The organism is Rahnella sp. 1L-D-7-B-C2, assembly GCF_057290995.1.
In genome coordinates this window covers 1-56,826 of the sequence record NZ_JBXAVQ010000011.1, presented here as the reverse complement: position 1 = coordinate 56,826, position 56,826 = coordinate 1, and the positions used below count along the sequence as shown (strand labels likewise).

At 54.1% G+C, this 56,826-nt stretch carries 52 protein-coding genes (1 of these 52 only partly in view); 39 read left to right on the top strand and 13 right to left on the bottom strand.

What is annotated here, in order from left to right; translation table 11 throughout:
• Positions 1-126, bottom strand: partial view of a 16S rRNA (guanine(966)-N(2))-methyltransferase gene (gene rsmD, locus AC0Z7K_RS17065; protein ID WP_112165566.1) — the 5' portion only. It extends 486 nt beyond the left edge of the window; the window shows 126 of its 612 coding nt (coding positions 1-126); the start codon lies at positions 124-126; the stop codon falls past the left edge of the window.
• A 226-nt stretch (positions 127-352) separates the two neighbouring features.
• Between rsmD and ftsY the strand changes: the two genes are divergently transcribed.
• The 4 genes from ftsY to rpoH all read left to right on the top strand — a co-directional run bounded on the left by ftsY (position 353) and on the right by rpoH (position 4,666).
• Positions 353-1,831, top strand: a complete 1,479-nt coding sequence (ftsY, locus tag AC0Z7K_RS17060; RefSeq protein WP_485615274.1) for a signal recognition particle-docking protein FtsY — start codon at positions 353-355, stop codon at positions 1,829-1,831.
• 5 nt (positions 1,832-1,836) lie between these two features.
• Positions 1,837-2,499 carry a cell division ATP-binding protein FtsE gene (ftsE, locus tag AC0Z7K_RS17055; protein ID WP_112165570.1) on the top strand — a complete coding sequence of 221 codons (663 nt, stop codon included), beginning with the start codon at positions 1,837-1,839 and terminating at the stop codon, positions 2,497-2,499.
• Positions 2,499-3,479, top strand: coding sequence for a permease-like cell division protein FtsX (ftsX, locus tag AC0Z7K_RS17050; RefSeq protein WP_112165572.1), 981 nt, complete (start codon positions 2,499-2,501; stop codon positions 3,477-3,479). The genes ftsE and ftsX overlap by 1 nt, the downstream gene beginning before the upstream one ends.
• Positions 3,480-3,808: 329 nt before the next feature.
• On the top strand, positions 3,809-4,666 hold the full coding sequence (gene rpoH / locus AC0Z7K_RS17045) for an RNA polymerase sigma factor RpoH (protein WP_413531109.1): 858 nt from the start codon (positions 3,809-3,811) through the stop codon (positions 4,664-4,666).
• A gap of 65 nt (positions 4,667-4,731) precedes the next feature.
• Here rpoH and panM read toward each other — a convergent pair whose 3' ends face one another.
• Entirely contained in the window at positions 4,732-5,109 is a 378-nt protein-coding gene (gene panM, locus AC0Z7K_RS17040; RefSeq protein ID WP_485615272.1) for an aspartate 1-decarboxylase autocleavage activator PanM, read from the bottom strand.
• A 403-nt stretch (positions 5,110-5,512) separates the two neighbouring features.
• Here panM and AC0Z7K_RS17035 point away from each other — a divergent pair, with 403 nt between their 5' ends.
• From AC0Z7K_RS17035 to ugpQ, 11 genes are all read left to right on the top strand, one after another.
• Positions 5,513-6,625, top strand: a complete 1,113-nt coding sequence (locus tag AC0Z7K_RS17035; protein ID WP_112165578.1) for a branched-chain amino acid ABC transporter substrate-binding protein — start codon at positions 5,513-5,515, stop codon at positions 6,623-6,625.
• A 162-nt stretch (positions 6,626-6,787) separates the two neighbouring features.
• The gene (gene livH, locus AC0Z7K_RS17030; protein ID WP_112165580.1) at positions 6,788-7,714 is read left to right on the top strand and encodes a high-affinity branched-chain amino acid ABC transporter permease LivH; all 927 of its coding nucleotides are present in this window, start codon (positions 6,788-6,790) and stop codon (positions 7,712-7,714) included.
• Positions 7,711-9,000, top strand: a complete 1,290-nt coding sequence (locus AC0Z7K_RS17025) for a high-affinity branched-chain amino acid ABC transporter permease LivM (RefSeq protein ID WP_413531111.1) — start codon at positions 7,711-7,713, stop codon at positions 8,998-9,000. The genes livH and AC0Z7K_RS17025 overlap by 4 nt, the downstream gene beginning before the upstream one ends.
• Positions 8,997-9,767: a high-affinity branched-chain amino acid ABC transporter ATP-binding protein LivG gene (gene livG / locus AC0Z7K_RS17020; protein WP_112165584.1), complete on the top strand. Its 771-nt coding sequence runs from the start codon at positions 8,997-8,999 to the stop codon at positions 9,765-9,767. Before AC0Z7K_RS17025 ends, livG begins: the two co-directional genes overlap by 4 nt.
• A gap of 13 nt (positions 9,768-9,780) precedes the next feature.
• Entirely contained in the window at positions 9,781-10,482 is a 702-nt protein-coding gene (livF, locus tag AC0Z7K_RS17015) for a high-affinity branched-chain amino acid ABC transporter ATP-binding protein LivF (RefSeq protein ID WP_413531112.1), read from the top strand.
• Between the two features lie 131 nt (positions 10,483-10,613).
• Entirely contained in the window at positions 10,614-11,801 is a 1,188-nt protein-coding gene (locus AC0Z7K_RS17010; protein ID WP_485615270.1) for an aminotransferase-like domain-containing protein, read from the top strand.
• Between the two features lie 204 nt (positions 11,802-12,005).
• Positions 12,006-13,322 (top strand): sn-glycerol-3-phosphate ABC transporter substrate-binding protein UgpB, encoded by a 1,317-nt coding sequence (gene ugpB / locus AC0Z7K_RS17005; RefSeq protein WP_413531114.1) that lies wholly within the window; start codon positions 12,006-12,008, stop codon positions 13,320-13,322.
• 143 nt (positions 13,323-13,465) lie between these two features.
• A complete protein-coding gene (ugpA, locus tag AC0Z7K_RS17000) occupies positions 13,466-14,353 on the top strand; it encodes a sn-glycerol-3-phosphate ABC transporter permease UgpA (protein WP_485615269.1) in 888 nt (295 codons plus the stop codon).
• Positions 14,350-15,195, top strand: a complete 846-nt coding sequence (ugpE, locus tag AC0Z7K_RS16995) for a sn-glycerol-3-phosphate ABC transporter permease UgpE (RefSeq protein ID WP_413531116.1) — start codon at positions 14,350-14,352, stop codon at positions 15,193-15,195. The genes ugpA and ugpE overlap by 4 nt, the downstream gene beginning before the upstream one ends.
• A gap of 6 nt (positions 15,196-15,201) precedes the next feature.
• The gene (locus tag AC0Z7K_RS16990) at positions 15,202-16,275 is read left to right on the top strand and encodes a sn-glycerol-3-phosphate import ATP-binding protein UgpC (protein WP_413531117.1); all 1,074 of its coding nucleotides are present in this window, start codon (positions 15,202-15,204) and stop codon (positions 16,273-16,275) included.
• A gap of 2 nt (positions 16,276-16,277) precedes the next feature.
• The gene (gene ugpQ, locus AC0Z7K_RS16985; RefSeq protein ID WP_213051575.1) at positions 16,278-17,018 is read left to right on the top strand and encodes a glycerophosphodiester phosphodiesterase; all 741 of its coding nucleotides are present in this window, start codon (positions 16,278-16,280) and stop codon (positions 17,016-17,018) included.
• 56 nt (positions 17,019-17,074) lie between these two features.
• On the opposite strand, the gene AC0Z7K_RS16980 is transcribed toward ugpQ, so the two are convergent.
• Positions 17,075-17,377, bottom strand: a complete 303-nt coding sequence (locus AC0Z7K_RS16980) for a DUF2756 domain-containing protein (protein WP_485615268.1) — start codon at positions 17,375-17,377, stop codon at positions 17,075-17,077.
• A 213-nt stretch (positions 17,378-17,590) separates the two neighbouring features.
• Here AC0Z7K_RS16980 and AC0Z7K_RS16975 point away from each other — a divergent pair, with 213 nt between their 5' ends.
• Complete coding sequence (locus AC0Z7K_RS16975) at positions 17,591-18,490, top strand: carboxylate/amino acid/amine transporter (protein ID WP_413531121.1); 900 nt, start codon at positions 17,591-17,593, stop codon at positions 18,488-18,490.
• On the opposite strand, the gene metR is transcribed toward AC0Z7K_RS16975, so the two are convergent.
• Positions 18,396-19,331, bottom strand: a complete 936-nt coding sequence (metR, locus tag AC0Z7K_RS16970; RefSeq protein WP_485615267.1) for an HTH-type transcriptional regulator MetR — start codon at positions 19,329-19,331, stop codon at positions 18,396-18,398. The genes AC0Z7K_RS16975 and metR overlap by 95 nt on opposite strands.
• Before the next feature lie 104 nt (positions 19,332-19,435).
• Here metR and metE point away from each other — a divergent pair, with 104 nt between their 5' ends.
• The 3 genes from metE to AC0Z7K_RS16955 all read left to right on the top strand — a co-directional run bounded on the left by metE (position 19,436) and on the right by AC0Z7K_RS16955 (position 23,730).
• Positions 19,436-21,712, top strand: a complete 2,277-nt coding sequence (gene metE / locus AC0Z7K_RS16965) for a 5-methyltetrahydropteroyltriglutamate--homocysteine S-methyltransferase (protein WP_485615265.1) — start codon at positions 19,436-19,438, stop codon at positions 21,710-21,712.
• A gap of 246 nt (positions 21,713-21,958) precedes the next feature.
• On the top strand, positions 21,959-22,723 hold the full coding sequence (gene budC, locus AC0Z7K_RS16960; protein ID WP_485615264.1) for a meso-2,3-butanediol dehydrogenase: 765 nt from the start codon (positions 21,959-21,961) through the stop codon (positions 22,721-22,723).
• A gap of 143 nt (positions 22,724-22,866) precedes the next feature.
• Positions 22,867-23,730, top strand: coding sequence for an AraC family transcriptional regulator (locus AC0Z7K_RS16955; protein WP_485615263.1), 864 nt, complete (start codon positions 22,867-22,869; stop codon positions 23,728-23,730).
• Here the strand turns inward: AC0Z7K_RS16955 and AC0Z7K_RS16950 are convergent, their stop codons facing one another.
• From AC0Z7K_RS16950 to AC0Z7K_RS16930, 5 genes are read right to left on the bottom strand one after another with little or no spacing between them, the layout of a single operon-like run.
• Positions 23,731-24,075, bottom strand: coding sequence for a PTS fructose-like transporter subunit IIB (locus AC0Z7K_RS16950; protein ID WP_112165609.1), 345 nt, complete (start codon positions 24,073-24,075; stop codon positions 23,731-23,733).
• A gap of 45 nt (positions 24,076-24,120) precedes the next feature.
• A complete protein-coding gene (locus AC0Z7K_RS16945) occupies positions 24,121-25,023 on the bottom strand; it encodes a [formate-C-acetyltransferase]-activating enzyme (protein WP_485615262.1) in 903 nt (300 codons plus the stop codon).
• Entirely contained in the window at positions 24,989-27,286 is a 2,298-nt protein-coding gene (locus AC0Z7K_RS16940; protein ID WP_485615260.1) for a formate C-acetyltransferase, read from the bottom strand. Before AC0Z7K_RS16940 ends, AC0Z7K_RS16945 begins: the two co-directional genes overlap by 35 nt.
• A gap of 16 nt (positions 27,287-27,302) precedes the next feature.
• The gene (locus tag AC0Z7K_RS16935) at positions 27,303-27,632 is read right to left on the bottom strand and encodes a PTS fructose-like transporter subunit IIB (protein WP_413531127.1); all 330 of its coding nucleotides are present in this window, start codon (positions 27,630-27,632) and stop codon (positions 27,303-27,305) included.
• 16 nt (positions 27,633-27,648) lie between these two features.
• Positions 27,649-28,728 carry a PTS fructose transporter subunit EIIC gene (locus AC0Z7K_RS16930; RefSeq protein ID WP_413531128.1) on the bottom strand — a complete coding sequence of 360 codons (1,080 nt, stop codon included), beginning with the start codon at positions 28,726-28,728 and terminating at the stop codon, positions 27,649-27,651.
• A gap of 370 nt (positions 28,729-29,098) precedes the next feature.
• Between AC0Z7K_RS16930 and ptsP the strand changes: the two genes are divergently transcribed.
• Complete coding sequence (gene ptsP, locus AC0Z7K_RS16925) at positions 29,099-31,603, top strand: phosphoenolpyruvate--protein phosphotransferase (RefSeq protein WP_485615259.1); 2,505 nt, start codon at positions 29,099-29,101, stop codon at positions 31,601-31,603.
• Positions 31,604-31,614: 11 nt separating this feature from the next.
• Positions 31,615-32,277 (top strand): fructose-6-phosphate aldolase, encoded by a 663-nt coding sequence (gene fsa / locus AC0Z7K_RS16920; protein ID WP_485615258.1) that lies wholly within the window; start codon positions 31,615-31,617, stop codon positions 32,275-32,277.
• Positions 32,278-32,376: 99 nt separating this feature from the next.
• Here fsa and AC0Z7K_RS16915 read toward each other — a convergent pair whose 3' ends face one another.
• A complete protein-coding gene (locus AC0Z7K_RS16915; protein WP_413531131.1) occupies positions 32,377-33,204 on the bottom strand; it encodes a dienelactone hydrolase family protein in 828 nt (275 codons plus the stop codon).
• A gap of 158 nt (positions 33,205-33,362) precedes the next feature.
• Between AC0Z7K_RS16915 and katE the strand changes: the two genes are divergently transcribed.
• The 11 genes from katE to tatD all read left to right on the top strand — a co-directional run bounded on the left by katE (position 33,363) and on the right by tatD (position 44,854).
• A complete protein-coding gene (gene katE, locus AC0Z7K_RS16910; RefSeq protein ID WP_485615257.1) occupies positions 33,363-35,645 on the top strand; it encodes a catalase HPII in 2,283 nt (760 codons plus the stop codon).
• 255 nt (positions 35,646-35,900) lie between these two features.
• Positions 35,901-36,662 carry a uridine phosphorylase gene (udp, locus tag AC0Z7K_RS16905; protein WP_485615256.1) on the top strand — a complete coding sequence of 254 codons (762 nt, stop codon included), beginning with the start codon at positions 35,901-35,903 and terminating at the stop codon, positions 36,660-36,662.
• Between the two features lie 158 nt (positions 36,663-36,820).
• Complete coding sequence (locus AC0Z7K_RS16900) at positions 36,821-37,348, top strand: DedA family protein (RefSeq protein ID WP_485615255.1); 528 nt, start codon at positions 36,821-36,823, stop codon at positions 37,346-37,348.
• Between the two features lie 157 nt (positions 37,349-37,505).
• A complete protein-coding gene (gene rmuC / locus AC0Z7K_RS16895; protein WP_485615254.1) occupies positions 37,506-39,026 on the top strand; it encodes a DNA recombination protein RmuC in 1,521 nt (506 codons plus the stop codon).
• A gap of 153 nt (positions 39,027-39,179) precedes the next feature.
• Positions 39,180-39,935: a bifunctional demethylmenaquinone methyltransferase/2-methoxy-6-polyprenyl-1,4-benzoquinol methylase UbiE gene (gene ubiE, locus AC0Z7K_RS16890; protein WP_112168235.1), complete on the top strand. Its 756-nt coding sequence runs from the start codon at positions 39,180-39,182 to the stop codon at positions 39,933-39,935.
• A gap of 13 nt (positions 39,936-39,948) precedes the next feature.
• Positions 39,949-40,557 (top strand): ubiquinone biosynthesis protein UbiJ, encoded by a 609-nt coding sequence (ubiJ, locus tag AC0Z7K_RS16885; protein WP_485615305.1) that lies wholly within the window; start codon positions 39,949-39,951, stop codon positions 40,555-40,557.
• Complete coding sequence (gene ubiB, locus AC0Z7K_RS16880) at positions 40,554-42,185, top strand: ubiquinone biosynthesis regulatory protein kinase UbiB (RefSeq protein ID WP_485615253.1); 1,632 nt, start codon at positions 40,554-40,556, stop codon at positions 42,183-42,185. The genes ubiJ and ubiB overlap by 4 nt, the downstream gene beginning before the upstream one ends.
• Positions 42,186-42,271: 86 nt before the next feature.
• Positions 42,272-42,541 (top strand): twin-arginine translocase subunit TatE, encoded by a 270-nt coding sequence (tatE, locus tag AC0Z7K_RS16875; protein WP_112168237.1) that lies wholly within the window; start codon positions 42,272-42,274, stop codon positions 42,539-42,541.
• 3 nt (positions 42,542-42,544) lie between these two features.
• Positions 42,545-43,207 (top strand): Sec-independent protein translocase protein TatB, encoded by a 663-nt coding sequence (tatB, locus tag AC0Z7K_RS16870; RefSeq protein ID WP_213051563.1) that lies wholly within the window; start codon positions 42,545-42,547, stop codon positions 43,205-43,207.
• Positions 43,208-43,209: 2 nt separating this feature from the next.
• The gene (tatC, locus tag AC0Z7K_RS16865; RefSeq protein WP_413531137.1) at positions 43,210-43,977 is read left to right on the top strand and encodes a Sec-independent protein translocase subunit TatC; all 768 of its coding nucleotides are present in this window, start codon (positions 43,210-43,212) and stop codon (positions 43,975-43,977) included.
• Positions 43,978-44,065: 88 nt separating this feature from the next.
• Positions 44,066-44,854: a 3'-5' ssDNA/RNA exonuclease TatD gene (tatD, locus tag AC0Z7K_RS16860; RefSeq protein WP_485615252.1), complete on the top strand. Its 789-nt coding sequence runs from the start codon at positions 44,066-44,068 to the stop codon at positions 44,852-44,854.
• An 86-nt stretch (positions 44,855-44,940) separates the two neighbouring features.
• Here tatD and rfaH read toward each other — a convergent pair whose 3' ends face one another.
• The gene (rfaH, locus tag AC0Z7K_RS16855; protein WP_485615251.1) at positions 44,941-45,429 is read right to left on the bottom strand and encodes a transcription/translation regulatory transformer protein RfaH; all 489 of its coding nucleotides are present in this window, start codon (positions 45,427-45,429) and stop codon (positions 44,941-44,943) included.
• Between the two features lie 174 nt (positions 45,430-45,603).
• Here rfaH and pepE point away from each other — a divergent pair, with 174 nt between their 5' ends.
• The 3 genes from pepE to fre all read left to right on the top strand — a co-directional run bounded on the left by pepE (position 45,604) and on the right by fre (position 48,737).
• Entirely contained in the window at positions 45,604-46,329 is a 726-nt protein-coding gene (gene pepE, locus AC0Z7K_RS16850) for a dipeptidase PepE (RefSeq protein WP_413531140.1), read from the top strand.
• A 167-nt stretch (positions 46,330-46,496) separates the two neighbouring features.
• On the top strand, positions 46,497-47,987 hold the full coding sequence (gene ubiD, locus AC0Z7K_RS16845) for a 4-hydroxy-3-polyprenylbenzoate decarboxylase (RefSeq protein ID WP_413531141.1): 1,491 nt from the start codon (positions 46,497-46,499) through the stop codon (positions 47,985-47,987).
• A 48-nt stretch (positions 47,988-48,035) separates the two neighbouring features.
• Positions 48,036-48,737 carry an NAD(P)H-flavin reductase gene (gene fre, locus AC0Z7K_RS16840; protein WP_413531142.1) on the top strand — a complete coding sequence of 234 codons (702 nt, stop codon included), beginning with the start codon at positions 48,036-48,038 and terminating at the stop codon, positions 48,735-48,737.
• A 134-nt stretch (positions 48,738-48,871) separates the two neighbouring features.
• Here fre and fadA read toward each other — a convergent pair whose 3' ends face one another.
• Together fadA and fadB are read right to left on the bottom strand one after the other, a co-directional pair.
• Positions 48,872-50,035 carry an acetyl-CoA C-acyltransferase FadA gene (fadA, locus tag AC0Z7K_RS16835; RefSeq protein WP_413531143.1) on the bottom strand — a complete coding sequence of 388 codons (1,164 nt, stop codon included), beginning with the start codon at positions 50,033-50,035 and terminating at the stop codon, positions 48,872-48,874.
• A gap of 11 nt (positions 50,036-50,046) precedes the next feature.
• Positions 50,047-52,239: a fatty acid oxidation complex subunit alpha FadB gene (gene fadB / locus AC0Z7K_RS16830; RefSeq protein ID WP_485615250.1), complete on the bottom strand. Its 2,193-nt coding sequence runs from the start codon at positions 52,237-52,239 to the stop codon at positions 50,047-50,049.
• Positions 52,240-52,428: 189 nt separating this feature from the next.
• Between fadB and pepQ the strand changes: the two genes are divergently transcribed.
• Genes pepQ through hemG form a run of 4 tightly spaced genes read left to right on the top strand, consistent with a single transcriptional unit; the run spans position 52,429 to position 56,421 of the window.
• The gene (gene pepQ / locus AC0Z7K_RS16825; protein ID WP_485615249.1) at positions 52,429-53,760 is read left to right on the top strand and encodes a Xaa-Pro dipeptidase; all 1,332 of its coding nucleotides are present in this window, start codon (positions 52,429-52,431) and stop codon (positions 53,758-53,760) included.
• Entirely contained in the window at positions 53,760-54,371 is a 612-nt protein-coding gene (locus AC0Z7K_RS16820; protein WP_485615248.1) for an IMPACT family protein, read from the top strand. Before pepQ ends, AC0Z7K_RS16820 begins: the two co-directional genes overlap by 1 nt.
• A 37-nt stretch (positions 54,372-54,408) precedes the next feature.
• On the top strand, positions 54,409-55,860 hold the full coding sequence (gene trkH, locus AC0Z7K_RS16815; protein ID WP_413531147.1) for a Trk system potassium transporter TrkH: 1,452 nt from the start codon (positions 54,409-54,411) through the stop codon (positions 55,858-55,860).
• Positions 55,861-55,881: 21 nt separating this feature from the next.
• The gene (gene hemG, locus AC0Z7K_RS16810; protein ID WP_485615247.1) at positions 55,882-56,421 is read left to right on the top strand and encodes a menaquinone-dependent protoporphyrinogen IX dehydrogenase; all 540 of its coding nucleotides are present in this window, start codon (positions 55,882-55,884) and stop codon (positions 56,419-56,421) included.
• Positions 56,422-56,826 lie beyond the last annotated feature (405 nt).

The window sequence follows — 56,826 nt, the reverse complement described above, 5'->3', positions numbered from 1 at the left end:
TTCGCGCACGCGATCGGTAGTCGGGCGCAGCCCCGGACTGTGTGGAACCGGAAGTTTGCGTCCGCGCCAGAGTCCGCCAATAATTCGGATTTGGCCTGCGGCGGGAGTGTTGGGTTTCTTTGCCATAGTTCGCTTGTGTAATCCGAAGCCATCGGGCTTCGTTGCATATCGTTTGGAGGGCTATTCTACCGGTGTGCGAGCAATGGGCAAATGTTTCACATGGGCGATTGAAAAACCAGCGGAATTCAACACGCGGGCGTGTTGCCGGAAGGGGAAAGTGATAGACTGCCCGACTATAACCCTATTAATAATCCGTTCGCCAATCATTAGCGGCGAGGAGTGAAGTTGTAAAATGGCTAAAGATAAAAAACGCGGTTTCTTCTCCTGGTTCGGCCGTGGCCGTCAGGAAGAAGAGCAGCAGAAAGAAGAAACGCGCGAAGAAGTGCCGGTTGTCGAAGAACCCGGCGTTCCTGTAGAGCCGGAACCGGTCACCGAACCTGAGCCGGTTATCGAGCCTGAACCTCTGAAAGAACCGGAACCTGATGTTGAGGAGCCTGCACGTTTAGAGGCCGCTGAGGAACTGGCAGAAGAAATTGTGCACATCACCGAACAGGTGGCTGCGCAGCAGGTAATTGAAGAGTCTGCGGTTGCAGAACCTGTCGTCATCGAAGCAGAAATCGAAGAACCCATTATTGTTGATGCGCCGGTCGTTGATGAACCGGTCGTTTTGGAAGAGCAGATCGTTGAAGACGAATTCGTTGAGTCAGCGGCTGAAATTGCCGAAGACGCCCGCGAAGATTCCCTTGAAGCGGTCGATGATAATGTCGTCGTTGAAGATGAGCCGCTGCCGGTCGCGCTGGATCCTATCGTTGTGCTGCCTGCCGGGGAAACCGAGCAGGAACGCCCGACCAAAGAAGGTTTCTTTGCCCGTCTGAAACGCAGCCTGGTGAAAACCAGGCAGAATCTTGGCTCGGGTTTTGTCGGCCTGTTCCGTGGTAAGAAAATCGACGACGATCTGTTCGAAGAGTTAGAAGAACAGCTACTGATCGCCGACGTTGGCGTCGAAACCACGCGTAAAATCATCACTTCCCTTACTGAACACGCTTCCCGCAAGCAGCTGAAAGACGCCGATGCGCTTTACGGCAAGCTGAAGGAAGAAATGTCCGAAATTCTGTCAAAAGTCGACCAGCCACTGGATGTCAGCGGAAAAACCCCGTATGTCATCCTGATGGTAGGCGTGAACGGCGTCGGTAAAACCACCACCATCGGTAAAATGGCGCGTCAGTTTGAAGCGCAGGGCAAATCGGTGATGCTGGCGGCGGGCGATACGTTCCGTGCGGCGGCGGTGGAACAATTGCAGGTCTGGGGTCAGCGCAACAAGATCCCGGTGATTGCACAGCATACCGGCGCGGATTCAGCTTCCGTGATTTTCGATGCGATTCAGGCGGCCAAAGCCCGCAACATCGACGTGTTAATCGCCGATACAGCGGGACGTCTGCAAAACAAAGCGCATCTGATGGAAGAGTTGAAGAAGATCGTTCGCGTGATGAAGAAACTCGACGAAGACGCGCCGCATGAGGTTATGCTGACGCTTGACGCCAGCACAGGCCAGAATGCGGTCAGTCAGGCCAAATTGTTTAACGAAGCGGTCGGGCTAACCGGCATTACGTTGACTAAACTGGACGGCACCGCAAAAGGCGGCGTGATATTCGCCATCGCCGATCAGTTCAGCATTCCGATTCGTTATATCGGGGTCGGCGAAGGTATCGAAGATTTAAGGCCGTTTAAGGCAGACGATTTTATTGAGGCACTTTTTGCCCGAGAGGATTAATACGGATGATTCGCTTTGAACAGGTCAGTAAAGCTTATCTGGGCGGACGACAGGCGCTTCAGGGCGTCAATTTTCACATCCAGCAAGCAGAAATGGCGTTTCTGACCGGTCACTCTGGTGCGGGTAAAAGTACCCTGCTGAAGCTGATTTGCGGCATTGAGCGTCCGAGCGCCGGGCAGATTTTGTTTGGCGGCCACGACATCAGCCGCCTGAAATCCAGTGAAGTGCCGTTCCTGCGCCGGCAGATAGGTATGATCTTCCAGGATCACCATCTGCTGATGGATCGCACCGTCTACGACAACGTGGCGATGCCACTGATTATCGCCGGTGCCAGTACTGAAGATATTCGTCGCCGCGTATCGGCCGCGCTGGATAAAGTCGGGTTATTGGATAAAGCCAAAAACCTGCCGATCCAGCTGTCCGGTGGTGAGCAACAACGTGTAGGCATCGCCCGTGCGGTGGTGAACAAGCCTGCGGTACTGCTGGCGGATGAACCGACCGGTAACCTCGACGGTGAACTGTCAGAAGGCATCTTGCGTCTGTTCGAAGAATTTAACCGGGTTGGCGTCACCGTGCTGATGGCGACGCATGACGTGGGTCTGATTGCCCGTCGTAATTACCGTACGTTGACGCTGAGTCAGGGTCGGATGTCGGGAGGAGTGTACTAATGGCGAACAGTCCAAACCCGACGAAAACCGCAAAAAGCGCCCGCGCAGCGAAGAGTAAAGCGTTGCAGGGTGGCTGGCGTGAACAATGGCGCTATGCGTGGATGAACGCGCTGGCGGATATGCTGCGACAGCCGCTGGCGACGCTGCTCACGGTGATGGTGATTGCGATTTCCCTGACCTTGCCGAGCGTGTGTTATCTGGTATGGAAAAACGTCAGTACGGCGGCCGAACAATGGTATCCGACGCCACAGCTGACGGTATATCTCGACAAAGCACTGGATGACAACGCGGCCGAAAATGTGGTGAAAACCCTTAAAACCGAAGCGGGCGTGGATAAAGTCAACTACCTCTCCCGCGAGGAAGCGATGGGCGAGTTCCGCAACTGGTCTGGCTTTGGCGGCGCGATGGATATGCTTGAGCAAAATCCGTTGCCTGCGGTGGCTATCATCACGCCGAAAATGAATTTCCAGGACTCCGCCACACTTAACACCCTGCGTGACCGCGTGGCGGCTGTGCAGGGCGTGGATGAAGTGCGTATGGACGACAGCTGGTTTGCCCGTCTTGCGGCGCTAACCGGTTTGGTGGGCCAGATAGCTGCGATGATCGGCATCCTGATGGTGATCGCCGTGTTCCTTGTCATTGGTAACAGTGTACGTCTGAGCATTTTCAGCCGCCGCGACACCATCAACGTCATGAAGCTGATAGGCGCGACCGACGGCTTCATTTTGCGGCCATTCCTCAATGGAGGCGCGATGCTCGGGTTCACCGGTGCATTGCTGTCGCTGGTACTCTCCGAAGTACTGGTGCTGCGCCTTGAGAGCGTGGTGACGCAGGTCGCGCAGGTCTTCGGTACGACCTTTGACCTGCACGGTCTGGGCTGGGACGAAAGCCTGCTGCTGTTGCTGGTTTCCGCGATGATCGGCTGGATCGCCGCCTGGCTGGCGACGGTGCAACATTTACGGCGATTTACACCACAGTAGTAATTATTTGCTATAATCTTCCCCTGCTGCTCAAGGATCGTGTCGCAGGGGGAGAGCCGCTTTATACATTCCATGCCGTCTTTTTCCTACTTTCCCCGCAATGGCACAAATTCACTATCCGATAGTCAGTCTGTCACTTAAAGTCGTCAGACTGTTGAATCTGTCCCTGAACTTTATGTAAAATTCGTGGTCGAAGAGCAGCGAATATGAAGGGCTCGGCGTTGTTTTGTTGTGGTCACTGTTCGTTAAAAGCAGACCGGCAACGAGGCGGTATCATCCCGCAGCAACGTGGTATAAAACCTGCATTACGTCATACATGAGAGGCTTGAATGACCAAAGAAATGCGCACTTTAGCATTAGTACCCCAAGGTAGCCTGGAAGCCTATGTTCGGGCGGCCAATGCCTATCCTATGCTCACCGCAGAGGAAGAACGGGCACTGGCTGAACGGCTGCATTACGACGGTGACCTGGAAGCGGCTAAACACCTGATCCTGTCTCACCTGCGCTTTGTTGCTCACATTGCCCGCAACTATTCAGGTTATGGTTTGCCACAGGCAGACCTTATCCAGGAAGGTAACATCGGCCTGATGAAAGCGGTTCGCCGTTTTAATCCGGAAGTCGGTGTGCGTCTGGTGTCCTTTGCGGTGCACTGGATCAAAGCAGAAATTCACGAATACGTGCTGCGTAACTGGCGTATCGTGAAAGTTGCGACAACCAAAGCACAACGTAAGTTGTTCTTTAACCTGCGTAAAAACAAACAGCGTCTGGGCTGGTTCAGCCACGACGAAGTGGAGCACGTTGCCCGCGAACTGGGTGTGACCAGCAAAGATGTGCTGGAAATGGAATCGCGCATGGCCGCACAGGACATGACGTTCGATCCAACGCCGGATGACGAACCACGCGACGGCGCGGCGATGGCGCCGATGCTGTATCTGCAAGATAAGAGTTCTGACTTCGCAGAAAGCATTGAAGAAGATAACTGGGATCGTGACGCGACAGACAAACTCTCTTCCGCGATGGAAGGTCTGGACGAACGTAGTCAGGATATCATTCGTGCGCGCTGGCTGGATGACGATAACAAGTCCACTCTGCAGGAGCTGGCCGACAAGTACGGCGTTTCCGCAGAACGTGTTCGTCAGCTGGAAAAGAACGCGATGAAGAAATTGCGCGTGGCGATCGAAGCCTGATAAGTGCGTTTCTGACGTGAAAAAGCGACCTTCGGGTCGCTTTTTTTATATCTGAAATCCAGAAGTTATTTCTTCCAGACATTCCCTTGGCGCACAAACCCGCACGCCCGCATAAACGCATCCAGTACTGTTTCCGGTTCCGCCTGCATCTCCCAGCATTTCACCTGCGGCAGCTGTGCCTGCAAATCTTCTATCAAATACAACCCAACTCCGCGACGGCGTGTCACTTCACGCACAAGCAGGTCACTGAGTTCGGCGTGTGTGCCGTTTAACCGGATTTTCACTGCGCCCAGAATACGTTCGTTGAAGACGGCGGCGAATAGTGCACGGTCCGGCTTCAGGCAGGTTTGCCAGTCGCTTTCGGTTTGCTCAGGCCAGATTTTGGCCAGATCGATCAGGTCTTGTGCGCTGAGTGAAGTGAGTCTTTGGATCGTTAATTTCATGAGGCGGACAGGTCAGAAAATGGGAAAGCCAGTGTAGCGGAATCCACTAAAAACGGTGCGTAACTTTTTTTGTACAGTATCAAGTCGAAAACTTTTTTTGAGATCCCTGTATAAGCGATAAATGTTGGCTTTAATCAATAATGCCAGCGTTAACCACTGATTGTTTGAAAAGGAACCGCGTATTCGCCCAGATAAAATTCTGTTTACACCTCATATTTCTGATTGTGCTATTTGATTTGCAGAAGAAAATTCCTGTTTAATGATATGAATTATAAAGTCTTATTTGAAAATGAGACGAAATAAGCCGGTAACTCGTTATTACTTATACTAAATTTCTTAAGTGATGATGTTTTGAACAGGCAAAGAAAGAGCAAACCACAACACACATCAACGGGGTAATCGGATGAAAGTAACAAAGGGTAAGATCTGGCTGGCAGGGTGTATTGCATTGGCAATGAGCCAGGCTGCGTTTGCAAAAGACATTAAAGTGGCCATCGTCGGTGCGATGTCAGGGCCGGTTGCCCAGTATGGCGATATGGAATTTACTGGCGCGAAACAAGCGATCGCCGACATCAACGCAAAAGGCGGCGTGAAAGGCGACAAACTGGTTGGCGTCGAATACGACGATGCGTGTGACCCGAAACAAGCTGTCGCCGTGGCTAACAAAGTGATCAATGACGGTATCCGTTACGTGATCGGCCATCTGTGTTCTTCTTCCACTCAGCCCGCTTCCGATATCTATGAAGATGAAGGCGTGCTGATGATTACGCCAGCCGCGACCAACGCAGATTTGACCACCCGTGGTTACAAAATGGTGATGCGTACCACCGGTCTGGATTCCGATCAGGGCCCGACGGCGGCGAAATATATCCTCGACACCATTAAGCCAAAACGTATTGCCGTTGTGCATGATAAACAACAGTACGGCGAAGGTCTGGCACGCTCCGTACAGGACGCGCTGAAGAAAGGCGGCGGTAACGTCGTGCTGTTTGAAGGTGTGACCGCAGGCGATAAAGATTTCTCTACGCTGGTAGCGCGTCTGAAGAAAGACAACGTCGACTTCGTGTATTTTGGCGGCTACTACCCGGAAATGGGGCAGATCCTGCGCCAGTCGAAACAGGCCGGTCTGAACGCCAAATTCATGGGGCCGGAAGGCGTGGGCAACTCCTCACTGTCTAACATCGCCGGTGATGCGTCTGAAGGGATGTTCGTTACCCTGCCAAAACGTTATGACCAGGTGCCGGCCAACCAGCCAATCGTTGATTCCCTGAAAGCCAAGAAGCTGGATCCAACCGGTCCGTTCGTCTGGACGACTTACGCCGCATTGCAGGCGCTGACCACCGGTATGGAACGCAGTGGCAGCATGGAACCGGCAGACATTGCTAAAAACCTCAAATCAGCTTCTGTCGATACCGTTATGGGTCCGCTGAGCTGGGATGAAAAGGGCGATCTGAAAGGATTCGAATTCGGTATTTTCGAATGGCATAAAGACGGCACGTCTACCCCTATCAAATAAAACTGCACCAAAGTGGTCTTCCGCTCCCTCCCCTGCGAAGGGGAGGGCTGGGGTGGGGTATTAATGGCAACTGTGTTGTTTGCCAAACCCCCTCCCAACCTCCCCCTTCGCAGGGGGAGGAGTAGCACAAGTTATCAAACCCTTGATTTATAAGGATAGGGTATGTCAGAGCAGTTCCTCTATTTCACTCAGCAGATGTTCAACGGCGTAACGTTGGGCAGTACTTATGCGCTGATCGCCATCGGTTACACCATGGTTTACGGCATTATCGGCATGATCAACTTCGCCCACGGCGAGGTGTATATGATCGGCAGCTATGTCTCCTTTATCGTGATTGCCGCCCTGATGATGATGGGTATCGATGCCAGCTGGTTGCTGATCGGTGCCGGATTTATCGCGGCGATTGTGATTTCCAGTGCCTACGGCTGGAGCATTGAACGCGTGGCCTACAAGCCGGTGCGTAACTCCAAACGTCTTATTGCACTGATTTCCGCCATCGGGATGTCCATCTTCTTACAAAACTACGTCAGCCTGACGCAGGGCTCACGCGATCTCGCTTTACCGAGCCTGGTCACCGGCCAGTGGACGATCGGCGAAACCAACGGCTTCGCGGCGACCATCAGCACCATGCAGCTGATCATCTGGGTTGTGACCTTTATCGCCATGCTGGCACTGACGCTGTTCATTCGCTATTCGCGCATGGGGCGTGCCTGCCGCGCCTGTGCAGAAGACCTCAAAATGGCCAGTCTGCTGGGTATCAGCACCGACCGCGTGATCTCCCTGACGTTTGTTATTGGCGCTCTGATGGCGGCGGTGGCGGGCGTGCTGCTTGGTCAGTTCTATGGTGTGATTAACCCGTACATCGGCTTTATGGCCGGGATGAAGGCCTTCACCGCGGCGGTGCTTGGCGGCATCGGCAGCATTCCGGGCGCAATGATCGGCGGCCTGATTCTGGGCGTGGCCGAAGCGCTGACCTCCGCCTATCTGAGTACTGAATACAAAGACGTCGTTTCCTTTGCACTGCTGATCGTCGTGTTGTTGGTGCTGCCGACCGGTATTCTGGGCCGTCCGGAGGTGGAGAAAGTATGAAGCGCCTGAATCTCTTAAATGCGCTGGTCTCTGCGTTTGTCCTGCTAATTCTGGCGGCGTTCATCATGGGGCTGCAACTTAGCCTTGATGGCACCAAACTGGTGGTGAACGGCGCGGGTGAAGTGCGCTGGACGTGGATCGCCATCGGTTGTGCGATTGTCTTTGTTTTCCAGCTGTTCCGCCCGATGGTGAGCAGCGGTCTGAAGAAAGTTTCCGGGCCTGGCTGGGTTCTGCCGAGTTTTGACGGCTCGACGCCGAAACAAAAACTGCTGGCGCTGGTATTGATCATCGCCGCCGTCGCGTGGCCGTTTATCGTCTCACGCGGCACGGTGGACATCGCCACGCTGACGCTCATCTACATCATGCTGGGCCTCGGTCTGAACGTCGTCGTGGGCTTGTCCGGTCTGCTGGTGCTCGGTTACGGCGGCTTTTACGCCATCGGCGCCTACACCTACGCGTTGCTCAATCACTATTACGGCATTGGTTTCTGGGAGGCGTTACCGCTGGCCGGTCTGGTTTCGGCGGCGTTTGGATTCCTGCTTGGATTCCCGGTGCTGCGATTACGGGGTGATTATCTGGCAATCGTGACGCTCGGCTTCGGTGAAATCGTGCGTATTTTGCTGCTCAATAATACCGAGCTGACCGGCGGGCCGAACGGCATCAGCCAGATCCCCAAACCGACGCTGTTCGGGCTGGAGTTCAGCCGGACACCGCGCGACGGCGGCTGGGATACCTTCAGCAACTTCTTCGGCGTCGCCTATGACCCGAGTGACCGCATTATCTTCCTGTACATGGTCGCACTGCTGTTGGTGGTCGCCACGCTGTTCATCATCAACCGTTTGCTGCGGATGCCGCTCGGGCGTGCATGGGAAGCGCTGCGTGAAGATGAAATCGCCTGCCGCTCTCTTGGCCTGAATCCGACGCGCATCAAACTGACCGCGTTCACCATCAGTGCCGCGTTTGCCGGTTTCGCCGGTACGTTATTCGCTGCGCGTCAGGGCTTCGTCAGCCCGGAATCTTTCACCTTTGCGGAGTCCGCTTTCGTGCTGGCTATCGTGGTGCTCGGCGGGATGGGCTCACAGTTTGCGGTCATCCTGGCGGCGATCCTGCTGGTGGTGTCCCGGGAGCTGATGCGCGATCTCAACGAATACAGCATGTTATTGCTCGGTGCCTTAATGGTGCTGATGATGATCTGGCGTCCGCAAGGTTTACTGCCGATGAAGCGCCCGCAGCTCAAACTGAAGCTGTCTAAAAAACAAATCGCCGATCAGGGGGAACAGGCATGAGCACGCAACCTCTGTTAGCCGTTGAAGGTCTGACGATGCGTTTTGGCGGCCTGCTGGCGGTCAATAACGTCGCGCTGAACCTTAATCAGGGCGAAATTGTGTCACTTATCGGCCCGAACGGTGCGGGTAAAACCACGGTGTTCAACTGCCTGACCGGTTTTTACAAACCGAGCGGCGGGACCATCAAGCTGCGCGAACAGCATCTTGAAGGATTGCCGGGGCAGAAAATTGCCCGTATGGGCGTCGTCAGAACGTTCCAGCATGTGCGGCTGTTCCGCGAAATGACGGTGATCGAAAACCTGCTGGTCGCCCAGCATCAACACCTGAAAAGCGGCGTGCTGGCGGGTCTGTTCAAGACGCCGGGCTTTCGCCGTGCCGAAGCTGACGCACTGGATCGCGCCGCCGACTGGCTGGAGCGCGTCGGTTTACTTGAGCTGGCGAACCGTCAGGCGGGCAATCTGGCGTACGGTCAGCAGCGTCGTCTGGAGATCGTTCGCTGCATGGTGACGCGTCCGGAAATTCTGATGCTCGATGAGCCTGCTGCGGGTCTGAATCCGCGCGAAACCGAAGAGCTGAACCAGCTTATCGCCGAACTGCGTAACCAGCACAGCGTGTCGGTGTTGCTGATTGAGCATGATATGAAACTGGTGATGGGCATTTCCGACCGCATCTACGTGGTGAATCAGGGAACGCCGCTGGCGCAGGGCACGCCGGCTGAAATTCGTAACAATCCGGATGTGATCCGTGCGTATCTTGGCGAAGGGTAAGGGGCAGAACACGATGTTGTCATTCAATCAGGTATCCGCCCATTACGGCAAAATTCAGGCGCTGCATGAAGTCAGCCTGAGCATTAATAAAGGCGAAATCGTCACGCTGATCGGTGCGAACGGCGCGGGGAAAACCACGCTGCTCGGCAGTTTATGTGGCGAACCACGCGCGTCGCACGGCTCGATTATTTTCGAAGGACAGGACATCACGCAGTGGCAGACTGCCAAAATTATGCGCGGCGATATTGCGATTGTGCCGGAAGGCCGTCGTGTGTTCTCGCGCATGACGGTGGAAGAAAATCTGGCGATGGGCGGCTTCTTCGCCACCCGCGATCAGTTCCACTCGCGTCTGGAGCGCGTGTTCGAGCTGTTCCCGCGCCTGAAAGAGCGTCGGGTACAGCGTTCGGGCACCATGTCCGGCGGCGAACAACAGATGCTGGCGATTGGCCGTGCGCTGATGAGCCAGCCGCGTCTGCTGCTGCTCGATGAACCTTCGCTCGGGCTTGCGCCGATCATCATCCAGCAGATTTTCGACACCATCCAGCAGTTGCGCGAAGAGGGGATGACCATCTTCCTGGTTGAGCAAAACGCCAATCAGGCGCTGAAACTCGCCGATCGCGGTTATGTGCTGGAGAACGGTCATGTGGTGCTGGAAGACACCGGCGCGGCGCTGCTGGCCAACGAAGCCGTGCGTGCGGCGTATCTCGGCGCGTAACGGCGGCTGAAATCGTAAATATTTGCTGTAATATCTCAAAACCGCACGGCTGGCGCTTTGCGGTTTTTATTTTGTCGATAAATTAACAACTCTTACATTCTTATAACTTGGCACATCATCAGGAACATTTCATGAACACAGAAGGTTTACTCGCCGCCCGTATGGTCAGGCTTAAAAGTTCGGCCATACGGGAACTGCTGAAACACAGCAAAATGGAAGGCGTTATTTCACTGGCGGGTGGTATTCCTTCTTCAGCGCTCTTCGATTTCGATGGCCTGCGTGAAGCGACGCAGATGGCAATCACTGAACAGCCTGAGCACGCGTTCCAGTACGGCCTGACCGAAGGCAGTCATACGCTGCGTGAGCGTATTGCTGAGCTTTGCGCCGAGCGCGGTGTGGTGGCCAGTGCGGACGATATCGTGGTTACCGCCGGTTCTCAGCAGGCGCTGGATCTGGTGATGCGCGCGGTCGTAAATCCCGATGATATTTTCGTGGTGGAACGCCCGACTTATCTGGCGGCGTTGCAAACGCTGGAACTGGCCGAAGCGCAAATTCTTTCTGTGGGTTCTGACGGCGACGGCATGATTGTCGATGAACTGGCTGAATTGCTGAAAACCCGAAAAATCAAAGGCGTGTATCTGGTGCCGACGTTTGGCAACCCGAGCGGCGTGACCCTCAGCCGTGCGCGTCGCGAACAGCTGGTACAACTGGCGAAAAAACATGAATTTCTGATTGTGGAAGATGATCCGTACGGTGAACTGCGTTTCACCGACGAACGCCAGCCGACGCTGTTTGAACTGTCCAAAGCGCTATTCGGCCACGCTGAAAACATCATCTATACCTCAACGTTCTCCAAGATTCTGGCTCCGGGCCTGCGTCTGGGCTGGGTGATCATGCCTGACTGGCTGCTGCATAAAGTGGCGATCATCAAACAGGCGGCGGATTTGCACGCCAGTGCGCTGTCGCAGTCGATTGCCGAATGCTATCTCGGCCTGGGGCGGCTGCCTGCGCAAATTGAAACCATCCGCGCTGCGTACAAAAAGAAATGTGAAGTCATGGCTGAATTGCTGGAACGTGAACTGGGCGACGTGCTGACCTTTGAATATCCGAAAGGCGGGATGTTCCTCTGGGCGCGATTCCGCGAGCCGCGTAACTGTGCCGAGTGGATGAAAAAGACGCTGGAGCAGGGCGTGGTGTTTGTGCCGGGCGAATTCTTCTATGCCGATAACCCTGATCACTCCACCTTCCGTCTGTCGTTCGCCACAGCAACCGAAGAGCAAATGCACGAGGCCGTTGCCCGCCTGAAACGCGCGCTGTAATCCCCCGCATTCTCTTCTCTCAGGCGCACCGCATATCCGGTGCGCTTTTTTTTGCCATCTATCCGTCACTTCCAGTTAACGCTCCTGTCACATCAATGTCATTTAACGGTTATTTTTCTGTCATTTAGCCGTGTCATGTTAGCTCCCGAATCAGAAAATCCTTACACCAACTGACATCACACCAGCCCTCTTCAGGAGACAAGCATGCTTAAGCACGCTGTTACAAAAACGACACTTTGCATCGCACTGGCATTCGCGTTCAGCACCCAGGCGATGGCGGTTACAGAAATTCCGTTCTGGCATTCTATGGATGGCGAACTCGGTAAAGAAGTGAACTCGCTGGCCGACCGTTTTAACCAGGCGCACCCTGATGTCAAAATCGTGCCGGTCTACAAAGGCAAATACGATGAAAGCCTGGCCGCCGGTATCGCCGCATACCGCACCGGTAACGCACCTGCCATCTTGCAGGTTTATGAAGTAGGCACCGCGACCATGATGGCGAGTAAAGCCATCAAGCCGGTGTATGAAGTGTTCAGCGACGCCGGCCTTAAGCAGGACGTGTCGCAGTTCGTGCCGACGGTGTCCGGTTATTACTCCGATTCCAAAGGCCGTCTGCTGTCCCAGCCTTTCAACAGCTCCACGCCGGTGCTGTATTACAACAAAGATGCCTTCAAGAAAGCCGGTCTGAATCCGGATCAGCCACCAAAAACCTGGCAGGACATGGCTGCTTACACCGAGAAACTGCGTGAAGCGGGCATGAAGTGCGGTTACGCCAGCGGCTGGCAGGGTTGGATCCAGATTGAGAACTTCAGCGCCTGGCATGGTTTGCCGATCGCCTCTAAAAACAACGGTTTTGACGGCACCGATGCGGTTCTGGAATTTAACAAACCAGAACAAATCAAACATATTCAGATGCTCGAAGACATGAACAAAAAAGGTGACTTCACCTATTTTGGTCGTAAAGACGAGTCCACCGCCAAGTTCTATAACGGTGATTGCGCCATGACCACCGCGTCTTCCGGCTCACTGGCGGATATCCGTCAATACTCCAAATTCAACTACGGCGTAGGCATGATGCCTTATGACGCGGATGTGAAGGGCGCGCCACAAAACGCCATCATCGGCGGCGCGAGCCTGTGGGTGATGAACGGTAAAGACAAAGACACTTACAAAGGCGTCGCCGAATTCCTGCAATATCTGACCACACCGGAAATCGCCGCCGAATGGCACCAGAAAACCGGCTATCTGCCTGTGACCACCGCCGCGTATGAGCTGACCAAAAAAGAAGGCTTCTACGAGAAGAACCCAGGTTCTGATGTCGCGACCCGCCAGATGCTGAACAAGCCACCGTTAGCGTTCACCAAAGGTCTGCGCCTGGGCAACATGCCGCAAATTCGCACCATTGTGGATGAAGAACTGGAAAGCGTGTGGAGCGGTAAGAAGTCTGCCAAAGAAGCTTTGGATACTGCGGTACAGCGCGGGGATCTGCTGCTGCGTCGCTTTGAAGCGTCAACCAAGTAATTGTTAGCTCCTCCCCCTGCGAAGGGGGAGGCCGGGAGGGGGTATTAAGGACGACTCTAGAGCAGCCATTAATACCCCACCTCAACCCTCCCCTTCGCAGAGGAGGGAGCCAAACCCGTCATCGCATCAACGAGTAAACTATTATGAGTTCACACCGTCCCGGTTTTGGTTGCAGCTGGTTGCCTTACGCACTGGTTTTACCGCAGCTGCTGATCACCGCGATATTTTTCCTGTGGCCTGCGGGTCAGGCGCTGTGGTATTCGGTGCAGACGCTGGATCCGTTCGGGTTATCCAGCCAGTTTGCCGGCATGGCTAACTTCACGCAGCTGTTTGCGGATCCGTACTATCTCGAATCCTTTTATACCACGTTGAAATTCAGCTTTATGGTGGCGTTTATCGGGCTGGCAGTGTCGCTGTTTTTTGCCGCGCTGGTCGATCATGTTATTCGCGGCAGCCGTATTTATCAGACGCTGATGATCCTTCCTTATGCCGTTGCACCGGCAGTGGCTGCCGTTTTATGGATGTTTTTATTCAGCCCCGGCCTCGGCCTGATATCGCATTTCCTGGCTTCGATCGGCTACAACTGGAACCACGCGCAAAACAGCGGACAGGCAATGTTCCTGGTGGTGCTGGCGTCGGTCTGGAAGCAGGTCAGCTACAACTTCTTGTTCTTCCTCGCCGCGTTGCAGTCAATTCCTAAATCGCTGGTAGAGGCCGCCGCTATTGATGGTGCTGGCCCGGTGCGGCGCTTCTTCAATCTGGTGCTGCCGCTGATTTCGCCGGTCAGCTTCTTCCTGCTGGTGGTGAATCTGGTTTACGCCTTCTTCGATACCTTCCCGGTGATCGACGCCGCGACCGGCGGTGGCCCGGTACAGGCGACGACCACGCTTATCTACAAAGTGTACCGCGAAGGTTTCTCCGGTCTGGATCTCTCCAGCTCCGCCGCGCAGTCCGTCATTTTGATGATGCTGGTGATTGGCCTCACGTTCATTCAGTTCCGCTTCGTCGAGCGTAAGGTGCGTTATCAATGATTGAAAACCGCAGAGGGCTGGATATTTTCAGCCACATCATGCTGCTGCTCGGCGTGCTGGTGATCCTCTTCCCGCTGTACGTCGCGTTTGTCGCAGCGTCTCTGGATAACAAACAGATTTTTGAAGTGCCGATGACGCTCATTCCCGGTACGCATTTATGGGAAAACATCAGCGCCATCTGGACGCAGGGCGTCGGCAATAACAGTCCGGCATTCGGACGCCTGCTGATTAACAGCTTCATCATGGCAATCGTCATCACCGTCGGAAAAATCTCTGTCTCAATGCTCTCGGCATTCGCGATCGTCTATTTCCGCTTTCCGCTGCGTAACCTGTTCTTCTGGCTGATTTTTATGACGCTGATGTTACCGGTGGAAGTGCGTATTTTCCCGACAGTACAGGTGATCGCTAATCTGCATATGCTCGACAGCTACACCGGCCTGACGCTGCCGCTGATGGCGTCAGCCACCGCGACGTTTCTGTTCCGCCAGTTCTTCATGACTCTGCCGGATGAACTGCTGGAAGCGGCGCGTATCGACGGTGCGGGCGCGATGCGCTTTTTCTGGGACATCGTACTGCCGCTGTCGAAAACTAACCTCGCGGCGCTGTTCGTTATCACCTTTATTTACGGCTGGAACCAGTATCTGTGGCCGATTTTGATCACCAGCGATGCCTCGATGGGCACGGCGGTGGCGGGGATTAAAAGCATGATCTCCTCAGGCGACGGCTCGACACAATGGAATCAGGTGATGGCGGCCATGATCCTGACATTATTGCCACCGCTGGCGGTGGTGCTCCTGATGCAGCGCTGGTTTGTGCGCGGTCTGGTAGACAGTGAGAAGTAAACCGAAATGGCAAATTTGAAATTACAGGCAGTGACCAAATCTTACGACGGCAAAAACCAGATTATCCAGAGTATCGATCTGGACGTTGCTGACGGCGAGTTCATCGTGATGGTCGGGCCTTCCGGCTGCGGGAAATCCACTCTGCTGCGTATGGTGGCCGGTCTGGAGCGCACGACATCCGGCGATATCTACATTAACGACCAGCGTGTCACTGAGCTGGAACCGAAAGACCGCGGCATCGCAATGGTGTTCCAGAACTACGCGCTGTATCCGCACATGACCGTGTTCGACAACATGGCCTATGGCCTGAAAATTCGCGGTTTCGGCAAAGCACAGATCCTTGCCCGCGTTGAAGAAGCCGCGCGCATTCTTGAACTCGGCCCGCTGCTGAAACGCAAACCACGGGAACTTTCCGGCGGCCAGCGTCAGCGTGTTGCGATGGGGCGCGCCATCGTGCGTGAACCGGCGGTGTTCCTGTTCGACGAACCGCTGTCTAACCTTGATGCTAAGTTGCGCGTACAGATGCGCCTTGAGCTGCAACAACTGCACCGCCGCCTGCGCACCACCAGCTTGTACGTGACGCACGATCAGGTCGAAGCCATGACGCTGGCGGAGCGGGTGATCGTGATGAACAAAGGCATCGCCGAGCAAATCGGCACGCCGTCGGAAGTCTATCGCCGCCCGGCCAGCCTGTTCGTTGCCAGCTTTATCGGCTCACCGGCGATGAACCTGTTGCCCGGTCAATTGACCACTGACGGCACGTCGCTTGTGATGGAAGACGGATTCGAATTGCCGCTGCCAGTCCCGCGCCCGGAATGGGGCGGTCGTGAACTGACAATCGGTATCCGCCCTGAACATATTCAGCTGACAGAAGATACGCAAAACGGTATTCCGATGGTGCTCAATACGCTGGAGTTACTGGGCGCGGACAATCTCGCGCACGGCAAGCTGGCGGGCAGCGGCGTTGTGGTGCGCTTATCGCATGAAGTGTTTCCGACGGCGGGTTCGCTGTTACGCTTGGTTTTCCCAACGAAAGCGTTACACTTTTTCGATACTCACAGCGGATTACGGATGGAATGAACATGAAAGCCTGGCCTTACCCTCGCATTGTGGCGCACCGTGGCGGCGGTGCTCTGGCACCGGAAAACACGCTGGCCGCCATCGATGTGGGCGCGAAATACGGTCATACGATGATCGAATTTGACGCCAAACTGGCGCAGGGCGGAGAAATATTCCTGCTGCACGACGATACCCTCAACCGCACCAGTAATGGTTGGGGCGTGGCGGGTGAGCAGCCTTGGGAGAAACTTCAGCAGCTCGACGCTGGTGACTGGTACAGCGCCGCGTTTAAAGGCGAGAAATTGCCGCTGCTGGCGCAGGTCGCCGAACGCTGTGCGCGCCATCACATGATGGTAAACATTGAAATCAAACCGACCACCGGCCTGAATGAAAAAACCGGCACTGACATCGCGCTCGCTGCCCGTGAGCTGTGGAAAGATCAGAGCGTTCCACCGCTGCTCTCCTCTTTCGAATTCGACGCGCTGGTCGCCGCCAAAAAAGCCGCCCCTGAACTGCCGCGCGGATTACTCATCGACGAATGGCACGAAAACTGGAATGCGCTGACCGACGAACTGGAATGTGTGTCTTTGCACCTCAATCACAAACTGCTGAGTGAAGCGCGTGTAAACGCGATCAAAGCCGCTGGCCTGCATATTCTGGTATACACGGTGAATAACCCCGAGCGCGCCCGCGAACTCCTGCGCTGGGGCGTGGATTGCATCTGTACGGATAAGATTGATGTGATCGGGCCGGATTTCGAATAAAACGTGGCGGTAACATGCGGGATCAGGCGCGGAAGACACCACGCCTGATAAAAAAATTACGGCGTCTGATTCAATTTCTGATTCAGCGTCTGGTTATTCTGCTGGATCTGCAACCGTTGCTGATTGCTCTGGATTTGCGAACGCAGTTTGAGTTGCTGTTGTTGCTGATTGCTGCGCAGATCCTGCTCCTGCTGACGTTTCTGCATTTGCTGGTTGTTCTGCTGCTGTTGCTGCATGCGCTGTTGCGACGGATTGGTCAGCAGCTGGTCGTTCGGATTCGGCACTTTCTCGACGGCACCGGCAGCGTGAACGGCCAACAGCAGTGGCAGTGCGGCGATCATTCCATATAAGCATTTCATCGGTTCATCCTCCATTTCCAGTCATCCGTTAAGTGTATGCCATCACACCCACCAGCGCGGCATTTGAGGGCACGTTTCCCTAAAAGCGTGGCGCGGCTCTCGTTTGTTCTATAATTAACCAGATGTAAACCACCTTCACATCCCGCGGTGTTTCTCATTGGGCTACAATCGTCCATCTTCCACACTTCCTCTTTCACACAGGGCTCAACTGCCGTGCCTTTACTTATTATCACCACCATTTTATGGGCCTTTTCCTTCAGCCTGATCGGCGTTTATCTCGCCGGACAGGTCGACAGCGTCTTCGCCGTATTGGTCCGTTTGGGGCTGGCGGCGCTGGTTTTCCTGCCGTTTCTGCGCTGGAAGGGCTATGCCTTTACCACCATCCTGCTGTACATGGCGGTCGGTGCGATGCAGCTTGGGATCATGTATCTCATCAGCTTCGAGGCCTATCTGTATCTGTCAGTGCCGGAATTCCTGCTGTTTACCGTGATGACGCCGCTGTACGTGACGCTGATTTATGACCTGATCAGCGGCCGTAAAATCCGTATTGGCTATGCGCTCAGCGCGCTGCTGGCAGTGGCGGGTGCGGCGATTATTCGTTATGACCACATCAGCGAGCATTTCATCATCGGGCTGTTGCTGGTGCAGGCGGCGAATATTTGTTTTGCCATCGGACAGGTGGGCTACAAACGTCTGATGGAAACCCGCCCGGTGCCGCAGCACACGGCCTTTTCCTGGTTCTACATCGGTGCGCTGATGTGCGCCGTAGTGGCGTGGTTCCTGTGGGGCAATCCGCAAAAATTGCCTACCACTGAGCTGCAATGGGGCATTCTGGTATGGTTAGGCGTTGGCGCGTCGGGATTGGGCTACTTCATGTGGAACTACGGCGCAACGCAGGTGGATGCGGGAACGCTGGGGATTATGAACAATTTTCACGTCCCGGCCGGGCTGCTGGTGAATCTGGCGATCTGGCAACAGCAGCCGCACTGGCCGAGCTTTATTCTGGGCGCGGCGGTGATTATGTCCTCACTGTGGGTGCACCGACGTTGGGTCGTGCCGCGTCGCGAACAAACGGCAGATGATCGCACGCGTGCTGCCGCGCCGAACGAATAAATGCTTCTGTGACCGGCTGACGCTGCTCGCCATCACGTACGGCGGCGTACAGCCGGCTCCATAAGCCATCGCCCAGGGTTTTTGTCACCACCAGACCCTGGCGCTCAAAACTCTCCACCACCCAGTGTGGCAGCGCCGCAATTCCCATTCTCGCCGACACCATCTGAATCAATAACAACGTGTTATCCACGCTTTTCAGCGACGGGCTGACGCCTGCCGGTTGCAGGAAATGCCGCCAGATATCCAGACGCTGGCGCTGCACCGGATAAATCATCAGCGTTTCACTGCTCAGATCTTCCGGCGTAATGACGGCCTGGGTCGCCAGCGGATGATCCGGGGCCAGCACCAGACGGACTTCGAAATCAAACATCGGCGAATAGTGCAAACCGCTGCGCGGCAGGATATCGGACGTCAATACGAGGTCCAGTTCGCCCTGTTGCAGCGCCGGTTGCGGGTCAAACGTCACGCCGGATTTGAAATCCATCATCACCTGCGGCCAGTTCTGATGGAAGTTGTCCAGCGCGGGCGTCAGCCACTGAATACAACTGTGGCATTCGATGGCGATACGCAGTGAGGTCTGATGCGGTTCATTACATGCCTGCAACGCCTGCTGGATTTGCGGCAGCACCTGCTCTGCCAGATTGAGCATGATTTCGCCCTGCGGCGTAAACCGCAGCGGCTGGCTTTTGCGCACAAATAATCTGAAACCCAGCCGTTGCTCGAGGTCACTGAACTGGTGAGACAGGGCCGATTGTGTCTGATGAAGCTGCGAGGCGGCAGCGGCCAGTGACCCGGTGTTGCGCAGTGCTTGCAACGTTCGCAGGTGTTTCAGTTCGATCATGAGAGTCCTTCACTGTGACATGAATAATTTGCGCTTGTGCAATATACAGTACCTGCGGATTATGGATGTGTAAACATCTGGACGGCTAAACAGGAATTAAAAAGATGACGATACTGAATCACACACTGGGTTTTCCACGCGTTGGTCTGCGTCGTGAACTTAAAAAAGCTCAAGAAAGCTACTGGGCAGGTAATTCCACTCAGGAAGAACTGCTGGCAACCGGCCGCGAACTGCGCGCCCGTCACTGGAAACAACAGGCCGAAGCGGGCGTTGATCTGCTGCCTGTTGGCGATTTTGCCTGGTACGATCACGTACTGACCACCAGCCTGCTGCTGGGTAACGTGCCTGCACGTCACCAGAATGCCGATGGGGCTGTGGATCTCGATACCTTATTCCGTCTTGGCCGTGGCCGTGCACCGACCGGTAAACCGGCTGCCGCTGCGGAAATGACCAAATGGTTTAACACCAACTATCACTACATGGTGCCGGAGTTCGTGAAAGGTCAGCAGTTCAAACTGACCTGGACGCAACTGCTGGAAGAGGTGGACGAAGCGCTGGCGCTCGGCCACAAAGTGAAACCGGTTCTGCTCGGCCCGCTGACATACCTGTGGCTTGGTAAAGTGAAAGGCGAGCAGTTCGACCGTCTTTCGCTGATTAACGATATTTTGCCGGTTTACCAGCAAGTACTGGCCGAACTGGCGAAACGCGACATCGAGTGGGTGCAGATTGATGAACCGGCGCTGGTACTTGAACTGCCGCAGGAATGGCTTGATGCCTACAAACCTGCGTATGAGCAGTTGCAGGGCAAAACCAAACTGCTGCTGACCACCTATTTCGACAGCGTCGGGCACAACCTCGACACTGTCCGCCAACTGCCGGTACAAGGCCTGCATATTGATGCGGTCGCCGGTCACGATGATCTGCAAACGGTCATCAACACACTGCCAAAAGACTGGCTGATTTCTCTGGGCGTGATCAACGGCCGTAACGTCTGGCGTGCAGATCTGAGCACCTGGTTCGACCGTCTGAAGCCGCTGGTTGAAGGCCGCAACGTCTGGATCGGCAGCTCCTGTTCATTGCTTCACAGCCCGATCGACTTAAGCGTTGAAAGCCGTCTGGATGATGAAGTGAAAAGCTGGTTCGCATTTGCCCTGCAAAAATGTGCCGAGCTTGCACTGCTGACGTCTGCGTTGAATAACCCGACCGCAGAAGCACAGCACAAACTGGCAGAATATAGCGCGCCAATTCGCGCCCGTCGTGAATCGACCCGCGTGAACAATGCCGCCGTTGGTAAACGCGTTGCGGCTATTACGGCCACCGATATCGAGCGTCCAAACGTTTACACCGAGCGCGCCAAAGCGCAGCGGGCCCGTTTCAATCTGCCTGCATGGCCGACCACTACCATAGGGTCATTCCCACAAACCACGGAAATCCGTGGCCTGCGTCTGGAGTTCAAACAAGGCCGTCTGGATAACGCTAAATACCGCACCGGCATCAGCGAACATATCAAGCAAGCCATCAAAGAGCAGGAGCGTCTGGGCATTGACGTACTGGTTCACGGCGAAGCGGAACGTAACGACATGGTCGAGTACTTCGGCGAGCATCTTGACGGCTTTGTATTCACGCAAAATGGCTGGGTACAGAGCTACGGTTCCCGCTGCGTGAAACCGCCGGTCATCATCGGCGACGTCAGCCGTCCGGAAGCGATCACCGTCGAATGGGCGAAGTACGCACAATCGCTGACCGAAAAACCGGTCAAAGGCATGCTCACCGGCCCGATCACCATCCTTTGCTGGTCCTTCCCGCGTGAGGACGTCAGCCGTGAAACCATTGCTAAGCAAATTGGTCTGGCGCTGCGCGACGAAGTGGAAGATCTGGAAAAAGCCGGTATCGGCATCATCCAGATTGACGAACCTGCACTGCGTGAAGGCCTGCCGCTGCGCAAGTCTGAGTGGAATGCTTATCTGCGTTGGGCAGTAGACGCGTTCAAACTGAATGCCGCCATTGCGAAAGATGACACTCAGATCCACACCCACATGTGTTATTGCGAATTCAACGACATCATGGATTCGATTGCTGCGCTCGATGCCGATGTAATCACTATCGAAACTTCGCGTTCTGATATGGATCTGATCGAAACCTTCAAAGAATTCGATTATCCGAACGAAATCGGACCCGGCGTTTACGACATTCACTCGCCCAACGTTCCAAGTGTGGAGTGGATCGAAAACCTGCTGCGTAAAGCGGCGGACAGTATCCCGGCAGAGCGCCTGTGGGTGAACCCGGACTGTGGCCTGAAAACCCGTGGCTGGCCGGAAACCCGCGAGTCTCTGGAAAATATGGTGAAAGCGGCTAAGCGTCTTCGTGCGGAGAAAATCTGACCGGATGTGAGTAAAAAGTACGTTGGTGGAAGTGTGCCGGTGAATAGCCGACACGTTGGGCTTCGGGGCTGTATACCCGAAGCTCTTTTTTTATCGGTCATTCGTACTTTGTTACGACTCTTTCAGCCCGCGGCATAAGGCGGCTGAAGCGTGATTGAGGAGGTTTTGACAGGCCGTTATCTCCAAACCCCGGTTTTGTCCACTAGGCTTAATACAGATTGTAATTCATTAAGACAGGGAGAAAACATGAACCGATTTACAGATAAAGTGGTTGTCGTTACCGGCGCGGGTTCAGGTATGGGCGCAGCGTCTGCCCGGCGTTTTGCCAAAGAGGGCGCGATTGTGGTGCTGGTCGGGCGAACCAAAGAAAAGCTCGAGAAGGTCGCCAGCACGTTGAGCAGCACGCAATATTATATTCATCTGGCGGATGTATCTTTGGCGCAGGACGTCGAGCGCATGGCGGCAGTGATCGAAGATAAATTTGGCCGCGTCGATGTGCTGGTCAATGGCGCGGGCGTGGTGGTGCAGGGTAAAGTCACTGAAGCCAGCCTCGATGACTGGCAGAAAATCATGGCGATCGACCTGAGCGGCGTTTTCTACTGCACTCGCTTCTTCATGCCAGCGCTGATTAAAAGCAAAGGCAACATCGTCAATATTTCTTCGGTATCCGGTATGGGTGGCGACTGGGGAATGAGCTTTTACAACGCAGCCAAAGGCGGCGTGACCAACTTTACCCGCTCAATCGCGATGGATCACGGCAAAGACGGCGTGCGCGTTAATGCGGTTTGCCCGTCTCTGACTTTCACTGAGATGGCGGCGGGGATTAAAGACAATCAGCCGCTGCTGGATAAATTCGCCGAACGCATCCCGCTCGGTCGCGGCGCAGAGCCGGAAGAAATTGCGGATGTCATCGCGTTCCTTGCCAGCCACGACGCGCGATTCGTCACCGGCGTGAATCTGCCGGTGGACGGTGGCCTGAGCGCATCTAACGGCCAGCCTCCGCAGGCATAAACACCTTTCTGGCTCATCGTTCCCGGCATCAGCGCGGGCCGGTGAGCCATTTTCCCATCGTTCCTCGCAAATCTGCGCGTTCCCTTTCTGCCTTCAGCCGAGGTTAGTTATCATAGCCAGATTCTGCTGACAGGTAGCCAACCATGACCCATCCCCTTTTTTCTGTTCTGTCTCCAATACTTGAGGACTTCGCAGGCATCCGCCATGTGTATTTTGCCGGTGCTCAGCATCCGGTGCCTTCGCTGGCATATCAGGTGGATTTTCCGCGTCTGGAGCTGATTCTGGACGGCGAGCAGATGATGGAATGGGAAGACGAGCAGGGCAAAAGTCAGACGACGCGAATGCTGGCGGGCGATGCATTGTTCGTTCCGGCCAAAGGCTGGAACAGCCCGCAGTGGCAAAAGCCGGTGCGCACGTTGAGTATTCTGTTTGGCAAGCAACAGCTTGGATTCAGCCTGCTTCACTGGGATGGTACAGGGTTTGATGGGAGCGAAAAGGGCAATATTGGCAGGCGTGGACCTCGCGTCGGCGCGTTTATGTTACAGGCGTTGAATGAACTGGCGTGGCACCGAAGCGATCAGCAAACGGCACAGTTTTTGGTAAAAGGGTTGCTGAGCCATGCGTTGGATCTGTTCAGCTCTTCGGTTCAGACCGCGTCGCGCAGTCAGGCGCTGTTCACGGCGATCCGCCAGCACATCGAAGAACATTACCGCGAACCGCTGACCCGCGATTCCGTCGCCAAAGCGTTTTATATCTCACCAAATTATCTGTCACATCTGTTCCAGAAAAGCGGCGGAGTCGGGCTAAACGAATATTTGAATTATGTGCGGCTGGAGCAGGCAAAAAATCTGCTAAAAGGCTACGACATGAAGGTGAAGGAAGTCGCTCATGCTTGCGGATTTGTCGACAGCAACTACTTTTGCCGCCAGTTTAAGAAAAACACGGAGCGTTCACCTTCGGAGTATCGGCAGCAATACCGCAGCCAGTTGGAGCAAGCACAGCCATAACTAGGGTAAAACGATCTGCGTGCCCTGCGGCGAGGTGGCGATTTTTTTGACGGCAGCCATGACTTTTTCCGGCGTGCGCAAAAACGTATGCATACCCGTCTGAACGCAGCGACTGTGGGCAAAGCGCTCGCGGTTTTCAAGCTGGATCTCGGTGACCAGCAGGACAATATCGGCTTGCGCAATATCGCTTTCTGACAGCGAATTTTCGATACCCAGAGCCCCCTGCGTTTCCACTTTTACCTGCCATTTTTCCTGCGCACTGAGTTTTTCCAGACGCTCTGCCGCCATATACGTATGTGCCACACCGCTGATGCACGCCGTGACGGCGACCAATTTCAATGACATTGCTATTCCCCTTTGTCGGAAATCATTGATCCGATGTTTAACCCGCTAACCACCCAGAGTGACCCGATATCCGTAGCTTTCCGCCAGCGCACGATAAGGCGCAAGGGTTTGTGCATCCGGCACCGGCGTTTTGTGCATGGAGTAGGTTTTCCCCAGTAGCGGATACTTGGCTTCACCGTACTTGTGGAAGGGTAACAGATGGATTTCATTTAAGTGGAAGGGTTTAAGGAAATCCAGGATCTGTTGCATGTTTTCGGGCATCAGGGTGTAACCGGGGATCAGGGGTAAACGGGGCAGCAGTTTCACGCCGCGCCCGGCAAGTTCACTGAAATTCTCCAGCACACGTGGCTGATTCATGTTGAGAATGGAACGCGCCAGCGACGGATCCATTATTTTGAAATCATACAAAACCTGATCGCAACGATCGGTCAGCGAAAGCAAGTGATCCCGCGGGGCATCGCCTGCCGTTTCGATAGCCGTATGAATGCCCAGAGCCTGTAGCTCCTGCAATAACGCGCTGGCAAAAGCATGTTGCATCAGCACTTCACCCCCCGAAAGCGTGACGCCACCGCCAGAGGAGCGGAAAAACACTTCGTCCTTAAGCAGACGTTTCATCAGTTCTGGCAGCGTAATGTCTTCGCCGATGTATTCCATCGCACCGCTGGGGCATTCATCCGGATCTTGCAGGCATGTCCGGCAGTTCAGGCATTTCGTCTGCCGTTTGATGGTCTGTATGCGCGGCGACATGGACTCGGGGTTGGCGCACCACGGGCAGCGGTGCGGGCATCCTTTAAAGAAAACCAGGGTACGGATACCCTGGCCATCATTGAGCGAAAACCGCTGAATGTTGAAGATGCGTCCACGCAGGGTGTTATCTGCAACGATCGTTTTCACGACGACGGGGATGCGCAGCTCAGAGCTGGTGCGCGGTTCGACCGATAATGTCATCCTGAATCTCCTTTGACAGCTCGACGAAGAATGCGCTGTAGCCAGCTACCCTGACGACCAGCCCCGCGAAATCCTGCGGACGCTTTTGCGCTTCGCGCAGTTGCTCTGCATTGACCACGTTGAATTGCACATGCTGCAATTTCAGACGGGTAAACGCACCGAGAAAATCTGCCAGTTTGTTCAGCCCTTGCTGACCTTCCAGCGTCGACGGCGTGAATTTCACATTCAGCAGCGTACCATTGGAAAGCAGCGTGTTATCGAGTTTGCTGACCGATTTCAGTACGGCTGTGGGTCCTTGGTGATCCTGCCCGAGCATTGGTGAAAGACCGCCGTCGGCCAGCTGTTCACCGGCAAAGCGACCATCCGGCGTTGCGCCTACAACCGCACCTAACGGCACGTGTGCCGACACGGTGTACGAGCCCGGCGTGAACTGTCCACCTCGCGGGTTACGGTATTGTTCGACCTCTTTGCAGTAATAACGCAGCAAATCGGCGCTGATCAAATCAACTTCATCGACATCGTTACCGTATTTCTCGAAGCGGTTAATCAGGCGGGCACGAATGGCACGACCTTCTTCGCTGGCAAAATTTTCTTTCAGCGATGCCAGTAACTCATCAAATGTCAGACGTTGCTGGTCAAACACCATGCCTTTCAGCGCATGCAGTGAATCGCTGAGGTTGGCGATGCCAATTCCCTGAACGCCGGAGAAGTTGTAGCGTGCACCACCTGCGGTGATGTCATTACCGCTCTCCAGACAGCCGTCAATAAATGAAGAGAGCAGCGGAACGGGTGCCCAGTCGCGGTGGCCGATGTCGCAGATGTTGCTGCCCTGCGCCATCAGTTTGACGTAGTTGCTGATTTTCTGGCGGATCTTTTCCACCAGATCCGGGTAGGTGATCGCGGTATTACCTTCGTTTTCATGCAGTGTTAATTCCATGACTTTCAGCAGATTAAACATCGCTATATCGTGCAGGCCGTAAGTTTTCCCCGGAATCGACAGTTCCACACAGCCGACAACGGCATAATCCCGAGCGTCTTCCAGCCGTACACCGCGGTTCAGAAACGCGGGCACCACCACTTCATCATTGAAAATTTGCGGTATGCCGGTGCCGAGACGGATGGTTTCGGCTGTTTTCAGCAGGAATGGGCGGTCAATGAGTTCATTTACCCGTACGCCGAGATTGGGCTGTGGCAGGCAGATGCTCTGGTAGGCATCCAGACACAGAAATGAAAGCACGTTTACGGCGCTGCGCCCGGCTTCGGTAAGGCCACCAAGCAAGATGGTATAACCGGTCGGGAAGCCGGCGAAATAGCGGGCGCTGGAGGCAGAGCGCAGCAGAACGATGTCGTTGCATTTCACCCACAGGCTTTCCAGCAGTTCTTTAAGGAACGCCGGCGATTCCCCGTGAGACAGGGAATACTGGTAGAACGGCAACATATACTGATCGAAGCGCCCGAGTGAGAGCGAACTGGCGTTGGATTCGTACTGCAAAATAATGTTCATGTACCAGAACAACTGGCAGGCCTGATAGAAATCCTGTGGCGCACGTGCTGAGATATGCAGCGAAATACCGGCGATTCTTTCCAGCTCCTGCTTTCTTTGCGGGTCTTTGCACTCGTCCGCCATCAGCGTCGCCAGTGCGGCGTAGCGAAGAATATGCCGCTGTGCCGCCTGCAAGAGGAGTAATGCAGCCTGATAAAACGGATTATCCGGGTGCTGTAAAATATGCTGTTGGAGTTCAGCCACCAGACCCTCAAGACCAGTGTTCAGCAGGCGCGGATAATCAATAATAATATGCCCCTGGCCTTTGTCGGTCTGGTTGATGCTGAAAATCTGCGTTTTGGTGGCGGCGGTAACCTCTTCCGGCATCTGGCTGTTGATGAAATCTTTCATTGAACGCGATTCCCAGTAAGGGAAGAGTTGCTCGCGGTAAATCTGTTTATCCTCCGCAGAAATGTTGAAACGATCCTGCGGACGGGTGGAGAAAGCATCCAGCTCTTTCAGCAGCCAGTAGGGATCCATTTCAGGAGAGACGATCCCCGCACGTGGCTTAACCGTGCGATTACCGGCAATCAGTTCGTCTTCGCGCAGGCTAATCTCAACGTTATCCAGAATGTATGCCGTGGCCTTCGCGCGGCGAAGAATCGTCGGTTCGCCTTCCGTCTTTCGATGGCTTGCGGTATACAGCAGGGCGCGTTCCAGCGAAATTTCACGCGGGGTGGCGAAAAGCGCGGCCTTCAGACGTTCGATGCGGGAAGTCATCCTGTTCTCCTTAAATTCAATCCGTGACTGCAGTATTGTTGAGGTGTACGGCAATCTTTTCCATGATGGCGTCGGCACGTTTGACTGCATCACTGATGCCAACCCGCACCGTCACTTTGCCTTTAAAGCGTTCCTCGAATTTAATGCCTATATCTTTGGTCAGAATCACAATGTCCGCGGCGGCCACGTCTTCTGCCGTCAGCTCGTTCTCCAGACCGATTGAGCCCTGTGTTTCCACTTTGCATTCCCAGCCTTTGGCGTTGGCCGCACGTTCAATGGCCTCAGCGGCCATGTAGGTATGAGCAACGCCGGACGGGCAGGCGGTGACAGCAATAATCTTGGTCATAGTGTTTTCCCTGGTGTCAGTTAATTTCAAAGTCCAAATCCAGATCAGATTCCTGGTGGTTTTTAGTGGATTGTTTTTTGGCGGCAAGATATTTCAGCAGATTGAGACACAGAGCAGTGACGATCATGCCAACCAGCAGCGCGCCGATATAAGCAAATTTGCCCTGAACGACGGGCAGTACGATCAGTCCGCCCCAGCCCGCATAGCATTCTGCGCCGAGCAACGCGGCGGTGACCGCCGCACAAGCAGAACCGATCATGATGGAAGGAATAACGCGCAGCGGATCAGCGGCGGCGAAAGGGATTGCGCCCTCAGTGATGCCAACGCAGCCCATTAACATGGCCGCTTTCCCCGCTTCGCGTTCTTCTGAGGAGTAAAACTTGCGGCCAATCAGCGTGGCGAAACCGACACCGAGCGGCGGTGTGGCGATGGCAACGGCGGCAATGGCGACGACGGTATACACGCCCTGCGCGACGCAGATCAGCATAAATGCGTAGGCAACCTTATTGACTGGCCCGCCCATGTCGAAGGCCAGCATCAGACCCATAATGATGGCGAGTACCACAATGCTGCCTTGCTGCATCCCTTGCAGCCAGTGGGTAAGCGAAGTGGTCAGCAACCCGACGGGTTCGCCGAGCCCCCACATCATGATCCCCGCCGTCAGCAAGGTGCCGACGATCGGGATCACGAAGATCGGCATCACAGAGCGAAGGATCTTCGGAACCGGGATCTTTTTGAGATAGAAAACGATAATGCCGCCGAGCAGACCAGCGATGATCGCACCAAAAAAGCCTGCGCCAAAGGACGCACCTACCCAGGCACCGATGGCCGCAGGGGCCAGCGCCGAGCGGTCAGCGATGGAGTAACCGATATAGGCGGCCAAAAAAGGCACCATCAGGGTCAGACCGGCAACACCGATATCAAACAGCTTTTTCAAATTCGGATCGGTTAAAGCATCCGGCACGGCACCTTTACCGTAAAGCATGACAGAGATGGCCAGCAAAATGCCGCCCGCGACCACAAAAGGAATCATGTGTGAGACGCCAGTCATCAGGTGCTGGCGGGTATTTTTTAGAATATTGAGCAAGTCTTTCATGATTAGCTCCTGGAGCTTCCGGTGTCGGGCGTAACGATCGCAAATATCAGGGCTTCTTTTCGGGAAAAAGCTCAGATACTGAAAGGGTATCGACGACAACAATAGGCTGAGGGTCGTGGCGCTAATAGTGGACAGATTTGTGTTTTACTGGACTTTTGTAATGTTCGATCGAAAATGCGAGCAGCTTCAAATAACCCGTGATAACGGGAGATTTGTCGACTCCTGTACAGTGTGAGCTGTCTCGCAAAAAACGGTATGCATTACATTTATCCAGTGTTTGTCATTTTTGTCTGGTAGCCACCGCGAGCCTGGAGCTCCTATTCTGCAAGTGTCGGTAATTATCACCGGCATCTGGGATGAGGATTCAGAAATGACCAAGAAGTTGAGCTTCACCTGCGTACTGGTTAATGGGGTTCATGCCCGTCCGGCGAGCCATATTGAATCGTTATGCAACGGGTTTAAATCGACGTTTCAATGGCATAACGCTCGTACTGACCGCGTTGCCGACGGTAAAAGTGTGTTGTCACTGATTGGCGCAGATATTCTGCCTGGCGATGAATGCCATGTGACGGTCGAAGGTGCGGACGAAGTGGCTGCGCTGGCAGCGCTTGCACATTTCATCGAGCATCAATTTCCGCTTTGTGATGAAGCCCTTCCTGAACACGATGAGACCGCAGAACGTGAGCCTCTCCCCGAATCCCTGGCGCATCTTTCCCCGGTGATATACCGCGCCCGTTCCGTCAGTGAAGGCTGCGCGCTGGGCAAACTGGTTAATCTCTCCAACGTGAATCTGACGGCACTTACCGATTTGCCTGCGTCTCAAGGCAAGGATAAAGAACAAAGTTTGCTTTCCGGTGGGCTGGCGCAGCTCGAAAAATCTATTGAATTACAGCTGATGGAGGGCAGCGGCACCATTACCGCTGTGCTTGAAGCGCATCGTTCTTTGCTGCGCGATAACAGCCTGCGCGACGCGTTGCTAAGCCATGTGATGGAAGGAAAAAGCTGTGCGCAGAGCATCGTGGAAACCGCCACGCATTTCAGTGCACAACTCGCACAATCGTCCAGTGCTTACCTGCGTGAACGGGAACTGGATATTCGTGATGTCAGTTTCCAGCTGTTGCAGCATATCTACGGCGAAGCGCGATTTGCTTCCCAGCAAACCCTCACTGAAACCAGCATCTGTCTGGCGGATGAACTGACCCCAAGCCAGTTTCTTGAACTGGATAAAAAGTATCTGAAAGGCCTGCTGCTCGGCAGCGGCGGCAGCACGTCCCATACTGTTATTCTCGCGCGATCGTTCAATATTCCTACGCTGGTGGGTGTCGACCCTCAGCCTTTGCAGGTATATCTGCGTCAGGACGTGCAGATCGATGGTGATCTGGGGCTGATAGCCTGCGCGCTGACAGAGCCGGTACGGCGTTATTATTGTCAGGAGCAGGCCGTCCATCAGGCATTGCGCCAGCAGCAGAGTGTTTATCTCGACAAACCAGGCTATACCGCTGACGGCGTGCGGATGGAAGTGGCGGCGAACATTGCGCATTCAGTCGAAGCCAGTGCCGCTTTCAGTAACGGCGCCGAAGCGGTCGGCCTCTTCCGTACAGAAATGCTGTATATGGATCGCGTCAGCGCCCCTTCGGAAGACGAGTTGTACAACATATATTGTCAGGCGACGGAAGCGGCGAAAGGGAAAACCATTATCGTGCGGACGATGGATATCGGTGGAGATAAGCCGGTTCATTATCTGAATATTCCCGCTGAGAATAATCCGTTCCTCGGTTATCGCGCTGTTCGTATTTATCAGGAATTCTTACCGCTGTTCCACACTCAGCTGCGTTCGATCCTGCGGGCATCGGCGCACGGAACACTGAAAATCATGATCCCGATGATCTCCTCGATAGAAGAGATTTTATGGATCAAAGATCGTCTGGCAGAAGCCAAACAGTCCCTGCGCAGCGAGCAGATCCCATTCGATGAAAAAATTCAGTTGGGGATCATGCTGGAAGTACCGTCGGTGATGTTCATCATCGATCAGTGCTGCGAAGAGATTGATTTCTTTAGCATCGGTAGTAACGATCTCACGCAATATCTGCTGGCGGTCGACCGCGACAACGCTAAAGTGACCCGCCATTACAACAGTCTGAATCCGGCGTTCCTGCGCGGCCTCGATCATGTCGTGCGTGAAGTGCATCGTCACGGTAAATGGATAGGGCTGTGTGGTGAACTGGGTGCGAAGGGCTCGGTGCTGCCGCTGTTGGTTGGGCTGGGGCTGGATGAAATCAGCATGAGCGCACCGTCGATTCCAGTCACCAAAGCGCGGCTGTCGAAACTCGACAGCCGCGAATGTCGTCTTTTGCTAAACCGCGCGATGCAGTGCCGCACGTCGCTGGAAGTTGAACACCTGCTGGCACAGTTCCGTATGGACGTGAACGACGCGCCGCTGATCACTGCAGAATGCGTGGCGCTCAATACCGACTGGCGCAGCAAAGAAGAAGTCATCAAAGGCATGGTCGATAACTTAATGCTCGCCGGGCGCTGCCGGTATCCGCGCAAACTCGCGGCGGACGTCTGGGCGCGCGAAGCAGTGTTTTCCACCGGTCTCGGCTTCGGTTTCGCCATTCCACATACCAAATCTGAACACATCGAACAATCAACCATTAGCGTGGCGAAGTTACAGGAGCCGGTGCAATGGGGTGACGAAGAGGCGCAGTTTGTCATCATGCTGACACTTAACAAACACGCCGCGGGTGACCAGCACATGCGGATTTTCTCAAAGCTGGCGCGCCGGATTATGCACGACAGTTTCCGCGATGCGTTGATGCAGTCAACTACGGCGGTGCAAATTGAAGCGCTGCTGAAACAAGAGCTTGAACTCTGACAGGAGATGGTATGGAACTCTATCTGGATACTGCTGATATCGGCGAGGTTAAACGTTTTTCGCGGATTTTACCGTTGCAGGGCGTAACCACTAATCCGAGCATTGTGGCGAAAGCACGTACCTCATTATGGGAAGTATTACCGGCACTGCGCGATGCGCTGGGCGGCGAAGGAAAACTGTTTGCACAGGTTTTGGCCAGCCAGGCTGATCAGATGGTTGAAGAGGCGGAACTGCTGCATTCCCGCGTACCGGGACTGGTCGTCAAAGTGCCGGTCACTGCCGAAGGGCTGGCAGCGATGAAAATTCTGCGCACCCGCAAAATCCCGATGCTGGGCACTGCGGTGTACGGCGCAGGGCAGGGGCTGCTTTCGGCACTGGCGGGGGCGGAATATGTCGCGCCCTATGTGAACAGGCTGGATGCTCAGGGTGGAGACGGTATTGCGATGGTCACTGAGTTGCAGCAATTACTGACGCTGCATGCCCCGCACGCAAAAGTGCTGGCCGCCAGCTTTAAAACGCCGCGTCAGGCGCTGGCGTGCCTGCTGGCCGGATGTCAGTCGATCACGTTGCCGGTGGATGTGGCGGAGCAGTTTATCAGTGCGCCTGCGGTTCAGGCTGCGGTCGAAAAGTTTGAAGAAGACTGGCAGGGCGCGTTCGGGCGGCTGTCGCTGTAATCCTTCATTTTATTTTGATGAAAGTATTTCAGGTAAATGGCCCGGCAGGGAAATCTGTCGGGCCATTTCTGTTTCAGCCAATGATGCCTGCTAACGCGATTATTTCACACCGTAGTGCGCGAAGAATTCCAGCATCCGTTTCCAGCCATCGGCTGCGGCTTCTGCGTTATAGCTCGGGCGATAATCGGCGTTAAATGCGTGCCCGGCCTCGGGATACACCACGATTTCCGCATCAGCATTGGCGGCGCGAATGGCCTGACGCATGGTTTCAATCGTTTCCTGCGGAATGCTGGAGTCCTGCCCGCCGTACAATCCAAGCACTGGCGCATCAAGAGCGGCAGCGCGGTCTACTGGATTCGACGGGCTGGTCAGCGTTTTATCGCCCACCAGTTTGCCATACCACGCCACACCGGCTTTCAGCTGCGGGTTGTGCGCCGCATAAAGCCAGGTGATCCGCCCACCCCAGCAGAACCCCGTAATGCCTAATTTTGAGATATCGCCGCCGTGCTGCGACGCCCAGTGGGCCGCGTGGTCAAGATCGGAAAGTACCTGCTGATCCGGCACTTTACTGACCAGATTAGCAAATAACTCGCTGATTTCATTGTAATCGCGCGGATCTCCTTGACGGAAATACAGTTCGGGGGCGATCGCCAGATAGCCCTGCTTTGCCAGACGGCGACAAACATCCTGAATGTGTTCGTGTACGCCAAAAATCTCCTGCACCACCAGAACGATAGGTAATTTACCGGTGAATTGCTCCGGACGGGCGAGATAGGCGGGCAGATCTTCTCCCTGCGAAGGGATGGTAGTCTGTCCGGCGTGCAGGCCGTCGGTATCCGTGTGGATTGTCGTTTCAGCAACCGGCGTCACGGCCGGTGCAAAGCTGGTCGGAGCCTGTTTCAAGGGGAGGATTTCATCATTTTTCATTGGAGTCTCCATACAGAAAATTTGCGCTTTGGATTAAAACTATAGCCGGAAAGCGGCAACAGCAAGGCGCAAGAGATGTTCTATAGTTAAAAGTTAGTCAGGAAAACTGTCACGGAAGACCCATGGAACGTCCGAAACTTAAGTAGGAGTCTTGTGCAATGTCGAAATTACCTTCAAAAAAAACCAAGAAAAGTGAGTCACCACCGGTAAGCCACGCCCCCGCCACGGGCATTAAATCCACCCAACCTGGCCTGGGAGACTTAGCTCCCACCGATCGCGCTTATCAGCCTTCGCCGCAACCGACGCCGCCCGGAAAAGAGCCAACCGCCTCCGGCAGTGCCAAAAGTCCGCAGAATACTAACGCCAAACTCGATGCGCTTGAGCGACATCGTAAAAATGGTGAAAAACAGCCGCTGACCACCAATCAGGGGACGAAAATCTCTGATGATCAAAACTCGCTGAAAGCCGGAAGCCGTGGCCCGACTCTGCTGGAAGATTTCATTCTGCGCGAGAAAATCACCCATTTTGACCACGAGCGTATTCCCGAACGTATCGTTCATGCGCGAGGTGCTGCGGCCCACGGCTATTTTCAGCCTTACCGCAGCATGAAATCTGTCACCAAAGCCAGTTTCCTCTCTGACCCGAAAAAGCAGACTCCTGTGTTTGTGCGCTTTTCTACTGTGCAGGGTTCCCGAGGTTCTGCGGATTCCGTCCGTGATATTCGCGGCTGGGCTACCAAGTTTTATACCGATGAAGGTATTTACGATTTGGTCGGTAACAACACGCCGGTCTTCTTTATTCAGGACGCTCACAAGTTCCCGGATTTTGTGCATGCCGTAAAACCTGAACCGCATAATGAAATTCCGCAGGGCGCCAGCGCGCACGATTCCTTCTGGGATTACGTTTCCCTGCAACCTGAAACCTTGCATAACGTGTTCTGGGCGATGTCTGACCGTGGCATTCCGCGCAGTTACCGCACGATGGAAGGTTTCGGCATCCACACATTTCGCTTTGTGAATGCCAAAGGAAAATCCACCTTCGTTCGTTTTCACTGGAAACCGCTGGCGGGTAAAGCCTCACTGTTGTGGGATGAAGCGCAGAAACTGGCCGGGAAAGATGCGGATTTTCACCGCCGTGACCTGTGGGAATCCATCGAAGCTGGCGATTATCCGGAGTATGAACTGGGCGTTCAATTGATCCCCGAAGAGGACGAATTCAAATTTGATTTCGATTTGCTCGACCCGACCAAACTGATTCCGGAAAAACTGGTGCCGGTGCAGCTCATCGGCAAGATGGTGCTTAACCGTAACCCTGATAACTACTTTGCGGAAACCGAACAGGTCGCGTTCCATCCGGGGCACGTGGTGCCGGGCATCGATTTCACTAACGATCCGTTGTTACAGGGCCGACTTTTCTCCTACACCGATACGCAGATAAGCCGTCTGGGCGGACCGAATTTCCACGAAATCCCGATTAACCGGCCGACCTGCCCATACCATAACTTCCAGCGTGACGGTATGCACCGTCAGGATGTAGATACCAATCCGGCAAACTACGAGCCGAATTCTATCAACAACAACTGGCCGCGAGAAACGCCTCCGGCCGCATCGGGCGGCGGTTTCGAAAGTTATCCTGAGCGAATTGATGCGGCAAAAGTACGCCAGCGCAGCGAGTCGTTTGCTGAGTTTTATGCGCAGCCGCGCCTGTTCTGGCTGAGTCAGACGCCAACCGAGCAGGATCACATTGCCGGGGCGTTCTCGTTTGAATTATCCAAAGTTGCCCGGCCTTATATCCGCGAGCGCGTGGTGGATTTGCTGGCACGTGTCGATCAGTCTCTGGCACAGAAGGTGGCGAAAAACGTCGGGGTGACGCTTTCAGCAGACACGCTGAAAATTAAACCCCCAAAACCGGTGAATGGTCTGGACAGCGATCCGTCGCTCAGCCTGTATGCCAGCGGTAAAGGGGTGATTAAAGGGCGACAGGTTGCGCTGCTGCTGGGCGACGGCGTTCATGCGGCCGATGTTCTGGAAACCTTGCAGGCGCTTCAGGCTGCGGGCGTTCATCCTAAACTACTGGCCAGCCATCTGGGGACGGTGACCGCCGATGATGGCTCGACGTTACCGATTGACGCGACGTTTGCCGGGTCGCCGTCAATCACCGTTGATGCTGTGATAGTGCCGCACGGGCATATCGATGCGTTGCTGATGAGCGGGGATGCACGTCATTTCGTTCTTGAAGCCTATAAACATCTGAAAGTTATCGGCCTGAGCGGAGACGCGCGCCGCTTTAAATCACTTCTGGGGCTGAAGGATGATGTCAAAGAAGAGGGGATTATCGAAGGCGAAAAAGCCGAAGGTGCGCTGCTGAAGGCATTCCTGAAAGATTTGGCGAAGCACCGGATCTGGTCACGCAGCGCTGCAGCTGACGCCGTTCCCGCCTGATTTACGGCAAATATCCATGCAGACAGAGCCCCTCACGGGGCAATGTCTGCTTTTTTATGTCTCTACTGGAGGCATCACGTATAAAATTTCCTCTTTAGCGGCATAATTTGTGATGAGAATCACAAATTAAATGTATGCGTTGTTCTTGTTGTTACATCATAGTGACGACCGTCACGAAATGGCGTCACAATGTTCAGTACAGTTGCCGGGTGTTCCTCCTGCCAATAATTGACCTTACACACAGAGGAGTTTGTTATGTCTCAGCCTGAAGTTTTCCACCTTGGCCTGACCAAAAAAGATTTAAACGGTGCGACGCTGGCGATTGTTCCCGGCGACCCTGAGCGCGTGGAGAAGATTGCCAAACTGATGGAAAACCCGGTTCGCCTGGCTTCCCACCGCGAATTTACATCATGGCGCGCTGAGCTTGACGGCAAATCTGTGATCGTCTGCTCAACCGGTATCGGTGGCCCGTCAACGTCTATCGCAGTCGAGGAGCTGGCACAGCTCGGTATCCGCACCTTCCTGCGCGTTGGTACTACGGGTGCCATCCAGCCGCATATCAATGTCGGCGACGTTTTGGTGACGACCGCAGCTGTGCGCCTTGACGGGGCTAGCCTGCACTTTGCACCGATGGAATTCCCGGCAGTGGCCGATTTCGCCTGTACTACAGCGCTGGTCGCTGCGGCAGAAGCCGTGGGCGCACAAACACATATCGGCGTAACTGCCTCTTCCGACACCTTCTATCCGGGTCAGGAGCGTTATGATACTTACTCCGGCCGTGTTGTTCGTCGTTTCAAAGAATCGATGAAAGAGTGGCAGGAAATGGGCGTGATGAACTACGAAATGGAATCTGCCACCTTGCTGACCATGTGCGCAAGTCAGGGTCTGCGTGCAGGTATGGTTGCCGGTGTCATTGTGAACCGCACGCAGCAGGAAATTCCTAACGCGGAAACCATGAAAAAGACCGAAAGCCATGCAGTGAAGATTGTCGTCGAAGCCGCACGCCGCCTGATTTAATTTTTACAAAATCAGAACAACACATCACATCTATGGGCTGCCTCCGGCGGCCCATTTTTTTGCCCATTTCAAAGGATCTGTTAAGGTCAGGTTTGTAGTGAGTCTGGAATAATCACTTTCATTACGCCTCCGATTCCATGAAACAAGGAACTCCATTTTTGACTGTTAACGAGATTCTGGATTACACCACCACGTTTATTCGCGCACATCAGGTGTGGGCTGCGCCCATCGTTTTCTTTCTGGCATTCGGTGAATCACTGGCCTTTCTTTCATTGCTCCTTCCCGCGACTTTTATTTTGCTTGGGCTCGGCGCGCTGATTGGCGAAACCGGTATCCCTTTCTGGCCCATTTGGGCAGCGGCAGCGGCCGGTGCGTTCCTGGGCGACTGGCTGTCGTACTGGGTCGGTTCCCATTATCAGGATCGTGTCGGCAACTTCTGGCCGTTCTCCCGTCATCCGCAAATGCTTGTACGTGGTCACGCTTTTTTTGATAAATGGGGCATGCCGGGCGCGTTTATTGGTCGCTTCTTTGGCCCGCTTCGTGCTGTCGTCCCGTTAGTCGCGGGTATCTGTGGTATGCCGCAAAAGTATTTCCAGATTGCCAATATCACTTCCGCGCTGATCTGGGCCTTCGGTATTCTGGCACCCGGCGCCTTTGGCATTCAATGGCTCAGCCGCTGGTTTTAAATCCTGCTCTCTGTGAATGACTGCCGCAAGGGGGAAAGCGCAGGGAAATTTCTTTTTGGAAGACATCCCGCAAAGCCTTAATGCAACAGAAAATAGACTGGACATCCATACAGCCTGCTATTACCGTGACCGCAGATGACTTTAAGAAGGAAAAAGCGTGGATATCAGCATTCTGACGGCCCTTGGCGCGGGGTTAATCGGCTTGTTAGTAGGCTGGCTGCTGGCCAGTTTACGGCAGCAGCAACAGCAGACTGAGTTCGAGACTCAGCGCCGTTTGCTTGAGCAATCTCTTGAGCAGCTGAAGGGCGAAAATGACGCGCTGAAAGGCGAACGGCAGGCCTCGTTGCAGCAAATCCGTGAAGCTGAACTGGAGTTACGGAAACTTCACAGCATGCAGGCGGCCAGCCAGGAAAAACTGCAACTGCTGACGCACTGGCAAAACGAATGTGAACAGCTTAATCAGGAGCTGCGAGCGCAACGTGAAATCAACAGCGCACAGGAAGCCGAGTTACGCGAGGTGTCGACCCGTCTGGATGAAACACGTATGGCCGCCGAAGATAAGCAGCGGCTGCTGATCAACAGCGAACAGCGTCTGAGCAGCCAGTTTGAAAATCTCGCGAACCGAATCTTCGAACAAAACGGCCGGCGCGCCGACGAACAGAACAAACAAAGCCTCGATAAACTATTGTTGCCGCTCCGCGAGCAACTGGATGGTTTCCGTCGTCAGGTGCAGGACAGCTTCGGGCAGGAGGCACGTGAGCGACATACGCTGGCGCACGAGATCCGCAATCTGCAGCAACTTAATGTTGAAATGGCGCGTGAAGCCGTCAACCTCACCAAAGCGCTGAAAGGTGATAATAAGACGCAGGGAAACTGGGGCGAGGTGGTGCTGAGCCGTGTGCTGGAAGCCTCCGGTCTGCGTGAGGGATACGAATACCAGACGCAGGTTAGCGTTCAGGTGGACAGTAACAGCCGGATGCAGCCGGACGTGGTGGTACGTCTGCCGCAGAATAAAGACGTGGTGATCGACGCGAAAATGACGCTGGTGGCCTACGAACGTTACTTCAACAGTGAAGACGACAGCGAGCGTGAGCTGGCGCTCAGCGAACATATCGCGTCGGTGCGCGGGCATATTCGCTTACTGGGGCGCAAAGATTATCAGCAGCTTCCGGGTCTTCGCAGCCTCGATTATGTGCTGATGTTTATTCCCGTTGAGCCTGCTTTTCTGCTGGCCATCGACCGTGAACCCGAATTGATCAGCGAAGCGCTCCGTCACAATATTATGCTGGTCAGCCCGACGACTCTGCTGGTCGCATTACGTACCATCAGCAACTTGTGGCGCTATGAGCATCAGAGTCAGAATGCCAAACGTATTGCCGATCGCGCCGCCCGCCTGTATGACAAACTGCGTCTGTTCGTCGACGATATGGAGTCGATGGGTCAAAGTCTGGATAAAGCGCAGGGAAGTTATCGTTCCGCAATGAATAAACTCTCGCAAGGGCGTGGTAATCTCATTGGGCAGGTAGAAAGTTTCCGCGCGCTGGGCGTTGAAGTTAAACGGCCGATCAGCCCATCTCTGGCCGAGATGGCAAAAGCGGAAAACGAACCTGAAGATACCGCATCTCTACCCGACACCTCTGATGCGGAAGAAGAACCGACGTTGAACCCGAACGAATGATGACGATAGGCTAGCGGCACCCTGTTTTCACAGATTTTATGATTCAACCGATGAATCTTTGCAACATGTTGAATCAGCATCGGTGATGGGGCTTTCTAACGGGTTCTGATACACTTCTCCCCAAGAGTTTGACTGAAAAAGCAGGCATATAAAATGGAAAAGCAGACGCAGGAAACTACGCATTTTGGTTTTCGCACGGTAGCTAAAGATGACAAACAGGGGATGGTGGCAGATGTCTTCCATTCCGTGGCGGCAAAATATGACCTGATGAATGACCTGATGTCTTTCGGTATTCATCGTATCTGGAAACGTTTCACCATTGATTGCAGCGGTGTTCGCCGTGGTCAGCGTGTGCTGGATCTGGCTGGCGGTACCGGTGATTTGACCGCAAAATTCTCCAGACTTGTCGGCGAGACTGGCGAAGTCGTTCTGGCGGATATCAACGACTCCATGCTGAAAATGGGGCGTGAAAAACTGCGGAACCTCGGCATTGTGGGTAATGTCAGCTACGTTCAGGCCAACGCCGAAGCGCTGCCTTTCCCGGATAATTACTTTGACTGCATCACTATTTCTTTCGGGCTGCGTAACGTTACTGAAAAAGAAAAAGCGCTGCGCTCTATGTACCGTGTGCTTAAGCCGGGTGGCCGTTTGCTGGTGCTGGAGTTCTCCAAGCCGCAGTTGAAACCGCTCAGCAAAGCGTACGATACCTATTCCTTCCATATTTTGCCGCGTATTGGCGAGCTGGTTGCGCAAGATGCTGAAAGCTATCGCTATCTGGCTGAATCCATCCGTATGCATCCGGATCAGGAAACGCTGAAAGGCATGATGGGCGATGCCGGTTTTGAGAATGTGATTTATCACAATCTCACCGGTGGCATCGTTGCACTGCATCGGGGTTTCAAATTCTGATATGAGTATGCCGATGTTGTTAACGCCGCTACTGACTGCCGCCATCGAGACGCCGCTTAATTACCTGCTTTTCAGAGATCGCAGCATGAAGGCGGCGCGTACGCGTCTGGCTGGTAAAGTTCTGCGCGTCGAGTTGCAGGAACTGAGCGCTCCGCTAATGTTTGTCTTCAGCGAGCAGAAAATTGATGTCCTCGGACAATGGGATGGCGTGGCAGATTGTACCGTTACCTCAAAACTCTCCGTTCTGCATAAGCTGCGCGATCGTCAGCAGTTATCACCGCTCATGCGCAGCGGTGAGCTGGTGGTCGACGGCGATATTTCTGTGGTTCAGCAGTTGGTTGCGCTGCTGGATATGGCCGAGTGGGAGCCAGCCGAATTGCTGGCACCTTATGTCGGCGATATCGCAGCCCAAGGGTTAAGCCAGGCAGTGCAGGGCGGTTTCCGTTTCTTGCAAAAAGGGCTGAAACATCAGCAAAACTACGTGGCGCAAACGCTGACCGAAGAGTGGAAGATGGCTCCCGGTCCGCTGGAGGTGGTGTGGTTTAGTGATGAAGTCTCCGCACTGGTGCGGGAACTGGATGCTCTTGATAAACGCCTCGAAAAACTGGAGGGCAAACCGTGACGCCAAGGGAAATGCGACGTTTATACCTGATTATCCGCATGTTTCTTATCTACGGCCTTGACGAGCTAATCCCTAAAATCCGTTTAACGCTGCCATTGCGCATGGGCCGTTATCTGTTTTTCTGGTTGCCACATCGTCATAAAGAAAAGCCGTTGGGTGAGCGCATGCGACTCGCGCTGGAAGAACTCGGTCCGGTATGGATAAAGTTCGGGCAGATGATGTCTACGCGCCGCGATCTCTTCCCGCCACACATTGCCGACCAACTGGCCCTGCTTCAGGATCACGTTCCGCCTTTTGATGGCGCACTGGCACGTCAGCAAATAGATACCGCCTTGGGTGGCCCGCTGGAAAACTGGTTTGATGAATTCGACCAGACGCCGCTGGCTTCCGCCTCTATCGCCCAGGTGCATACGGCGGTTCTGAAAGAGAACGGTAAGCCTGTAGTACTCAAGGTGATCCGCCCTGACATCTTACCGACCATCAAAGCTGATATCCGTCTGATGTCGCGCCTTGCCGGTTGGGTGCCGATCTTGTTGCCTGATGGCCGCCGTCTGCGCCCGCGTGAAGTGGTTCGTGAATATGAAAAAACGTTGCTTGATGAGCTGAATTTGCTGCGCGAAGCGGCAAATGCTATCCAGTTGCGTCGTAATTTTGAAGGCAGCCCGATGCTGTATGTGCCGGAAGTGTATCCGGACTACTGCAGCGAGCGCCTGATGGTGATGGAACGGATTTACGGCATCCCGGTTTCCGATATTGAAGCGCTGCAAAAGCAGGGCACCAACATGAAGTTGCTGGCTGAGCGTGGTGTTCAGGTCTTTTTCACGCAGGTTTTCCGCGACAGTTTCTTCCATGCCGACATGCACCCCGGTAATATTTTCGTCAGCTACGAAACGCCTGAAGATCCTTGCTACATAGGCATCGATTGCGGCATAGTTGGTTCACTGAACAAAGAAGATAAGCGCTATCTGGCTGAAAACTTCATCGCTTTCTTCAACCGCGATTATCGTAAAGTGGCTGAACTGCACGTCGACTCCGGTTGGGTTCCGCGCGATACCAATGTTGAAGATTTTGAATTTGCTATCCGGACCGTGTGCGAACCGATTTTTGAAAAGCCACTGGCCGAGATTTCCTTTGGTAACGTGTTGTTAAATCTGTTTAATACTGCGCGCCGCTTTAATATGGAAGTCCAGCCTCAGCTGGTATTACTGCAAAAAACGCTGTTGTACGTCGAAGGTCTGGGGCGTCAGCTGTATCCGCAACTGGATTTGTGGACCACGGCAAAACCTTTCCTGGAAAGCTGGGTTCGCGATCAGGTGGGTCTGCCTGCCATGATCCGCGCATTAAAAGAGCGTGCCCCATTCTGGGTTGAGAAACTGCCTGAATTACCCGATCTGGTTTACCAGAGTCTGCAACAACACAAACTGTTGCAGTACAACATCGAAAAGCTTTCATCCCAGATGCACAATCAGAGTTCCCGTCAGGGTCAATCTCGTTATCTTTTGGGTATAGGGGCGACACTGTTATTAAGTGGAACTCTATTGTTGTTAGGCAACGTCGAGGTTTATCCGGCGTGTCTGATAACGGCGGGTGTCGTTTCCTGGCTGATCGGCTGGAAGCGCGCCAGTTAACACACTGTTAAAATCGAATCGTTTTAAATTGAATGCCGTTTTCCAACGGCAATGAATGTCGTTCCTTCCTATTTGAGGTGAAAATAATGGGTGGTATTAGTATTACTAAGATCCTGATTCTCGTGGTGCTTGTCGTGTTGCTGTTTGGTACGAAGAAACTGCGTGGTCTGGGTGCTGATCTGGGTGCTTCCATCAAAGGCTTCAAAAAGGCCATGAGTGATGATGATAGCCAGTCAAAAACAAACAAAGACGCTGACATAACGCCAACTGATGCTGATTTCGCTGCCAAGTCTATTGAAGGCAAGCCAGACGCTAAAGCAGAAGATACCAAGAGCCAAAACAAAGAGCAGGTATAAGCCGTGTTCGATATTGGATTTAGTGAACTACTGCTGGTATTGGTGATTGGCCTGGTTGTCCTCGGGCCGGAGCGTTTACCTGTAGCAGTCAGAACAGTAGCAGGCTGGATCCGTACGCTTCGCGCTATGGCTGCTTCGGTACAGAGCGAGCTGTCGCAGGAGCTGAAACTTCAGGAGCTGCAAGATAGCCTGAAGAAAGCCGAAGAAGCGGGTCTGAAGAATTTAACGCCGGAAATCAAAGCGTCGATGGACGAGTTGAAAGAAGCAGCAGAATCCATGAAGCAATCTATCAATTCAGGGCTGAATCCTGCTGACAAAGCAATGGAAGAGGCGAAAGCGGAAGGTAATACCATCCACAATCCTGTGATAGATGATGCAGAAGCGCATCACGATGCGGGCATCTCCCCGGCTACGGCGGATAATGTAGCCTCCGCGCCGGTTGCGGCACCGCAAAGTGCGGTTGATGCTGCACTGGCTTCGAACAGGACGGCCCATGCCGCTGCTGCACAGGCCGAGACTCTGGCAGCCACCGCAGAACCTGTCATCACTGAACCTTCGGTGGCCACGGCACCTGTGACCAAACCTGTTGCCGTTGAAGCACCCGTTGCTGAACCTACTGCGCCGGAAAAACCGGTTTCACTCACTAAACCGACGGGCGAGCGCTAAACATGGCTGTTGAAGATACCCAACCGCTTATCAGCCATCTGATTGAGCTGCGTAAGCGACTACTGAACGCCATTCTTTGTATCTTAGTGGTGTTCCTGGCACTGGTTTATTTTGCCAATGACATCTATCAGCTGGTGGCTTCGCCGTTGATCGAACAAATGCCTCTAGGCGCGAGCATGATTGCGACCGACGTCGCCTCACCGTTCTTTACGCCTATCAAGCTGACAATGATTGTCTCGGTATTTGTTTCCGCACCGTTTATTTTGTATCAGGTCTGGGCGTTCGTCGCGCCTGCCCTGTACAAGCATGAACGCCGTCTGATGATGCCGCTGCTGTTCTCCAGTTCCGCACTGTTTTACCTTGGCGTGGCATTTGCCTACTTCGTGGTGTTCCCGCTGGCGTTTGCTTTCTTTGCGAAAACCGCTCCGGCAGGCGTGCAGATTGCAACAGACATTAACAACTATCTCGATTTCGTGATGGCGTTGTTTATGGCGTTTGGCGTCTCCTTCGAAGTGCCGATTGCAATCGTTCTGCTGTGCTGGAGTGGCGTCACCACGCCAGAAGACCTCAAGAAAAAACGTCCGTATGTGCTGGTTGGAGCGTTTGTGGTCGGGATGTTGTTAACACCGCCGGATGTGTTCTCCCAGACATTGCTGGCGATCCCGATGTATCTGCTGTTCGAAATCGGCGTATTCTTTGCCCGTTTCTATGTGGGTGGACGGCGTCGTGCGGATGTAGATAAAGAGAACGATCAGGGTGAAGCTGAGTAATCTCTCAGTCGCTTCTGACGTGTTAATTAGAACGTGATAAATCGAAATCAAACCGCCCGGAAGGGCGGTTTCTGTTTCAGGACTGCGTATGTTTGAAATTGGTATTAACCTCACCAGTAATCAGTTTGATAAAGATCGTCCCCAGGTGGTGGAAAGAGCCCGTGCAGCAGGTCTGAGCGGCATGCTGATCACCGGCACTTGCGCACATGAAAGTGTGGAAGCGCAGAGAATGGCGGCAGAGCATCCTGATTTTTGCTGGTCAACGGCGGGAATGCATCCGCATCAGGCAAGTGGCTGGAATGCAGAGGTTGAGCTGACGATCCGCCGGCTGGCTGCCATGCCGCAGGTTGTCGCTATCGGCGAATGTGGTCTGGATTTCAACCGCAATTTTTCCCCCGCCGATCAGCAGGAAGCGGCGTTTACCGCGCAACTCGGGCTGGCAGCAGAGTTGCAGTTGCCGGTTTTTTTACACTGTCGCGATGCTGGCGAGCGTTTTGCTGCGCTGCTGGAACCCTGGTTGTCGAAATTACCAGGCGGCGTCGTTCACTGTTTTACCGGCACGCAGCATGAGCTTGAGCTGTATCTGTCTCTTGGCCTGTCAATCGGGATTACCGGATGGGTTTGCGATGAACGTCGCGGGCTGGAACTGCGTGAGATGTTGCCGCTGATCCCGGCAGAGCGGTTAATGCTGGAAACGGATGCACCGTATTTGTTGCCGCGCGATATGGAAAACAAGCCGAAGAACCGGCGCAATGAACCGGCATTTTTGCCGCACATTGTGAATCAGGTCGCACTGTGGCGTGGAGATGATCCGCAGTGGCTGGCTGATATCACTGACGATAATGCACGTAAGATGTTCGCTCTGTCTGCGCGTTAAGTGCGCGAAATGATAATTGCCTGAATTGAAAAAGCACCGGATAACGGTGCTTTTTCAATTCATAGAGCACAGCCAGGAAAGGCCACTCAGATTTTCTGGAAATGCGTGTTATCGATGCTCTGCCGCACGGGCTGATTGATGAGGTTGAGCATCAGCAGCGAACGGGCTTCGCCGTCAGGTTCGGTGTAGATAGCCTCGAGGCCTTCGAACACGCCTTCGGTGATCATCACCACGTCGCCTTCATACGGCGTTTCAGGATCGCGAATTTCTATGGTTGGCGGTTCCATCAGCTGTTTTATCACGTCGGGTTGAACCGTCGCCAGTTTGGGTCCGAAGCGGATAAAATGGCTGACGCCACGTGTGGCGCTGATCGTCGTGGTGTGTATCCGTTCCGGGTCAAACTCAATGAACATGTAATTCGGGAACATGGGTTCGCTGACGGAAGAACGGCGTCCGCGCACCATTTTTTCCAGGGTGATCATTGGCGTCAGGCAATTAACCTGCTGGCGCTCAAGGTGTTCTTTGGCGCGGAGCAGCTGACCGCGTTTGCAATAGAGTAAGTACCAGGATTCCATAGTTTCCCACATTAAAGCGTTGATTCTGGCAGCATAGCAAAAGCCGCCCCTGATATACAGGCAGTGAGAATCAGTGCAGACGTTTGCTGATTGTCGGCCGGTTATCTTTTATTATCGAAGAAAAGTGCACACTTATCCCCTTATCTTCATCTTATTACAGTCAGGAGAAGCGTCATGGAGCTGTTCTTACTGAGCAACGGTAAGCTTTCCGGTGAATCAGAATTACTGGGTTATGCGAAAGAGCGTATTCAGGCGGTGCTAAAATCCCGCGCGATCACCTCCGCCGTCCTTATCCCTTACGCGTTGATCCGCAGTGATTACGACGAACGCGCGATGGCGCTTTCTGAAGCGCTGGGTATCGAAGTCACCAGTATTCATCACGCTGATAACCCGGCAGATGCCATTGCCAGCGCGCAATGTATTTTGATTAGCGGCGGCAATACCTGGATGCTCAATCAGCTATTGCACGAAAACAGCCTGATTGTTCCCATTCAGCGCGCCGTGCGTGAACGCAATGTACCTTATATCGGCTGGAGCGCAGGTTGTAACGTCGCAACGCCAAGTATTCGTACCACTAATGATATGCCTGTGCGTAACTCCGTGGTGCTGCCGTCTCTTGGTCTGTTCCCAGTGCAAATCAATCCGCATTACATCGACGCACACTTAAGCGGCCATATGGGGGAAACCCGTGACGAGCGTATTGCCGAATTCTGTGCGGTGAACCCGTCTGAGTCAGTGATTGCGCTGCGCGAAGGCAGTTTGCTGCAAGTGTCGGGTAATGAGCTGAGTTACTTCAGCGCTAAAGATCAAGGCTTTAAAGTCTTCCGTCATGGTCAGGATATTCAGGAATATCAGGACACGCAGGCGTTGAGCGGGCTGGTTCCTTTTAACTGCCGGTGATCCGCTGAACGAAACGCGATTTGCGCACCGTCAGACCAACAGCCTCGGCTTCTGACGGTTACACTGCCTTTTCATTATTGGTGTTTACCAGCTGGTAACAAAAAAGCAGCAACAACTTAGGAGAGGCTCTATAATGCTTTCCTTCAACCCGGCGACTCAGAATCAGCATGAAATACCGTGATTTACGTGACTTCCTCTCGTTACTTGAAAAGAGAGGCCAACTGAAACGCATTACCCAGTCTGTCGATCCTTATTTGGAAATGACCGAAATTGCTGACCGTACCTTGCGTGCGGGCGGCCCGGCACTGTTGTTCGAAAATCCAAAGGGTTATGACATGCCGGTGCTATGTAATTTATTCGGCACACCTGAACGTGTGGCGATGGGCATGGGCAAGGAAGACGTCAGTGCGTTACGTGAAGTCGGTGAACTGCTGGCGTTTCTGAAAGAACCTGAGCCGCCGCGCGGTTTGCGCGATTTGTACGACAAAGCGCCGAAGTTTAAGCAGGTGCTGAATATGCCGACCAAAGTGCTGCATTCTGCACCTTGTCAGCAGGAAATCTGGGAGGGCGACGAGGTGGATATCACCCGTATTCCGGTGATGCAGTGCTGGCCGGAAGATGCCGCGCCGCTGATCACCTGGGGGCTGACCGTCACCCGTGGCCCCGACAAGCCACGTCAGAATCTGGGCATTTATCGCCAGCAGGTTCTGGGTAAAAATAAAGTCATCATGCGCTGGTTGTCTCATCGCGGCGGTGCGCTGGATTTCCAGGAGTGGTGCCAGAAGCATCCGGGGAAGCGTTTCCCCGTTGCCGTGGCGCTGGGTGCCGATCCGGCAACCATTCTGGGGGCGGTAACGCCGGTGCCGGATTCGCTGTCGGAATACGCGTTTGCCGGTTTGCTGCGTGGCAATAAAACTGAAGTGGTGAAGTGTATTTCCAACGATCTCGAAGTGCCCGCCAGCGCAGAAATTGTGCTTGAAGGGTATATCGAACCGGGTGAAATGGCGCCGGAAGGGCCTTATGGCGACCACACAGGCTACTATAATGAAGTGGACAGCTTCCCGGTCTTCACGATTACGCACATGACGCAGCGTAAAGATCCTATTTATCATTCGACCTACACCGGCCGTCCGCCGGATGAGCCGGCGATACTGGGCGTGGCGCTGAATGAAGTCTTTGTGCCGATCCTGAAGAAACAATTCCCGGAAATTGTTGATTTTTATCTGCCACCGGAGGGTTGCTCCTACCGTATGGCTGTCGTTACCATGAAGAAACAATATCCCGGTCATGCGAAGCGCGTGATGATGGGAGTCTGGTCATTCCTGCGTCAGTTCATGTACACCAAGTTTGTGATTGTGTGTGATGACGATGTGAATGCCCGTGACTGGAACGACGTGATTTGGGCGATTACCACCCGCATGGATCCTGCCAGGGATACGGTGCTGGTAGAAAATACGCCAATTGATTATCTCGACTTTGCCTCTCCGGTCTCGGGCCTTGGTTCGAAAATGGGGATGGACGCGACCAACAAATGGCCGGGTGAAACGCAGCGTGAGTGGGGGCGTCCGATTGTGAAGGATCCTGCCGTCACCGCCCGTATCGACGCCATCTGGGATGAGCTCGCTATTCTTAATGATAAAGACGATGCGAAGAATTAATCGACGCCTGGTCCTACGCTTTGCTTTGATGACCCACAGAGGGAACGCATGACAACATTGAGCTGTAAAGTGACCTCGGTAGAGGCGATTACCGATACTGTGTATCGGGTCCGGCTTTTACCGGAAGCGCCTTTCTCGTTCCGCGCGGGTCAGTATCTGATGGTTGTGATGGACGAGCGCGATAAGCGTCCGTTCTCACTGGCCTCGACGCCTGCGGAACACAACGTGATCGAGTTGCACATTGGCGCATCCGAGCTGAACCTGTACGCGATGGCAGTGATGGATCGCATTCTGAAAGAGCAGTCGATTACCGTGGATATCCCTCACGGCGACGCATGGCTGCGCGAAGAAGGCCAGCGTCCGCTGGTGCTTATCGCAGGCGGTACCGGGTTCTCCTACGTGCGTTCGATTCTGATCACCGCACTGGAGCAGCAGCCTCATCGCGACATTTCGATCTACTGGGGTGGGCGCGAGCTTAAGCACCTTTATGACCTGGGTGAGCTGGAAGCGCTGAGCATTCATCACCCGAATCTGAAAGTGATCCCGGTGGTGGAACAGCCTGAAGACGGCTGGCAGGGCAGAAGCGGTACCGTACTGAGTGCGGTATTGCAGGATTTCTCCTCTCTGGCGGAACACGATATTTATATCGCCGGACGTTTTGAGATGGCGAAGATTGCCCGTGAGCGTTTTGTTTCAGAGCGCGGCGCACTGGAAGACCGTTTATTTGGTGACGCATTCTCTTTCATTTGATTTGAGCAGTGCGTCGCAAGTCGTGAAAAAGCCCGCCCCTGACAGGCGGGAAAACGGCAACTAAAACGGATGAGATGAGATGTATCAAAAGCGGGCTGAGATACCCGCTTTTTCTTTTTGCAGATGACGGAAAATCAGATGCGTTCAAACACGGTCGCGATACCCTGACCTAAACCGATACACATGGTGGCGACACCAAACTGCACATCGCGGCCTTCCATCAGGTTCAGCAGGGTTGTGGAAATACGTGAACCCGAACATCCCAGCGGATGTCCCAGGGCAATTGCGCCGCCGTTGAGATTAACGCGCTCTTCCATGGTTTCCAGCAAACCCAAATCTTTCACGCACGGCAGAGCCTGAGCGGCAAACGCTTCATTGAGTTCGAACAGGCCGATATCCTCAACGCTTAGCCCGGCGCGTTTAAGCGCCAGTCGCGTGGCAGGAACCGGGCCGTAACCCATAATCGACGGATCGCAGCCGACCACCGCCATCGCACGAATCCGTGCGCGGGCTTTCAGGCCGAGTGATTTCGCGTGGGATTCGCTCATCAGCAGCATTGCCGAAGCGCCGTCGGAGAGTGCCGATGAGGTCCCTGCGGTAACGGTGCCGTTAACCGGGTCGAATGCCGGACGCAGCGCGGACAGCGTCGCGACCGTGGTTTCCGGGCGGATGACTTCGTCAAAATCATAACGGGTCAGTACGCCTTCTGCGTTGTGGCCTTCGGTCGGGACGATTTCTTTAGCAAAGTGACCGGCAAGCGTCGCGGCATGGGCCCGCTGGTGCGAACGCGCAGCGAATTCATCCTGCATTTCACGGCTGATGTGATGCATTTTTGCCAGCATTTCGGCGGTCAGCCCCATCATTCCCGCTGCTTTCGCCACGGTTTTGCTCAGGCCTGGATGAAAATCCACGCCGTGATTCATCGGCACGTGGCCCATATGTTCCACGCCACCAATCAAACTGACCTGTGCATCACCGACCATAATGGCGCGTGCCGCGTCATGCAGTGCCTGCATCGACGAGCCGCACAGACGGTTCACGGTGGTAGCCGGTACGCTGTGAGGGATCTCCGCCAGCAAGGCCGCGTTGCGCGCAATGTTGAAGCCCTGCTCCAGCGTCTGCTGAACGCAGCCCCAGTAGATATCATCAATATCTTTGGCATTCAGCGCCGGATTGCGCGCCAGTACGGCACGCATCAGATGCGCGGATAAATCTTCAGCCCTGACGTGGCGGAATGCGCCGCCTTTCGAACGACCCATCGGCGTGCGGACTGCATCAACTATGACTACGTTTTCCATGATTTCGGTCCTTATGCCTGATTACCGGTGCTGATGTTTTCCAGCGGAGCCGCAACCGGGTAGTAACTTTCATTGGTTTGCGCTTTGGCGCGAAGCCCGTCCGGTGCCTGATACATCGGCCCCAGGTGCGCGTATTGTTCGGTCATTTTGAGATATTCTGCCGTGCCGATCGTATCGAGATAACGGAACGGGCCGCCGTGGAACGGAGGGAAACCGATGCCGTACACCAGCGCCATATCCGCTTCGGCAGGGCTTGCGATGATGCCTTCTTCGAAGCAGCGCACCACTTCGTTAATCATCGGGATCATCATGCGGGCGATGATGTCCTGCGGTGAGAAGTCAGCGTGGGCCGGTTTGAGATTTTCAGCCAGCAGGCTGAGCGTCTGTTCATCCACTTCTTTACGCGGTTTACCTTTGCTGTCTTCGCTGTAACGGTAGAAACCCAGCTGATTTTTTTGGCCAAAACGGCGGTTATCGAACAAGACGTCCACGGCGTCACGATAATCTCGCGCCATACGCTGCGGGAATCCGGCCGCCATGACCGCCTGCGCGTGATGCGCGGTATCGATACCGACCACGTCCAGCAGATATGCCGGGCCCATCGGCCAGCCGAACTGTTTTTCCATCACTTTGTCGATCTGGCGGAAATCTGCGCCATCACGCAGCAGTAAACTAAAGCCGGAGAAGTACGGGAACAGTACGCGGTTGACGAAAAATCCCGGGCAGTCGTTGACCACAATCGGCGTTTTACCCATGGTCAGCGCGTAAGAGACGATTCGCGACAGCGTTTTATCTGAGGTTTTCGCGCCACGAACAATTTCCACCAGCGGCATACGATGTACCGGGTTGAAGAAGTGCATGCCGCAGAAGTTTTCCGGGCGTTTGAGCGAAGAAGCCAACTGATCGATAGGAATGGTTGATGTGTTTGAGGCCAGAACGGTATCGGCGTCGAGTAACGATTCGGCTTCGGCCAGCACTGCGGCTTTCACTTTTGGATTTTCCACTACGGCTTCGACCACCACGTTGGCGCGTTCGATACCGCTGTAATCCAGCGTCGGGTGAATGGTCGAGAGCACTTTCGCCATCTTCAGTCCGTCGAGTTTTCCGCGCTCGAGTTGTTTGTTGAGCAACTTGGCCGCTTCGTTCATGCCAAGCGTCAGGGACTGGTCATTAATGTCTTTCATAATAACCGGCACACCTTTCAGCGCGGACTGGTAAGCGATTCCGCCACCCATAATGCCTGCGCCCAGCACGGCAGCCTGCACCGGTTTTTCGCTGTTATGCGCCAGTTTTTTGGCTTTGGCTTTGACGAACTGATCGTTAAGGAAAATGCTGACCAGCGCGCGCGCCTCTTTAGACTGCGCGAGGGGAACAAAGCTGGCGGTTTCCAGTTTAAGAGCTTCGTCGCGGTCAAGGCGCGCGGCGGCTTCGATGGTTTTGACCGCGGTCATCGGTGCCGGATAGTGTTTGCCTGCATTCTGCATGACCATGCTTTTCGCCACGCTGAAGCTCATTGCCGCTTCGATCTGGCTGAGTTTGAGCGGCAGGCGTTTCGGGTCACGGCGGCTTTGCCATTCCAGTTTGCCGTCAACCGCTTGTCTGAGCATGGAGATCCCGGCGTCGCGCAGCGTATCGGCATCAACCACCGCATCGACCAACCCGACTTTCAGCGCTTCTTTCCCGCTGATATTTTTACCTGCGGCGATAATTTCCAGGGCGCTGTCGGTACCAATCAGGCGCGGTAAACGAACGGAACCGCCGAAGCCCGGCATAATCCCTAAACTGGTTTCTGGCAAACCAATGCGCGCGTCGGCGGTGCTGATCCTAAAATCAGTTGCCAGCACGCATTCGCAGCCGCCGCCCAGCGCATAACCGCTAATGGCAGAAAGCGTCGGCACCGGTAAATCTTCCAGCCGGTTAAAAATGCTGTTGGCAAAATTCAGCCACTCATGCAGTTTCTCCGCTGGCGCGTTGAACAGGGACAAAAATTCAGTGATGTCGGCACCGACAATAAAAGCCGGTTTCGCTGAGCTGAGCAGCAACCCTTTCAGGTCAGACTGCTTTTCGAGTACCGCAATCGCCTCGCCTAAGCTGGCGACCGTTTGGGTATCAAGCTTATTCACCGAACCTGGAGCGTCGAACACCAGCTCCGCGATACCGCCGTCGAGCCAGTGCAGGTGTAATGTTTCGCCTTGGTAAAGCATGTGTCTCTCCTGAATCATCTGGGATGATCTGGTATGACCAGATGCTTTCGAGTGTGGTTATTATGTTAATAATTTGCAAATGAGATGTGTTTTATTTGCAGGCAAGATCACAAACCTTCCGGGACTATGGCAGGCGTGAGGCTGTGATAAGATGCTGCATCGTCTTTCCGGTGAAAAAAGGACAGTTGGATGGAATCGCTTACTACGCTTTATAAAGAACATATCGCCACGTTGCAGTCGCGTGCCCGCGAAATTCTGCAACGTTCTCAGCTTGATGCGTTACTCATTCACTCTGGTGAACTGATAACGACCTTCCTTGATGACCACAGTTATCCCTTCAAAGTGAATCCGCAGTTTAAAGCCTGGGTGCCGGTCACCAAAGTGCCGAACTGCTGGTTGTGGGTCGACGGTGTAAATGCGCCGAAGCTGTGGTTCTATTCGCCGGTGGATTACTGGCACAGCCATGAGCCGCTGCCGGATTCGTTCTGGACCAAAGAGGTCGTCATTACGCCGCTGGCCAATGTCGATGATATTAAAGGTCAACTGCCGGTGGATTTGAAGCGCGTGGGTTATATCGGTTCAAGCCAGGATCGCGCTATCAGCATGGGCGTGCCCGCAGCTAATGTGAACCCGAAAGCGGTGCTGGATTTCCTGCATTATCATCGTTCGTACAAAACCGGCTATGAGCTGGCCTGTATGCGTGAAGCGCAGAAAGTGGCAGTCAGCGGGCATCGTGCGGCGAAGGAAGCGTTCCTGTCCGGCATGAGCGAGTTTGATATCAATCTGGCGTATCTCACCGCTACTGGCCACCGCGATACCGATGTGCCGTATGACAACATTGTCGCGCTGAACGAACACGCTTCCGTGCTGCATTACACCACCCTTGATAACCAGCCGCCGTCCGAGATGCGCAGCTTCCTGCTGGATGCCGGTGCGGAGTACAACGGCTATGCTGCTGACCTTACCCGCACCTATGCCGGAAAACCGGACAGTGATTTCGGTGCGCTGGTAAAAGATCTCAATACCGAGCAACTGGCTTTAATTGACTCGATTAAGTCTGGCGTGCGCTATACCGACTATCATGTTCAGATGCATCACCGTATCGCCAAACTATTGAAAGCGCACAAGCTGGTGCTGGATATCAGTGAAGACGCGATGGTTGAACAAAATCTGACCGGCCCATTCCTGCCGCATGGTCTTGGGCATCCGCTGGGATTGCAGGTGCATGACGTCGCTGGCTTTATGCAGGACGATAAAGGTACCCATCAGGGTGCGCCTTCACAGTATCCGTATCTGCGTTGCACCCGCGTGATTGAGCCTGGAATGGTGCTGACCATCGAACCGGGTTTGTATTTCATCGATTCGCTGCTGACACCGTTGCGCGAAGGGCAGTTCAGTAAGCACTTTGCCTGGGATCGCATTGAGGCGATGAAGCCGTTTGGCGGGATCCGTATCGAGGACAACATTGTTATCCACGATAACCGTATCGAAAACATGACCCGCGATCTGAAGCTGGCCTGATGCAGCCGTATCCCGTTCCTGCTGAGTCTGTCACTTTCAGCGAGGAGATAAAGAAGAGCCGCTTCATTACCTTCCTGGCAAGAACAGAAGGCGTTGAAGCGGCGAAAGCGTTTATTCAGGACGTCAGGCATCAGCATCCGGCAGCGCGTCATCACTGCTGGGCGTTTGTGGCGGGTGCGCCGGATGATTCGCAACAGCTGGGTTTTTCTGATGATGGCGAACCGGCAGGTACTGCGGGCAAACCCATCCTCAGTCAGCTGATGGGAAGCGGGATCGGGGAGATCACGGCCGTCGTCGTGCGGTATTACGGCGGTATCATGCTGGGCACCGGCGGATTGGTGAAAGCCTACGGCGGCGGTATTCAGCACGCATTAAAACAACTTACCGTGCAGCAAAAAGTTCCGCTGGCAGAATTCACGCTGCAGTGTGATTACAGCCAGTTACAGCTGGTGGAAAAGCTGCTTTCGCAAGTCGGCGGGCATATTTTACGCAGTGAGTTTGGTGCTGCGGTCGATCTCGTTCTGGCGCTGCCCGCGGCGGATGCAACAGCAACGGTCAGTCATCTGTTCGATATCAGCCGTGGCACGCTCATTCTGCGTCCGGTTTCTTAATTTTTTCTATGGTTAATTCGCTGAGGAACGCACCAGCATGCATTTTCGTGCCATAACACGCATCGTAGGGGTGCTTGTCATCCTGTTTTCCGGAACGATGATTATTCCCGGTCTGGTCGCTCTTATTTACCGGGACGGCGCGGGACGTGCGTTCAGCCAGACGTTCTTCGTCGCCCTGGCGATTGGACTTTTCCTCTGGCTTCCCAATCGAAAGCAAAAGAGTGAGCTGAAGCCGCGCGAAGGTTTTCTCATCGTGGTTCTGTTCTGGACTGTGCTGGGCAGCGTCGGGGCATTGCCCTTTCTATTTTCTGAACGGCCGAACCTCTCACTCACCGATGCGTTCTTTGAATCTTTCTCCGGCCTGACGACTACCGGTGCGACTACGTTGGTCGGGCTGGACTCCTTACCGAAAGCGATTCTGTTCTACCGGCAAATGCTGCAGTGGTTTGGCGGTATGGGGATCATTGTGCTCGCCGTAGCAATCTTGCCGATATTGGGCGTGGGCGGGATGCAGCTGTATCGCGCTGAAATGCCCGGGCCGCTGAAAGATAATAAGATGCGCCCGCGTATTGCTGAAACCGCAAAAACCTTGTGGTTGATCTATGTGTTGCTGACCATCGCCTGCGCATTGTCGTTATGGGGCGCAGGGATGTCAGTCTTTGACGCCATCGGGCACAGCTTCTCGACTATTGCCATCGGTGGCTTCTCGACGCATGACGCCAGCATTGGTTATTTCCACAGCGGCACCATTAACAGCATTATCGCTGTGTTCTTGCTTATCTCCGGCTGTAACTATGGTCTGCATTTCGCAATGCTGAGTGGCCGTAACCTGAAGGTGTACTGGCGCGATCCGGAATTCCGTATGTTCATCGGTGTGCAGTTTACGCTGGTGGTCATCTGCACGATTGTTCTGTGGATCCACAATGTCTACGGTTCCGGGCTGGAGACTATTAATCAGGCGTTCTTCCAGGTGGTATCAATGGCCACCACGGCGGGTTACACCACAGACAGTATTTCAAAGTGGCCGCTGTTCCTGCCTCTTCTATTATTGTGTTCTGCGTTTATCGGCGGCTGTGCCGGTTCGACCGGCGGCGGCCTGAAGGTTATCCGTATCCTGCTGTTGTATTTACAGGGCTCGCGCGAACTGAAAAGGTTGGTGCATCCCAATGCGGTTTACACCATCAAACTGGGTAACCGCGCTCTGCCAGAACGTATCATCGAAGCTGTATGGGGATTTTTCTCGGCCTATGCCCTGGTGTTTATTGTCAGCATGCTGGCGATTGTTGCGACTGGCGTGGATAACTTCTCGGCATTCGCCGCTGTTACGGCCACCCTTAATAACCTGGGGCCAGGGCTGGGCGTTGTCGCCGATAACTTTGCGTCCATGAATTCCGTGGCGAAATGGATCCTGATCGTCACCATGCTGTTTGGTCGTCTAGAGGTCTTCACACTATTAGTACTGTTTACGCCGACGTTCTGGCGCGAATAAGTTTTGGAAAGGGAAACAAGAATGAAAGCGTTGATACTCTACTCAAGCCGTGACGGGCAGACCCATGCCATTTCTTCTTATATTGCCAGTGAGCTGAAAGAGAAGTGCAGCTGCGATGTCATCGATCTGGCACACGCTGAGCATGTGGATTTGAAAAGCTATGACCAGGTGATGATTGGCGCGTCTATCCGCTATGGTCACTTTAATGCAGTGCTGGATAAATTCGTGAAGAAGCACGCCGAGACTCTTAACCAGATGCCATCGGCCTTCTTTGGCGTCAACCTCACCGCCCGTAAGCCTGAGAAGCGCAGCCCGCAGACCAATGCCTATGTGCGCAAGTTCCTGCTGAACTCGCCGTGGGAACCGGCAATCTGTGGCGTTTTCGCTGGTGCGCTGCGTTATCCGCGTTATCGCTGGTTCGATAAGGTTATGATCCAACTTATTATGCGTATGACAGGCGGCGAAACGGATACCAGTAAAGAAGTGGAATACACAGACTGGCAGCAGGTGGCTAAATTCGCTGAGGATTTTGGGCTGATTTCGTATAAAAAATCGCTGTAATGCAGGCTTTATAAACGTTTAGACCAAAAAGGCAGCATTCAGAAAGTTTTTTTAAATTAAGGGTTGCGACCTTCTGAGAACTCCCTATAATGCGCCTCCACTGACCGGGAACAACGACTGAGAAGTCGCTCGGACAGGAAGAGAAAAAGATGAAAGTTCGAATGAATAATCTCTTGACTCTTCAGCGGGAAAACGTAATATACGCCTCCCGCGCCGCATAAGATTCCTTGCGAACCGCGGCATGCTCTTTAACAATTTATCAGACAATCTGTGTGGGCACTCACAAGACGATATCAGCCACCTCGGTGGCAAAAAATATCAAGTCTTAGAGTGACCAAGCAGTAATTCATTTAGTTGAATTATTACGAAGTAATCTTTGAGCACCGCTTAACGTGTTTAAGCAAA

Excerpts from the sequence above, each read along its gene's own strand:
- ftsY (WP_485615274.1), top strand. The coding sequence starts at position 353 with ATGGCTAAAGATAAAAAACGCGGTTTCTTCTCCTGGTTCGGCCGTGGC.
- ftsE (WP_112165570.1), top strand. The coding sequence starts at position 1,837 with ATGATTCGCTTTGAACAGGTCAGTAAAGCTTATCTGGGCGGACGACAG.
- ftsX (WP_112165572.1), top strand. The coding sequence starts at position 2,499 with ATGGCGAACAGTCCAAACCCGACGAAAACCGCAAAAAGCGCCCGCGCA.
- rpoH (WP_413531109.1), top strand. The coding sequence starts at position 3,809 with ATGACCAAAGAAATGCGCACTTTAGCATTAGTACCCCAAGGTAGCCTG.
- panM (WP_485615272.1), bottom strand. The coding sequence starts at position 5,109 with ATGAAATTAACGATCCAAAGACTCACTTCACTCAGCGCACAAGACCTG.
- AC0Z7K_RS17035 (WP_112165578.1), top strand. The coding sequence starts at position 5,513 with ATGAAAGTAACAAAGGGTAAGATCTGGCTGGCAGGGTGTATTGCATTG.
- livH (WP_112165580.1), top strand. The coding sequence starts at position 6,788 with ATGTCAGAGCAGTTCCTCTATTTCACTCAGCAGATGTTCAACGGCGTA.
- AC0Z7K_RS17025 (WP_413531111.1), top strand. The coding sequence starts at position 7,711 with ATGAAGCGCCTGAATCTCTTAAATGCGCTGGTCTCTGCGTTTGTCCTG.
- livG (WP_112165584.1), top strand. The coding sequence starts at position 8,997 with ATGAGCACGCAACCTCTGTTAGCCGTTGAAGGTCTGACGATGCGTTTT.
- livF (WP_413531112.1), top strand. The coding sequence starts at position 9,781 with ATGTTGTCATTCAATCAGGTATCCGCCCATTACGGCAAAATTCAGGCG.
- AC0Z7K_RS17010 (WP_485615270.1), top strand. The coding sequence starts at position 10,614 with ATGAACACAGAAGGTTTACTCGCCGCCCGTATGGTCAGGCTTAAAAGT.
- ugpB (WP_413531114.1), top strand. The coding sequence starts at position 12,006 with ATGCTTAAGCACGCTGTTACAAAAACGACACTTTGCATCGCACTGGCA.
- ugpA (WP_485615269.1), top strand. The coding sequence starts at position 13,466 with ATGAGTTCACACCGTCCCGGTTTTGGTTGCAGCTGGTTGCCTTACGCA.
- ugpE (WP_413531116.1), top strand. The coding sequence starts at position 14,350 with ATGATTGAAAACCGCAGAGGGCTGGATATTTTCAGCCACATCATGCTG.
- AC0Z7K_RS16990 (WP_413531117.1), top strand. The coding sequence starts at position 15,202 with ATGGCAAATTTGAAATTACAGGCAGTGACCAAATCTTACGACGGCAAA.
- ugpQ (WP_213051575.1), top strand. The coding sequence starts at position 16,278 with ATGAAAGCCTGGCCTTACCCTCGCATTGTGGCGCACCGTGGCGGCGGT.
- AC0Z7K_RS16980 (WP_485615268.1), bottom strand. The coding sequence starts at position 17,377 with ATGAAATGCTTATATGGAATGATCGCCGCACTGCCACTGCTGTTGGCC.
- metR (WP_485615267.1), bottom strand. The coding sequence starts at position 19,331 with ATGATCGAACTGAAACACCTGCGAACGTTGCAAGCACTGCGCAACACC.
- metE (WP_485615265.1), top strand. The coding sequence starts at position 19,436 with ATGACGATACTGAATCACACACTGGGTTTTCCACGCGTTGGTCTGCGT.
- budC (WP_485615264.1), top strand. The coding sequence starts at position 21,959 with ATGAACCGATTTACAGATAAAGTGGTTGTCGTTACCGGCGCGGGTTCA.
- AC0Z7K_RS16955 (WP_485615263.1), top strand. The coding sequence starts at position 22,867 with ATGACCCATCCCCTTTTTTCTGTTCTGTCTCCAATACTTGAGGACTTC.
- AC0Z7K_RS16950 (WP_112165609.1), bottom strand. The coding sequence starts at position 24,075 with ATGTCATTGAAATTGGTCGCCGTCACGGCGTGCATCAGCGGTGTGGCA.
- AC0Z7K_RS16945 (WP_485615262.1), bottom strand. The coding sequence starts at position 25,023 with ATGACATTATCGGTCGAACCGCGCACCAGCTCTGAGCTGCGCATCCCC.
- AC0Z7K_RS16940 (WP_485615260.1), bottom strand. The coding sequence starts at position 27,286 with ATGACTTCCCGCATCGAACGTCTGAAGGCCGCGCTTTTCGCCACCCCG.
- AC0Z7K_RS16935 (WP_413531127.1), bottom strand. The coding sequence starts at position 27,632 with ATGACCAAGATTATTGCTGTCACCGCCTGCCCGTCCGGCGTTGCTCAT.
- AC0Z7K_RS16930 (WP_413531128.1), bottom strand. The coding sequence starts at position 28,728 with ATGAAAGACTTGCTCAATATTCTAAAAAATACCCGCCAGCACCTGATG.
- ptsP (WP_485615259.1), top strand. The coding sequence starts at position 29,099 with ATGACCAAGAAGTTGAGCTTCACCTGCGTACTGGTTAATGGGGTTCAT.
- fsa (WP_485615258.1), top strand. The coding sequence starts at position 31,615 with ATGGAACTCTATCTGGATACTGCTGATATCGGCGAGGTTAAACGTTTT.
- AC0Z7K_RS16915 (WP_413531131.1), bottom strand. The coding sequence starts at position 33,204 with ATGAAAAATGATGAAATCCTCCCCTTGAAACAGGCTCCGACCAGCTTT.
- katE (WP_485615257.1), top strand. The coding sequence starts at position 33,363 with ATGTCGAAATTACCTTCAAAAAAAACCAAGAAAAGTGAGTCACCACCG.
- udp (WP_485615256.1), top strand. The coding sequence starts at position 35,901 with ATGTCTCAGCCTGAAGTTTTCCACCTTGGCCTGACCAAAAAAGATTTA.
- ubiE (WP_112168235.1), top strand. The coding sequence starts at position 39,180 with ATGGAAAAGCAGACGCAGGAAACTACGCATTTTGGTTTTCGCACGGTA.
- ubiJ (WP_485615305.1), top strand. The coding sequence starts at position 39,949 with ATGTTGTTAACGCCGCTACTGACTGCCGCCATCGAGACGCCGCTTAAT.
- tatE (WP_112168237.1), top strand. The coding sequence starts at position 42,272 with ATGGGTGGTATTAGTATTACTAAGATCCTGATTCTCGTGGTGCTTGTC.
- tatC (WP_413531137.1), top strand. The coding sequence starts at position 43,210 with ATGGCTGTTGAAGATACCCAACCGCTTATCAGCCATCTGATTGAGCTG.
- tatD (WP_485615252.1), top strand. The coding sequence starts at position 44,066 with ATGTTTGAAATTGGTATTAACCTCACCAGTAATCAGTTTGATAAAGAT.
- rfaH (WP_485615251.1), bottom strand. The coding sequence starts at position 45,429 with ATGGAATCCTGGTACTTACTCTATTGCAAACGCGGTCAGCTGCTCCGC.
- pepE (WP_413531140.1), top strand. The coding sequence starts at position 45,604 with ATGGAGCTGTTCTTACTGAGCAACGGTAAGCTTTCCGGTGAATCAGAA.
- ubiD (WP_413531141.1), top strand. The coding sequence starts at position 46,497 with ATGAAATACCGTGATTTACGTGACTTCCTCTCGTTACTTGAAAAGAGA.
- fre (WP_413531142.1), top strand. The coding sequence starts at position 48,036 with ATGACAACATTGAGCTGTAAAGTGACCTCGGTAGAGGCGATTACCGAT.
- fadA (WP_413531143.1), bottom strand. The coding sequence starts at position 50,035 with ATGGAAAACGTAGTCATAGTTGATGCAGTCCGCACGCCGATGGGTCGT.
- fadB (WP_485615250.1), bottom strand. The coding sequence starts at position 52,239 with ATGCTTTACCAAGGCGAAACATTACACCTGCACTGGCTCGACGGCGGT.
- pepQ (WP_485615249.1), top strand. The coding sequence starts at position 52,429 with ATGGAATCGCTTACTACGCTTTATAAAGAACATATCGCCACGTTGCAG.
- AC0Z7K_RS16820 (WP_485615248.1), top strand. The coding sequence starts at position 53,760 with ATGCAGCCGTATCCCGTTCCTGCTGAGTCTGTCACTTTCAGCGAGGAG.
- trkH (WP_413531147.1), top strand. The coding sequence starts at position 54,409 with ATGCATTTTCGTGCCATAACACGCATCGTAGGGGTGCTTGTCATCCTG.
- hemG (WP_485615247.1), top strand. The coding sequence starts at position 55,882 with ATGAAAGCGTTGATACTCTACTCAAGCCGTGACGGGCAGACCCATGCC.